Raw genomic sequence first — 46,692 nt, 5'->3', positions numbered from 1 at the left:
CGGGTGCCCCTGCGTAGGCGCGGAGGAAACGTGCGGCGCACCTATACCTGAGTAGGAATGAGGAAGAACACCGCCCCTCATGCTTTCCAAGCGACGAAGGAAACATGCGGCGCACCGCCCATCAAGCGCCTCAGCGTGAGAAACGGTTAGGCTGCCGCCTCGCAGAAGGTCACCTTTACGGAGCCGTTACCGCGCTCGCGCATCCACTGCGGCGCGTTCTCGGCCGAGGCGATGGAGCCGTCGCTCACCGACGGGGCGAGGTACGAGCCGCCCGCGCCACCGGCGCCGCCCTGCATCGTGTAGCCCAGGCCCTGGCGCACACCGGTCGGGCTGTTTAGCCACTTCTGGGTCAGCACAATCGAGGAGACGGACTGCGCCGCGCCGGAACCGCCGCCGCCGTAGCCCGCGCCGCCGCCGCCGGACACCACGGACTGGTAGCCGTTGAAGTTCTGCGCGTACGCGCCTTCGTCGTTGTAGACGTCCAGGTCCCAGTTGCGGTCCTCGTAGGTGCCCTTCTCGTGCACGCTGGCGGGGTTCTCGTCGAGCTGGTAGGAGTACGCGCCCGCGCCGTCGCCGCCGTTGCCTGCGAAGCCGCTCGTGCCCGCGTTGCCGGCAACAAACTGGCTGAACAGAACCTGGTTGTTGGTGCTCTCGAAACCGATGACGGGGCCGCTGACCGGCAGGGTACCCGCCGCACCGCCGGCACCGCCCGCACCCGCCGCGCCGCCGGAACCGGAGTTGTAGGTCAGCACCTTGGAGCGTTCAGCCCTATAGATTTCGTAGCCGGGGGTACCGTTGGAGCCTGCCGCTGCGGAGGCGCTACCCGCCGCGTCGAACTGCGGGGATGCATCCGAGCCGAGGGCCGCCACGCCGGCATCGATCTGGCCGTCGAGGTTGGAGTACCAGGGGTCCGCGTAGGACACGCCGGAGCTGGTCATACCCGCGCCGCCACCGCCGCCGGCGACAGCAACCACGGTGCCGTCAATGAGCAGTGCGGAGGAGCCGCCGCCGGATGCGGCGTAGACCTGGCTCTTGGAGTTTGCCGGGTCAGCGTACTTTGCGTCCACCTGCGCGGTAACGTTGGCGGGAATCGTGTAGGCGGGTACGGAGCCGCCGTTGCCGTAGCCTTCACCGCCGGCGGTGGGGGTGAGCGAACCGTCGCCGATGCCGCCTGCCGCGGCGATAATCTGCACGGTGGAGCCGGGGGTGACGGGGATGATGCCGGTGACCTTCGCGCCGGAGCCGGCGGGGGTCATGCGGTTGTTGGTGCCGCCCGCGCCGCCGACCAGTTCAAAGCGGAGCTTGTAGACGTTGTTGGGGACGGCGAAGCTCTGCACGGTTTTGGCGCCTTCGTCGGTGCCGGAGATGTTGTACGCCGGGTGTGCGGCGAGCGTGCAGTCTGCGGAGACGGACGCTGCGTAGGAGGGGATGGTTGCCGAGGCTGCGACGACCGGTGCCGCCCAGGCTGCACCAGCGACGAGCTTGCGGCGGGTCAGGGAAGTAGACATGGTATGCCCTTTATTCAGGTGGGGTGATGTGTTTGCGGCGCAGCGATGTTTGATTCCAAGCAGGCCTCGATTTGCTTGCCGCGGAAAGAAAATCAGCGCCGAGGAAAAGCATACCTTGAACCTCAGCCTTAACATAAATCCCTGGTTGGAGCGCGGCATGGGAGCCTTTGGGCACCTCGCGCCGCTCTCTTCCTGCGCTCCTGCAGGGGAACCCGCCGCACCCGGGGCTCCCGCTCTTCCTTGCTTCGCTGCGGAGAGCGCCCGTGCGGGCACCCTGATGTCGCTTCCGGAAGGTGCGGCTTTATGCGAGCCGCAGGTTCCGCCCGCGCACGCAACGCCAGCAGAGGGTCTGCAGGTTTTCGGGTTCGTTGTTGCCGCCTTCGGACAGCGGCACCTTGTGGACGACCTCCAGGATGAGGATTCGTTCACGCATGATGGAGTTGCCGCATCCGGGATTTTGGCAGGTGTAGTTGTCGCGCTCTTTGATGCGTTGGCGCAGCTGGGCGGTCATGAGGGTGCGTTTGCCGCCTTCGGGCCATGCCCAGCGTATTTTGCGTTCGAGGGTTTCGGAGAGCGCGTCGAGGGTTGGGGTGTCGAGGGTGACGGTGACGGCGCGGTTTTCTTTGCCGTTGATTGAGGTGTATTCGAAGCGATAGACGGGGTATGGCACGGTCAGCCCTACGTGGCAGACGTTGAGTTTGTCCCAGAACTCGTCGGCATAGTGCTTGGTGATGAATTGGGGCGGGTTGATGTGTGCGAGCATGTCGTCTTCGCGGCGTCGCACGTTGTCGACGGCGGTTTCTAGACGCGCGATATCGTCGGAGAGGCGCTGCACGTCTTTGAGGGTTTGCAGGTCGGCTTCGATGTGGAAGTATTTGGTGAGGCTGCCGATGGGGTCCCGTTCGGCTTCGAGGACGACCTGTTTTGAAGAGTTGTAGACGTGCGGGTGGCGTTCTTCGGGTTTCTTCCGCAGCAGCGTCTGCCAGGTTTTGGGTTGTTGAACTTCGACGGTGGCGAGGTGGCTGTACATGCCGTTGGTGGAGGCGCCGAGTTCGTAGATTCCGCGAGTATAGATGTCGTGTACGTAGCTGGCGACTTCGTTGTATTCGCTGGCGAGTGTGGCGGTGCGTTGGCGGTGCGTCTGGAATTCGGGGGTTGCGAAGTACCGGTTTTTGCGGATGGTCAGGACAATGCCCACGATGAGCACGATGATGGCGGCGCCGAGGATGACGTACCAGAGGGAGAAGGCGAGGCATACGGCGAAGAAGATGCCGAGCCCTTTGAGGAATTTCATGGGTGTTCCTTTGTGATACGGCGGTGTATCTGTGAGTGTAGATTTCCTCCATTAGGGTATCGGAGGTAGGTGCGGCACGCAAAGCATTTGGTCGTATCGGTGAGCTATTGAAAGGGTTGGCGGGCAGACTTACACCTTCCGGATGCGCCCTCAGGGTGCCCGAAGCGAAGCGAGGGCGGGTTCCTTGCGACGGCGCGGAGGACGTGTGTAAGATGCACGCCCTACAAATGTAGACTCGGCGGAGCCAGCAAAAGATTGAGAGGGCGACAGCCCCCTCCCCTTCCAGTTCGTTATGCCGGTATCGCGCACCCAAGCCCTGCACTTACTGAACCGGGGGCGAGTGTTTTACCTACGGAAGCGGAGGGGTGGTGTCCTCCGTCGTGACATCAGGGTGCCCGAAGCGAAGCGAGGGCGGGTTCCCTGTAGGAACAAGGAGGACACCACCCCTCTAACCAAAACCAAAAAAGTTAAACACAAAAGCCCTTAGCTCGAAAGCTAAGGGCTTTATCTGTGCGCGATACTGGGATCGAACCAGTGACCTCTTCCGTGTCAGGGAAGCGCGCTACCGCTGCGCCAATCGCGCTCACAAAACAGTTGTTTTGTTGCGAGGTGAGGACGGGATTCGAACCCGCGTACACGGCTTTGCAGGCCGCTGCCTAACCACTCGACCACCTCACCGCATACGCTCCACGAGGGAACGCGTTCGAACTCTTGGAGTCCTTACGAGCGGTTGACGAGACTTGAACTCGCGACATCCACCTTGGCAAGGTGGTGCTCTACCAACTGAGCTACAACCGCATATCAGCGTATTCAATTTGAATCATTCCGTTGGAGTTTTTCGCTCCGTCGTGCTGACAGGTAAATACTATACGGGGTTTTTGAGTGTTTGCCAAATCCTTTGTAGATCATCTTGTGTTCCGCGTGTTTCCGGGGCAGAACGGGGTATTTTGGCTCGTTTTTGAGGTGTGCGAGCAAAATTTATTTTCATGGTGCCGGTCACATTTTTGGGGTTTTGGGGTGGTTACTGTTCCCGTGAGGGCGGCGGCGGGCACACGATGTCCTCCACGATGTCTGCAGAACGTCCGCAAAATTTTTCGCAAGGACACGAAAAGGAGGGGCGGGGAACCTGGTTCCCCGCCCCTCCCCTATGAAATCCGCACCGGCAAAAACGCCAGGGCGGTCTTTCTAGAGTTCTTCGAAGAAGAGGCGTTCGTAGACCTTGCGGGCGTTACGGGTTTGGCGCAGGTAGTCCTCTTCGAGGGCGCGTGCGCTGCCGGCGGGGTATCCGCACCAGCGGGCGATTGCTTCCAGGTCGGCGCGTCCCGAGGGTAGGGTGTCGGATTGGCGCACGCCGCGCAGTACGTTGCCGCCGCGAATCTTCGTGGCGAGTAGCCAGGCGCCGCTGAGGATTTCAGCGTCCGCAGCTTCGACCAGCCCCGCCTCGACCGCGGCGTTTAGCGCCTTCAGGGTGGAGGTGGTGCGCAGCCCGGGCACGGCGTGCGCGTGGCGTAGCTGTACGAGCTGGACTAGCCATTCCACGTCGGAGAGGCCGCCGCGGCCGAGCTTGAGCTGGCGGGTGCGGTCGGCACCGTGTGGCATGCGTTCGTTTTCAACGCGCGCTTTCATGCGGCGAATCTGCTGCACCTGTTCGGGCGTGAAAGTTGCCGGGTAGCGGTACGGGTCGATGAGCTCCACAAAAGCCTCGCCAAGCTCCTCGTCGCCTGCGATGGGGCGGGCGCGGGTGAGCGCCTGGAACTCCCAGGTTTCCGCCCAGCGTTCGTAGTAGGAGCGGTAGGAGTCCAGGGAGCGCACGATGGCGCCCTGCTTGCCTTCGGGGCGCAGGTCGGCGTCTACTTCGAGGGGGCGCTCGGCGCGAATCGGGGGCTTGACGGGCTGCTTAAGCAGGGCGAGGGTGCGGTTGACAATGCGTGCCGCCTGTTCCTGCGCGGCGTCCTCGTCTGCGCCGTCGAGGGGTTCGTGGACGAACATGACGTCCGCGTCGGAGCCGAAGCCATTCTCGGCGCCGCCCAGGCGGCCCATGCCGATGACGGCGATGCGGGTGAGTAGCTTCTCCCCCGCTGTCTCCTCAGCTTCGGCGGGCTCGGCTACTTCCGCGGGTTCAGCGCCTTCCGGTGCCGCTTGGAGTTCACGCAGGGCAATCTGCAGCGCCGCACCGATCGTGCACTCGTCGATGGCGGCAAGACCGGCGCAGGTGTCCTCAATGTCGACGATGCCCAGGGTCCAGCCCATGGCGGTGCGCAGGGTTTCGCGGCGGCGCAGGTAGCGCACGGCGCGCATCGCCTCGGCGGCGTCCGCGTGGCGTGCCAGCAGGGAGGAAATCTCGGAGGCGAGAGCTTCCTCCCCCAGCGGTTTGAGGTCAGCGACCTTGTCCAGCCAAGCGATGGAGGCGGAGGCATCCTCAAGCAGGTCGGTCATGGGGCGCGAGCTGGAGAGTAGCTGACTGAGGCGTTCGGCGGCTGCGGGTGAGTCGCGGAGCATGCGCAGGTACCAGCTGGTGCTGCCGAGCGATTCGGAGACGATGCGGAATCCGAGCAGGCCGGCGTCCGCGTCCACGCCGCGGGCGAACCAGCCCAGTAGCACGGGCATGAGGTGTCGCTGAATGTCTGCACTGCGGGAAAGTCCCGTGGTGAGTGCCTTGATGTGGCGCATGGCGCCACGCGGGTCGCGGTAGCCGAGGGCGGCAAGACGGTCCTGTGCCGCCTGCTCGCTGAGCACTACTTCGTCGCGGCTGAGCGTGGAGACGGCGGCCAGCAGCGGGCGGAAGAAGATCCGCTCGTGCAGTGAACGGACGTTCCGTTTAATTTTCTGCCACGCCTTGAGCATCTGCTCGGCAGAAAGCGTTCCGTTGCGTTCCGGGGACAGAATCGAGCGGGCAAGAGCGCGCTGTTCGGCGTCCTTCTCGGGCATCAGGTGGGTGCGGCGTAGCTGCTGCAACTGGATGCGGTGCTCCAGTACGCGCAGTTTCTTGTAGTCGCGGCTGAATGCTTCGGCGTCGGTGCGGCTAATGTAGCTGACCGCGGTCAGCGCCGCGAGCGAGTCCACGGTGGATTTAGTGCGCACGGCGGGGTCGGTTCGACCGTGCACGAGCTGCAGCAGCTGCACGGTGAATTCGATATCGCGCAGGCCGCCCGGGCCCAGCTTAATCTGGCGGTCCACCTGGTGCGAGGGGATGTTGTCGGTCACGCGGGCGCGCATCGCCTGCACGGATTCCACGAAGGATTCGCGGGCGGCGGACTCCCACACGAAGGGGTCAATGGCGCGGGCGTAGCGGGCGCCCAGCTGCGCCGAACCGGCGATGGGGCGCGCCTTGAGCAGAGCCTGGAACTCCCAGTTTTCTGCCCAGCGCTTGTAGTACTGAACGTAAGATTCGACGGTGCGCACGAGCGGGCCATCCTTACCTTCGGGGCGCAGGTTCGCGTCAACTTCCCAGAGGGCGGGTTCGGGTGCGGGGCCCATGATGGCGCGGGTGAGGGCGTGCACGAGTTCCGTGCCGATGGTGGAACATTCGTTCTCGGTGAGCTTGAGCTGGGCGGCCTCCCCCTCTGCCCCGGTAGTGGGCGCGGGTTCAACCGGCGCAACCACATACACCACGTCAACGTCAGAGATGTAGTTCAGCTCGCGGGCACCGCACTTGCCCATGCCGATAATCGCCAAGTCCAGGGCGTCTACGGCCTCGCCGCGGCGAGGAGCCGCCAGGCCGAGGCCCACCCCCTCCGCAACTTCCGTGCGGGCAATGGCGAGCGCACCCTCCAGCGCGGCGGCAGCCAAATCGGCGAGGTGCCGACCGATGGTGGGCATCATTTCGACCGGGTCTTCGCAGCACACGTCGAGCAGGGCGATGCGCGCCAGGGCGGCGCGGTAGGCGACGCGCAGGGTCACGTAGCCGTCCTTGCCGGTCTGCTCTGCGGCAGCGCGCGGACGTTCCGCGTGGGGGTCCGCGCCGAGGGCGGTGAGGATATCGCGGCGGTATGGGGTGTCCAGCGGGGCGATGGGGGTCAGGAATTCCCCGTCGGTCTCCGGCAGAATCGACGCCGGGTGCTGGGAGCGAATCAGCGCGCTCTCGGCGGGGTACACCTGCGTGTCGAAGAGCGGATCGATGAGCTCAGGGCGGCGGTAGAGGAAATCACCAATCGCCTGGGATGCACCGAGCAGGCGGTACATGCCGAATTCTTCCTCGCCGCGGTTGGCGCGCTCGGCGACCGCCGGATGCTTTTCGATGAGGCGCACAAGGGCGGGCAGCGCAATATCCGGTGAGGGTGCGAGGCGCAGCCCGGCAAAGAGCGCATCCTGCGAGACACGCTGCAGTTCGGGCGCGTTGAGCCAGCGTTCCGCTTTGGACGGGTCGTGAAAACCGGTGGCAATCATGCGGGTGTGCAGGCGCAGCTGTGCTTTGCGTTCGGCTTCGGCGCGCTGTTCGTCGTCGAGCGCATCGGGGGCGATATCGGTCAGCGGCTTGGGTTCTTTGGCGGGGTCAACAATGCGGATGAGCCCGGTGGCCGGGTAGTGAGAGCTGTCAGTCATAGCGTGAGAACTGTGGGTAGAACCGTGGGTAGAGAGTATAAATTTCGGCGGGATAAAAAGCGATGCTGATACACCTGTGGGCGGTACCCGCCGGCGTGTTACCGGTGGCGGGTACCGCCCTGAGGCTGTCAGCGGTCACTCATCATGCGAGGAGGCTAAAGAATCCAGCGATTAGAGGATTCCGAGGTTGTGCTTGAGCTCGTAGGGGGTCACCTGAGCCTGGTACTGGTCCCAGTCGGCGCGCTTATTGCGCAGGAACTGCTCAAAGACCTGCTCGCCCAGAACCTCCGCCATGAACTCAGATTCCTCGGTGATGTTAATAGCTTCACGCAGGGAGGCGGGTAGCGGGTTGTAGCCCATCGCGCGGCGTTCGGCGTTGGTCATGGCGGCGAGGTCCTCGGTCACGGCGGGCATGAGCGGGTACTCGTTTTCGATGCCCTTCAGGCCGGCGGCGAGAATCACCGCGTAAGCGAGGTACGGGTTCGATGCCGAGTCCAGGCCGCGGTACTCGATGCGGGCGGACTGCATCTTGTTCGGCTTGTACAGGGGCACGCGCACGAGTGCAGAGCGGTTGTTGTGACCCCAGGAGACGTAGGAGGGTGCCTCGCCGCCGCCCCAGAGGCGCTTGTAGGAGTTGATGAACTGGTTGGTGACCGAGGTGAATTCGGGGGCGTGCTTGAGCACACCGGCGATGAAGTGGCGTGCGGTCTTGGAGAGCTGGTATTCGGCGCCAGCTTCGAAGAATGCGTTGGTGTCGCCTTCGAAGAGGGAGAAGTGGGTGTGCATGCCGCTGCCGGCGTACTTGGTGAAGGGCTTGGGCATGAAGGTTGCGTACATGCCGAGCGAGTAGGCGACTTCCTTGATGACGGTGCGGAAGGTCATGACGTTGTCGGCGGTCTGCAGGGCGTCGGCGTGGCGCAGGTCGATTTCGTTCTGGCCGGGGCCGGTTTCGTGGTGGCTGAATTCGACGGAGATGCCGACCTCTTCGAGCATGGTCACTGCCTTGCGGCGGAAGTCCTGCACGATGCCGCCGGGGGTGTGATCGAAGTAGGATTCGTGGTCCACGGGCACGGGGAATCCGTCCGCACCAAGCTTGGAGGATTCAAGTAGGTAGAACTCAATTTCGGGCGAGGTGTAGCAGGTGAAGCCCATCTCCGCAGCCTTGTTGAGCACGCGCTTGAGCACGCCGCGGGTGTCGGAGGCGCTGATTTCGCCGTCGGGGGTGAGCACGTCGCAGAACATGCGGGAGGTGTAGTCTTCTTCACCGCGCCAGGGCAGAATCTGGAAGGTGGAGGGGTCCGGCTGCAGCAGCATGTCGGATTCGTAGATGCGGGAGAAACCCTCAATCGAGGAACCATCGAAGCCCAGGCCCTCGTCGAAGGCGCTTTCTACCTCGGCGGGCGCGAGCGCGACGGACTTGAGGGTGCCGACCACGTCGGTGAACCAGAGGCGGATGAAGCGGATGTCGCGCTCTTCGATGGTGCGCAGTACGAATTCCTGTTGGCGGTCCATGAGTTGCCCTCTCGGTGCGGGCGCGCATCCGTGTGGTACCCGTCTGCGGGCGGCGGAGGCGCGCTGAATTGTGTACCGAGACGAGGATGTATAGTGCGGGAGCGACCCGGTGGGTTCCGCTAAACTTTCAGCGGTTTTCACCGTCGTTCCGGCGGTTTGCGTACCAGCGGTGCTGGCGCCTCCTTGCCCCGGCGTGTGTCCTGTTGTTATCTAGCCTATCGGGTTCTGCTGTGCGTCGCGCGGGTGGGAGGTTTCGTTTGTGTAAATTCTCGCTCGTGCGCCTCGGTAGCTCAGATTCTGGGCGATGCCGGGGCCGCTCCCCCGCTCTCTGTTCCCCCGCTTTTCCGCTGTGTGGGTGTAGGTTGTGCCCAGATACCTAGCAGATGACGGTTCGCGGGGCGTGTTCGGGGGCGCCTTGCGATAATGGGGGTATGCTACATTCCATTCTTCTTCCCTCGACCGTACAGCTTCCGTTGGCGACCAGCATCGTGGCTGCTGACCCCACCGGTTTAGAGTGGCTGCTACTCATTGCGGCACCGGTTGTTTTCTGCGTTGTGTACCTGGCGTGCATTATGGCGATTGCGGCGTTTGGTCCGCTGGTCATGAGGAACAACAAGTCTGGCGGCACGACCTACCTGCTGGACCGCCCCTCCCGCGTTGCGTTTAGGACTCGCACCGTGGCGCTCTTTGCGCTGGTGGGTGCGTTTGTGGAGCTTATTTGGCTCGGTTATACGGGTCGTGTGGGGTCGATTGCGGTCATTCCGATTCTTCTGTTTACGTGGTCGTGGAAGTTCGCGTTCTTCTTCCTGCCGTTGCAGCTGATTCGTGCCTGGTATGTGCACGCGACGCGCGGCAAGTATGATGCGCTGTCGGCTGAGGGCGCTCAGCGCCGTGAGAAGTTGAACCGTAAGAGCGCGTACGAGGTGTCGAAGATGATGCAGCGTAACCCGCAGCAGTTTGCGATGAGCAAGGAGCTGCACACGCAGGCGCGCGCTCAGAAGATCGCGGGTATGCGTCCGTTCCAGCACCTTGATGAGGCGGGCAAGAAGCGCCGGGCGAACTATACGGTGGAGCTGGCGTTGGCGCAGATGCAGGTGCGTCAGATGAACCCCGGCAAGCTCCCTTCGGAGGCGTTCGGCGAGGGCATCCTGGGTATGGGTCTTGGCATTAGGTCTGAGCGGGCGGTGGAGCAGACGTGGCTGACGCTGTGCACGGAGCGCGTGAATGCGGTAGATGCGCCGAACTACCCTGATTCGCTGTACCCGGTGTCGGCTCGTTTTTCGCTGTTTACCACGATGTCGCTGTTGCAGCCGCTGATGGGTCGCCCCTATTCGCCGTTTACCGCTGAGGATGCGCGCCGTTTTGTTCCGCGTGATTTCTCGGCGGATACGGTGCTTTTGAAGACTGAGGAGCTGGGTAAGAAGGCCCTGGCGCAGAGCGCGATTTTCCGTCAGATTCACGAGCGTCTTCTGCCGCTGCATCAGCAGCAGCCTCAGCTGGTGGATCGCCGTGCCTTGGCCTATTGTGGTGCCCTGCTGCTGAGCGTGGCGAAGGCTGAGGTGGAGAGTCAGCGTCTGACGAGCCAGGTTCTGGCGGCGGCAGCTTCGGAGCGCGGCATCCTGCCTTACGGTCTGTTCTCGCAGATTTCTGAGGATTATCAGCGCGTTCAGCGTCTGCTGAATTTGATGGTGAAGGCAACCGCCGACATTGAGCGTTTCATCAACGCTGTCGAGGGCTTGGTGCAGATGCATTCTGGTCCGGCTCAGCCTTCCGGTATTGCATATGAGAAGGCGCAGATGGAGTACATTGCCGCTCTTCTGGACGTTATTGTCTTCTCCTCGCACGCCCCGCTTGCCGGTTCCATCCAGGCGTCCTACGCCCTGCTGAAGGCGGACTATGAGGCGTTTACGTTCAATACTTCGGATGAGCTGAGCCGTAGCTACTGGCTGCAGTACTCGAAGAACGCGGTGAGTGCCTGCGATACGGGCCTGTCTCAGGGTTATGAGGGTTTCTTCGGCTCTGATGATGCGGCGCGTAAGGCGTGGGAGTCCTACGCGGAGGACGTCGTGAAGGAAGTCTGCACCTACTCGGTCACCCAGGTGTACTGGGACGCCCTGGTGCAGCAGGCACTCATTCAGCGTGATCTGCCGCGTGAGTTTGAGGATGCGTCCCTCGCCATTCCGGAGATGATGAATAAGAACGCTGCTGCGTCGTTCCCGACCTACTACATTAACCTCATCTGGAACTAGGGACAGTTCCCTCGTGGTGAGCGGTACGCCAGGTTGGAGCCGTGCAGGGTTAGAATAGTCAGCATGACTACTGAGCGTTCTTCCGAGATCTCTTCGCCTTACGCGGCGCAGCCTGCCGCTACCTCCGCGGTTGCTCCCGCGACTGCTTCTGCATCGAAGCCTTTTGACCTGGATACCGTCAAGAAGGTGCGTACCGTTCACCTGGCGCAGGCTAAGGCGACCGGGCAGAAGTTCTCCATGCTCACCTGCTATGACGCCCTGACCGCGCAGATTTTTGATCGCGCGGGTATCGAGATGCTGCTGGTGGGCGATTCCGCGGCGAACGTGGTGCTCGGTTACGAGTCGACCCTGACCATCACCCTGGATGAGATGATTCCGATGGTCGCGGCGGTTTCTCGCGGTGCCTCCCGCGCCATGGTGGTTGCTGACCTGCCATTCGGCTCCTATGAGCAGTCGCCGCAGCAGGCGGTTGCGAGCGCTGTTCGTCTGATGAAGGAGGGCGGCGCGCACGCGGTCAAGATTGAGGCGGATGCGTCGATGACCGAGTGGGTTCGTGCCCTGGTGCGTACCGGTATTCCGGTGGTGGCGCATGTTGGTTTCACCCCGCAGTCGGAGCATGCCCTGGGTGGTTTCCGTGTGCAGGGTCGTGGCGAGGCCGCCGAGCGCGTTCGTGAGGATGCGGTGGCTCTGGCTGAGGCTGGCGCGTTCTGCGTGCTCATGGAAATGGTAACTACCGAGACCGCACGCCTGGTGGATGAGGCGGTGGGTACTGTGCCGACGATCGGTATTGGTGCTTCGAATGTGACGACCGGTCAGGTGCTGGTCTGGCAGGACATGATGGGTGTTCGTTCCGGCCGCGTTCCACGTTTTGTGAAGCAGTTCGCGCAGGTCGGCCAGGTCATGGAGGACGCCGCGCGCGCCTACCGTGAGCAGGTTCGTTCGGGCGAGTTCCCGGCGGCTGAGCACACCTTTGAATAGGCTTGAGGTTGAGAAGATAGCTTGAGACAAAGCGAAGACCCCCGTATCCGGTGTTCCGGGTGCGGGGGTCTTGCTGTATCTGTTTTCTGCCTCTTTTAGATGCCTCTATTAGACGCCTCTATTAGAGACAAGCGTGCAGAAGTTCGTTGGGCTTTAGAGCAGGCCGCCGTCCTTGTCCCACGCCTCGTTGCGCTCGCGGGCGCGGTCCATGGCGTGTGCCGCCTCCTCGTAGGTCTTGAAGGGGCCCCACAGGGAGGTGACGGCGCTCTGCTGGCCTCGCTCGACCTCACCGGTGGCGAGGTTGTACCAGTATTCGTCAGCGTGCGGGCTGGTTGCGTCAGCTGCGGCGTGCAGGGTCTTCTCAACCGCCGCTTCGATAGCTTCGCTCAGGTGGCTTTTCTTCTCGCTCATGGGTTCTCCTTTGACGGTGTAGCTTCGACGGTGAGGGGCTGGTGTTTCTAGCTTCTCACGCGCCCAGGTTCGTGGCAATGAGGCGGGCGAAGCTTCTCACGGCGCCTCTCCCCCTTTTCCCTTGTCTTCTCCTCCGCACCCTGCCGCGCGGTTTTGCCGCTAGGGTGCATGAAATTTTATTCACAATCTGGGAAAAAGGTACGGCTTGTGTATCCGCCGCTTTTTAGCGCCTGCGCAAGGGACACAAACCGCCCCCGCCCGGTAAGATGAAACTATGTCTTCAACCAAAACGAATACTTCGCATAATCTTCCCGCAGAGCCCGGTCGTGCGCCCGTCGGTTGCCTGACCCCCGGACGCATCAGCCCGATGCGCCCGGTCCCCTCGCACATTGTTCGCCCCGAGTACGTGGGTAAGCCCACCGCTAACGAGGGTAACGACTCGAACATGTACACCCCCGAGGAAGTTGAGCGGGTTCGCGCAGCCGGCAAGATTGCGGCAGGCGCCATTGTTGAAGCATCCAAGATTTGCGTACCCGGCACCACCACCGACGAGATTGACGTGCTGGTCCACGAGTACATTTGTGACCACGGCGCGTACCCCTCCACCGTGGATTACCGCGGCTACCCGAAGTCCGTGTGCACCTCCCTGAACGAGGTCATCTGCCACGGTATTCCGGACACCACCGTGCTGGAGGACGGCGACATCCTCAACCTGGACGTCACCGCATACCTTGACGGCATGCACGGCGACACCAACAAGACCCTGCTCATCGGCAACGTGGACGAAGAGTCCCGCCTGCTGGTTGAGCGCACCGAGGAGTCCCTCAACCGCGCAATTAAGGCTGTGAAGCCGGGTCGCCAAATTAACGTGATTGGTCGCGTCATTGAGAAGTATGCGGCTCGCTTCGGTTACGGCGTGGTCCGCGACTACACCGGCCACGGTGTGGGTCGTGAGTTCCACTCGGGCCTCATCATCCCCCACTACGATGCGGCACCCGCCTACGACACCGAGATTCGCGAGGGCATGATTTTCACCATCGAGCCCATGCTGACCCTCGGCACCATCGAATGGGACCTGTGGGATGACGACTGGACCGTGGTCACCCGCGACCGCAAGCGCACCGCACAGTTCGAGCACACCCTCGTGGTGACCGCTGACGGCGCGGACATCCTCACCCTCCCCTAAGTTGCCTTAGGCATCTAAGTTTTACGGCAGATTTGCCGGACTATCCATTCAATATCACTCGATACCACAGACATATTCCTCTGCGAGAGCGGAGGGAAGAAAGGGAATCATGGCTAACTACGCTGAGCCCAGCCTCATCAACGACCTGCCCGCCCCCACCCCCAAGGACCTGCAGATTGGTGTGGACATTGGAGGCACCGGCATTAAGGGCGGCATCGTCGACCTGCGCACCGGCAACCTCGTCTCGGATCGTTTCCGCATCGACACCCCCAAGCCCGCAACCCCCGAGGCTGTGGCAGAGGTTGTGCAGCGCGTTGTGAACGAGCTGCAGAGCCGCGACCTGGCACCGGACCCCGACTCTGCTGTCGGCATCGACTTCCCCGCAGTCGTGAAGAACGGCATGGTCTTCTCCGCAGCGAACGTGGACGACTCCTGGATTAACACCGACCTGGAGCAGGTCATGAGCGAGGCACTGGGCGGCCGCACCGTCTACGGCCTCAACGACGCTGACGCAGCCGGTCTGGCTGAGGCAACCTACGGTCAGGGTCGCGACCGCGACGGCCTGATTGCTGTCATCACCCTGGGCACCGGCATCGGTTCCGCGCTGATTAACGACGGCGTGCTGATTCCGAACACCGAGCTGGGCCACCTGGAGATTGACGGCCACAACGCTGAGTCTCAGGCTTCCGCTCGCGCCCGCGAGGTGCACGAGCTGTCCTGGAAGAAGTACGGTAAGCGCCTGTACCGCTACTTCGACCACGTGCAGATGCTCTTCTCCCCCGACCTGTTCATCATCGGCGGCGGCATCTCCAAGAACCCCGAGAAGTTCATGCCGTACTTCGAGGACCACATCCGCACCCCCATGGTCATGGCAACCCTGCGCAACAACGCGGGTATCGTGGGCGCGGCACTGTGGGCTGGCGGCATGCTGAATGAGCGTAAGCGCCGCGGCGAAGCATAAGAGGCTTCCTGCTGTCCGCCTCGGATAGAACTTCACAGATAGAGCTTCACAGATACACGAAGGGACCGCCTTCCGAATCATTCGGAAGGCGGTCCCTTCTGTATACCGCCGCTCATGTTGCGGCAACCGGTTTAGCTAGTTACTGTACTAGCCATTTACTGGGCGATGCGGTCCTCACGCAGACGCGCAATCGCCTCCTCAAAGTCTTCAAGGTTTTCAAACGCCTGGTACACGCTCGCAAAACGCAGGTAGGCGACCGCGTCCAGCTTCGATAGCGGCTCCAGGATGGTCAGGCCCACCTCGTGCGCGTTGATTTCCGCCAGACCGCGGGCACGAATCAGCTCCTCAACCTCCTGGGCGAGCTTCGCCAAATCATCCTCGCCCACGGGGCGGCCCTGGCATGCCTTACGCACGCCGGCGGCAATCTTCGAACGGTCGAAGGGCTCGGTCACGCCGGAACGCTTAATCACCGAAATGGTGGTGGTTTCAACGGTCGTGAAGCGGCGAGCGCAGGAGGTGCACTGGCGGCGACGGCGAATTGCGGCGCCGTCATCGGTGGTGCGGGAATCCACCACGCGCGAGTCGGTGTGCTTGCAATAGGGGCAGTACATTCGTTTCTCCTTGGCTGGGCGTTAGGGGCGCCCGCGTATACAGCGCTCAAGAATATTTATACCTATTCTACCGTGATATACAGCGGATGCACCGTATGGTGTGAGTGAATATACGCTCAGGGTGGACTCTGCTATGCAGAATCCACCCTGTCATTCCCCTCAGCGGGGCGTGTTGTTAGCGTCGAATGCAGCTCGGACCGAAAATCGTCTTGATTTCGCCGAAAAGGCTCGGGTTCGGTTCCACACGCACGCTCGCGTCCAGCAGCACCAGCTGCTCCTTATCGCGGGTGCGGATGAGCATGCGCACATCCGCGGTGCCCTTGTGGTCGCGCAGGGTCTCCTTCAGCTCCTTCAGGTTCGCCTCGGTCACCAGGTACTCGGGAACCACGATGGTGATAGGTGCGGCGCGGCCGTCATCGCTGATTTCCAGGATTTGCAGTTCCTGGGCGCTCATGTTCACGCTGCCGTCGTCGCGGCGCTGCACGCGGCCACGAATCGAGCAGATGAGGTCGTCCGCCAGAGCGGCGCCCATCGTCTCGTAGGCGCGGGAGAAGAACATGACCGTGATGGTTGCGCCCGAGGGGTCTTCCAGTTCCACGGAGGCATACTGGTTACCGCTGGACTTGGCGATACGGCGCGAAACGCCGGTGAGCATGCCCGCGATGGTGACGGTTTCGCCGTCGCGCACGTGCGAGTCTTCGCCGATGATGTCGTGTACCGAGTGGGTTGCGGCATCAGAGAGGGCGCGCTCCAGGCCACGCAGCGGGTGGTCCGAAACGTACAGGCCCAGCATGTCACGCTCAAAGTTCAGCTTCTCGCGGCGGTCCCAGTCGGGTACGTCCGGGATGGTCACGGTCAGTTCGTCGCCGAGGGCGTCGTCCATGCCGAGGGAGCCGAAGAGGTCGAACTGGCCCGCCGCCTCCTTACGCTTGACCGCCACCGCCGCGTCCACTGCCGCCTCGTGGATGAGGGACAGGGAACGGCGCGTATGGCCCAGGTCGTCGAATGCGCCCGCCTTGATGAGCGACTCGATGGTGCGCTTATTGCACACCTGCAGCGGCACCTTCTTCAGGAAGTCGTTGAAGGACTCGTAGCGGCCCTTCTCCTCGCGGGCGGCAATCATGCCCTCAACCACGTTCGCGCCCACGTTACGAATCGCACCCATACCGAAGCGGATATCATCGCCGACAGGGGCAAACGTCAGGGTGGACTCGTTCACGTCCGGGGCGAGCACGGTAATGCCCATGGCGCGGCACTCGTTCAGGTACAGTGCGAGCTTGTCCTTGTTATCGCCCACACTGGTCAGCAGAGCAGCCATGTACTCCTGCGGGAAGTGCGCCTTCAGGTACGCCGTCCAGTACGACACCAGACCGTACGCAGCCGTGTGCGCCTTGTTGAACGCGTAGTCAGAGAACGGCAGCAGAATATCCCAGAGCGCCTTAACAGCGCCCTCAGAGTAGCCGTTAGAAATCATGCCGTCGTGGAAGGTAGCGTACTGCTTATCCAGCTCCGCCTTCTTCTTCTTACCCATCGCACGGCGCAGCAAGTCTGCCTCACCCAGAGTGTAGTTCGCGACCTTCTGAGCAATCGCCATAACCTGCTCCTGATACACAATCAGACCGTAGGTGGTGTCCAGAATGTCCTTCAGCGGCTCTTCCAGCTCGGGGTGAATCGGCTCAATCTCCTGCTTACCGTTCTTACGCAGAGCGTAGTTGGTATGCGAGTTCGCACCCATCGGACCGGGACGATACAGCGCCAAGACTGCCGAAATGTGCTCGAACTCCTCGGGCTCCATGAGCTTGAGTAGCGAGCGCATCGGGCCACCATCGAGCTGGAACACGCCGAGGGTGTCGCCTCGGGCCAGCAGACGGTAGGATTCCGGGTCATCCAGCGGCAGAGATTCAAGGTCCAGGTCAATGCCACGGTTCGATTTAATGTTCTCCACCGCATCAGAAATGATGGTGAGGTTACGCAGACCCAAGAAGTCCATCTTGATCAGGCCCAAGCCCTCACAGGTGGGGTAATCGAACTGGGTGATGACCTGGCCGTCCGCCTCGCGGCGCATCACGGGGATGACGTCCACGAGGTCCTTGCTGGACATAATCACGCCCGCAGCGTGCACACCCCACTGACGCTTCAGGCCCTCCAGGCCCTTCGCGGTCTCGAACACCTGGCCGTAAATCTTATCGACCGGGTCCTCAATGAGGGCGCGCAAATCTGCCGCCTCGGCGTAACGCTTATCCTCTTCGTTGTACACGTTCGCCAGGGCGATGTTCTTACCCATGACGTCCGGCGGCATCGCCTTGGTGAGGCGCTCGCCGACCGAGTACGGCTGGTCCATCACGCGGGAGGCGTCCTTGAGCGCCTGCTTCGCCTTAATGGTGCCGAAGGTGACGATCTGTGCGACCTTCTCTTCACCGTATTTTTCGGTCACGTAGTCGATGACTTCGCCGCGGCGACGATCGTCAAAGTCCACATCGAAGTCGGGCATGGAGACGCGGTCGGGGTTGAGGAATCGCTCGAAGATCAGGTCGTGGTCGAGCGGGTTCAGGTCGGTAATACGCATCGCGTACGCAACCATGGAACCTGCACCGGAGCCACGGCCCGGACCCACGCGAATACCGTTGCGCTTAGCCCAGTTGATGAAGTCGGCGACCACGAGGAAGTAGCCGGGGAAGCCCATAGAGGTAATGACCCCCACCTCGTATTCAGCCTGCTTGCGTACCTTGTCGGGCACGCCGTCCGGGAAGCGGTAGTGCAGGCCCTTCTCGACCTCCTTCACGAACCAGGATTCCTCGTTTTCGCCCTCGGGCACGGGGAAGTTCGGCATGTAGTTCGCCTTGGTGTTGAACTCCACGTTGCAGCGTTCAGCGATTTCGAGGGTGTTCTCGCACGCGCCGGGAATGTCGCCGAACAGGGCGTACATTTCTTCTGCCGAGCGCAGGTAGAAGTTATCCGCGTCGAACTTGAAGCGCTTGGGGTCGGTGAGGGTCGAGCCGGACTGCACGCACAGCAGCGCCGCGTGGGCGGTGTGGTCTTCCTGGCGGGTGTAGTGCAGGTCGTTGGTGGCGACGAAGGGCAGGTTCAGCTTCTTGGCGAGGCGGTGCAGGTCCTCCTGGACGTTGCGTTCAATGTCCAGGCCGTGGTCCATGACCTCGCAGTAGAAGTTGTCTTTGCCGAAAATATCGCGGAATTCGCTCGCCGCCTGGACCGCCTCATCGAACTGGCCCAAGCGCAGGCGGGTCTGAACCTCACCGGAAGGGCAACCGGTGGTCGCAATCAGGCCCTTCGAGTAGGTCTGCAGCACCTCACGGTCCATACGCGGCTTGTACAGCTGACCTTCCAGCGACGCAATCGAGGAGGCACGGAACAGATTGTGCATGCCCTCGGTGGTTTCAGCCCACATGGTCATGTGGGTGTACGCGCCACCACCGGAGACGTCGTCGCGCGAGCCGTCGCCCCAGCGCACACGCGAACGGTCAGTACGGTGCGTGCCGGGGGTCAGGTACGCTTCCACACCAATGATGGGCTTAATGTCGTGCGCTTTAGCCTGACGCCAGAAGTCGAAGGCACCAAAGAGGAAGCCGTGGTCACTGGTCGCCATGGACTTCATGCCGAGTTCTTTAGCGTGGGTGAACAGGTCACCCAGGCGCGCGGCGCCGTCGAGCATGGAGTACTCGGTGTGCACGTGCAGGTGCGCAAAATCTTTGGTTGCCACGGATATCTCCTGAAGATGTGGGCTGGAGGATGGGCGGTGAATGTGAAGCTGTGTGCGACGGGGTATCAGCCCGCGGGCGGCTATAGTTGCCGAGCTGTCTAGCCGAGCTGAGCTGTCTAGCCAAGCTGAGCTGTCTAGCCAAGCTGAGCTGTTTAGCCGAGCTGAACCTTACCCTCGCGCAGAGCGGTCAGCGCGTAGGACAAATCGAGCGGGTACTCGCTGGTAAAGGTCACGCGCTCGCCGGTACCGGGGTGGTCGAAGCCCAGGCGGTGCGCGTGCAGCCACTGGCGGGTCAGACCCAGTTCCGCGCTAAAGCGCGGGTCGGCGCCGTAGGTCAGGTCGCCGCAGCAGGGGTGGCGCAGCGCGGAGAAGTGCACACGAATCTGGTGGGTGCGTCCGGTTTCCAGGTGCACCTCCACCAGGGATGCGGGGCCGAAGGCTTCGAGCACATCGTAGTGGGTGATGGAGTTGCGTCCGTCTTCAACCACGGCGAACTTCCATTCGTTGCCGGGGTGGCGGCCGATGGGTGCGTCAATGGTGCCGCGTAGCGGGTCGGGCAGGCCCTGCACGAGGGTGTGGTAGACCTTGTCCACGGTGCGTTCCTTGAAGGCTCGCTTGAGTTCGGTGTAGGCGCGTTCGCTGCGGGCTACGACCATCAAGCCGCTGGTGCCCACGTCCAGGCGGTGCACAATGCCCTGGCGCTCTGCCGCGCCGGAGGTGGCAACCGAAATGCCCTCGCCCATGAGCGCGGAGATGACGGTGGGACCGTGCCAGCCGGGTGAGGGGTGTGCCGCCACGCCCGCGGGCTTGTCCACCACAACGATGTCCTCGTCCAGGTGCACGATGCGGAAGCCGTCCACCTTCTCGGGGCGGATGTCCGCCAGATCGCGCGGTGCGGGTGCATCGACGACGACCTCATCGCCTGCGGAAAGCTTGTAGGACTTGCCAATCTTCACGGTCTTGCCGTTGTTGGTCACGGTCACGTGGCCGTCACGAATCCACCCGGAGGTGCGGGTGCGCGGCGCGTCGAGGGCACCGGCGAGCGCGGCGTCCAGACGCATACCGGCGAGCGCGCCTTCAACGGTGAATTCGGCGCGGATGCGTGCCGTATCTTCGGCGGCGTTGGTGGTTTCGCTCATGCGGCTCTCCTTCGGGTGGTGTTTGCTTAGGTTGTCTGTGTGAGGGGTCGTCTGTGTGAGAACGTCTTAGTAGGCACGTGTGTCGGCAACGTAACCGTCGGCGCGTATGCCGGAACGGGGAGCTACTTGGCGCTCTTCTCTGCCGCATTCTTGTCGTCAGCCTGCACACGGGTTCCGTTGAGGTTCAGGCCCTTGAAGTTCAGCAGAACGATGAACGCCATGCACACGCAGATTGCAGAGTCTGCAATATTGAAAATCGCGAAGTTCGGCACGGAAATAAAATCAACCACGTGACCGGAGCCGAAGCCGGGCTCACGGAAGAGACGGTCAAAAAGGTTGCCGCAGATACCGCCAAGCAGTCCGCCTAGCGCGAGGGTCCAGGACAGGGCGCGGGTGCGGCGCAGCAGGTAGAGCACCACGGCTGCGGCGGCGACCATGACGAGGGTGAAGACCCAGGTGACGTTCTCGCCCATGCTGAATGCGGCGCCGGAGTTACGGATCGAGTACCACCACAGAAGCCCGTCAATGACGGTGATGCGCTCCCCCAACTGCATCTGAGTGACGACCAGGTATTTGGTGCCCTGATCGATAGCGAACACGACGGCGGCGAGCACGAGCGCGAGGATGCCGGCGGAGCGAGCCGAGAGGATGCGCACGCGGCGACCAGTAGATTCTTCGGCGGCGTTATCGGCTACCTGTGCGACTGAGGATTCAGCAGTCTTGGGGGTGTTGGTCATAGCTCTCCTCTAGTCTGTGCCGGTTGCTGCGGTCTGTTCCGGTTGTTGCGCCTACGGTGCGCCGGCCCTATGGCGCGGAGGCCCCATGGTACGGAGGCCCCATGGTACGGAGGCGGAGTGCGCTCGCGTTCGATAGTGCCCCTCTAGCTTAGCAAATAGGGGTAGCGCATCGAGTATTCGGCGGTGATGTGGCGGGTGCTCTCCCCCGCTTTGCACGCTGGGTTTTTAGGCCGTGCCGGGCGGGCATGAGAATACCGCCCGGTTCTTTCGATCTTCCCCGGTGAATAGCGGTGGAAGAGAAAGAATCCGGGCGGCATACGCTTCAAAGCGTCGTTAGCTTATTTAGGCACGCTGATTTATGCGGAAGCCTCGATGGACTTGAGGTTCTTCAGCTCCTGAACCTGTGCGTCCAGGTGCTGCAGCAGCTTGGAGCGGTAGCGGCTCTCGAAGCCGCGCAGAGCCTCAACAGCGATCTCCAGCTCTTCCTTCTCGTCGGTGAGGCGGGAGAGAACCTCTTCGCGCTGCTGCTGAGCTTCGCTCACCATAGCGTCTGCCTTCCTCTCTGCCTCTTCGAGCAGTTCAGCCTTAGCCTTCTCGCCCTGTGCCACGTAGTCGTCGTGAACCTTCTGTGCCATGGCGAGCAACGCCGCCGCATCCTGAGGTGCAGCCGATGCCGCCGAGGACTGTGCGGGTGCTACAGCTGCTGCGGGGGAATCGGGTGCATTTGCAGAGAGCTGCTCAACCTGACGCTCCAGAGCGTCACGATCGGAGTAGAGTGCGCGCAGTTCGACAACAAGCTCGTCCAAGAAGTCGTCGACCTCGTTGCGGTCGTAACCGGACTCTTCGGTGACGATCTTGAAGCTCTTAGTGATCAGGTCTTCGGGGGTGATTGCCATGGGCTTCTCCTCTGGGTATCCCTACGGGGTTTGGTGGTGATGTTGAGTGCCGCGGATTCACCAGCCAGATAGGGCGTGGCCCCAATATTTTAGGGTCCCGATGATTCAGGGCATGGTTATGCCGCGATGCAGTCGTTGGCACCAATTCTACTATTCTTTGGTTTCTGTGCCCGGTTATACGTCGGTTGAATCGTAAAATATTCGCTCTGCGCAAGGGTGGGATTCACCACGCGCTGCGTTTATCCCTATCCCCGCCGTAATCAAGCTCGATATCTGCTCGCGGGTGCATTTCGCATGATTCGACGCCGGCTGTATTCGTCTCTCCCCCCTCGCGGGAGGTTCTTCTCGGCCCAGAAATTGGGTACAGAAAACCCCGCCAGCACGTCATCCCATGTCAGGATGCCAAGCGCAAGCGGGGCTCTCATGCCTAGTTCTCGTATCTCTCCGATGGAGGGGCTACGTTAGGACAGCTTCGCGGTAATCGTCATCATGATGTTCAGCAGGAAAGACAGCAGAACAATCAGAATCAGAAAACCGGTATCCAACGCAACGTTACCCACACGCACCGGCGGAATCAGACGACGCAACAGGTTCATCGGCCAGTCCGTCACCGCGTACACGCCACTGGCGAAGAGCAACACAATGCCCTTGGGGCGCCACTCCGGAGCGAACATGCGTACCCAGTCAAAGAGCATGCGCAGCAGCATGGAGACGTAGAGAACGTACAGAATAATCGTAATGAGGGCGAAAATATAACCCATCTATCAGTCCTTAGCCCTGGTCGAAGGGGAATTCGCCGTCGGTCTCAAAGCCGGCGGGAACCTCGGAGTTAGCCACGCCCAGAACCTCCAGGTTGGAGGGGGTCAGCAGGAACACCTTAGCGGTGACGCGCTCAATGCGGCCCTCCAGTGCGAATGCCAGACCGGATGCGAAGTCCACCAGGCGCTTTGCGTCTGCGTCGGGCATTTCTTCCACGTTCATAATCACGGGGATGTTCTCGCGGAATGCCTCACCAATGATCTTTGCGTCATTGTAGGAGCGGGGGTGGATAGTGGTGATACGACGCAATTCGTCCTCTTCTTCCTCGTAACCGTAGGTGTATCCGTTGGTTTCTTCGGGCTCGTAGCCCTGTTCGTAGTAGCCGTCGTTGGAGTACGTATCGGCGTACTGCTCGGTGTATTCGGTATTCGGCACCGGGGTGTCCTCCCAATTGTCTGCGCTGGCGTCGTCCCAAGTCTGTTCGGTTTCCGCCAGATCAGCTGTGGTTTCAGGTGTATGAGCGGTGGCGTGTGCCGCTGCATCTACGGCTGCTCGTCCGTCGGCAGGTTCTTCTGCGTCCAGATACTCGGTTTCTGTACCGTCATCGTAGCTATCAGCCTGCAGGTACTCTTCCTGTTCAGTATAGGCGGGTTCGTCCTGCAGGTGGTAGGTTTCGCCCTGAGACCCGGCATGCGACTCGGCGACGCTGTACTGTGCCGAGCCGGGCAGTGCTGAGAGCCTGTTGGCGCTATCGGTCTTCTGTGCTGTAGCAGCCTGCCCTGCGGAGGCGGTTACCTCCCTGCGGGTGTCAGCCTGCACAGCCTGCGGGGATTCTTCCGGCGTCGCCTCAGCGTCCTGGTATCGTTCCAGGCCGAGGAAACCCGCCAGACGGCTTTGCTTCGCCATGATTCTCTCGCTGTTCTTTGCTTGTGGTGTACAGGGTCTGCCGTGGTGCTTCATCAGAAGGTGTGTGTGCGTGACGGTACGTCATGCACCGGCATGTATATATTACCAGCGCCCGCCCCGCGCGGGCGGTCAGGGCGCCGATGATTATGCCACCGAACAGCAGGCCCGGAACTATAACCTTTGAAGGGCCGCGGTTGAATAGGGCTTAGAGCGCCGGGCGCTTACCCATAATGTCGCTACCCACACGCACGCAGGTTGAACCCCAACGCACCGCCGCCTCCAAATCCCCGCTCATACCGGCGGAAATCTCGGTCGCGTGCGGCACCTGCTCACGCACCAGCGACGCCAGCCCGTAGAGCTTCTCAAACGCCTCATCCGGGTTCATGCCCAGCGGCGCCACCGCCATCACGCCACCACAGCGCAGATGCTCGTGATTCTCGATGCGCTCCACCAGCTCCAGCAGCTCGGATGCGCTCGTACCGCCGCGCGCGCCCTCGGCAGCGTGGCCAGCGGTCGCGACCTCCGCCAGGGACACCTGCACCAGGCAGGTCAGCGCACCCTGCTCCGCCGCAGCGGGTGCGGGCGCCTCCCCCGCCTCAAAGCGGGAGAGCTGGTTCGCGTACGCCTTCGCCAGAGCGTCCGCCAGGGAGGGGCGATCCACCGAATGCACGCTGGAGGCGTACTTGACCACGGACTTCGCCTTATTCGTCTGCAACTGGCCGATAAACGCCCAGTGCGGGGGCTGCACCTCACGCTGGGCGCAGTAGGCGGCAAGCTCACGAGCCTTCGCGCTCGCCTCCTGGTCACGGTTCTCACCGAAGAGGGTCACTCCCCCATCCAGCAGCGCCGCCGCGTCGGAGGCGGGGAAGAACTTCGTGACCGTCACCAGCTGCACCGGGGCGCTCACCTCGGTACGCACGGCGCTATGGTCCTGTTCTGCGGCGCGGATACGCTCAAGCACGCGGCGGTAGTTCTGCAACAGCTGCTCGGCACGTTCGGGAGTGTACTGCAGGCTCTCTTCTACGTTCATTTCAGACATCTTCTCTCCTTCAGCGGCTCTCTATCTTTAGCGGCTCTGTCTTTAGCGGCTCTGTCTTTAGCAGCTCTAGGCGGCGGGCTCCGCCGTCTTCTCAAGCCACACCAGACCCGCAATACGGCCCGGCTTCTCACCGCGGTTCGTGAACCCGCGATGCGAATACACCTCGGGCTCCTCAAAGGTGCACTGCGCACAGTCCATGCTCACCTGCACTCCCGCCTCCTCCAGCACGGCGCGGGCGCCGGCGGGCAAATCCAGTCCGGGGGTCTGCTGGGCGGTCACCGAATGCACCTGCGGAATCAGCTCGGTAGACTCGGTGCGCATCACCTCAGGCACCTCGTAGCAGCTACCGCAAATACTCGGACCCAGCCAGGCGGTAATTTTCTCCGCGCCAAGCTGACGCATCCGTTGCACGGTCTGCTGGAGTACGCCGTCGAGCAGGCCGCGGCGACCCGCGTGAGCAACCGCCAAGATTGGTTGCCAGTTCGCGACCCGCTCACCCACCAGCACCACGGGGATGCAATCGGCCACCATAATCGCCAGGGGCACGCCCTCACTGCTAATCGCCGCATCGGCGACCGGGGAGTTCTCCAGCACCGCGCGGGCACGCTCAACCGTACGCTCCTGCGGGGCACCGGGCGCGTAGGATTCCACCGCATAGTCTTCCGGGTAGGCAATCTGCACGCCGTGCACCTGGTTCAGGTAGAAGAACGGCTCGGTACCCAGCGCCTCCTCCAGGGCGGCACGGTGGTTGAGGGTGCGCACCAGGGAGGCATCCATACCGCCACCGAGCTCATCGTCCACGTGCAGACCCAGGTTGCCCGCCGCGCGGGAGGTGAAACCCACCCGCACACGCCAGGGGCCCAGGGTTCGGGTATCGGCAGAGGCAAGTAGCGAAGTGTTGGGGGTATCGCTCATCTTCTATTCCTTCATCAGATGTCAGCGGGTATAACGGCGGGTATAACAAAGGGGAGCCGAGAACAGCACAATGTGCGTGTTTCTCAGCTCCCCTATAGCTTCATAAGACTCTCAGCCGTGCAACGCTAGGCGTTCACAGCCGGGCAGACTACTTCAGGAAGTCAGGGACGTCCAGGGTGTCGCGGCGAGCCGGAGCTTCCTCCACAACCGGGGGAAGGTCAACGTCGAAGCCAGCAGCGCCGGTGGAAGCCGGAGCAGCAGCGGGTGCGTTGTAGCCGTAGCCGTTAGCAGCCGGAGCGGTGGAACCGCCGAAGGATGCCTGGGTGCGCTGAGCCTGAGTAGCCGCAGCAGTGGAAGCGTTGGAGTTGGTCTCCGGGTTTACTGCGTCGAAGCCAGCAGCAATCACGGTCACGCGAGCCTCATCGCCCAGTGCGTCGTCAATAACAGCACCGAAGATGATGTTTGCGTCGGGGTGAGCCACTTCCTGAACCAGGCGTGCAGCCTCGTTGATCTCGAACAGACCCAGGTCGGAGCCACCCTGAATGGACAGCAGAACGCCGTGTGCACCGTCGATGGATGCTTCCAGCAGCGGCGATGCGATAGCCAGCTCAGCTGCCTTCACTGCGCGGTCCTCACCGGATGCCGAGCCGATACCCATCAGAGCCGAACCTGCACCCTGCATGACAGACTTAACGTCAGCGAAGTCAAGGTTGATCAGGCCGGGGGTGGTGATCAGGTCGGTAATGCCCTGCACACCGGAGAGCAGAACCTGGTCAGCGGACTTGAATGCGTCCAGCATGGAGACGTTACGATCCGAAATCGACAGCAGTCGGTCGTTCGGAATAACGATCAGGGTATCAACCTCATCGCGCAGAGCAGCGATACCGGTCTCAGCCTGGTTGGAGCGGCGACGACCCTCGAAGGTGAAGGGGCGGGTCACCACACCAATGGTCAGAGCGCCGAGGGAGCGGGCAATACGTGCCACGACGGGTGCGCCACCGGTACCGGTGCCACCGCCCTCACCTGCGGTCACAAAGACCATGTCTGCGCCCTTGAGGACTTCCTCAATTTCCTGCGCGTGATCCTCGGCTGCCTGACGGCCAACCTCGGGGTTTGCGCCCGCGCCAAGACCGCGGGTCAGCTCACGACCAACGTCCAGCTTAACGTCTGCATCGGACATGAGCAGAGCCTGAGCGTCAGTGTTGATAGCAATGAACTCAACGCCGCGCAGACCAACCTCAATCATGCGGTTGACTGCGTTGACGCCACCGCCGCCGATACCAACGACCTTGATGACTGCCAAGTAGTTCTGGGGAGTTCCAGCGTCCATGTATTCCTCGATTGTTCCGTGTTCCAGCTTCGGAAGACCCGCAGCTTAATCTAAGCCTGAAGGTTTCCTCTAAAGAATGACTTTATCTGCTAGGATACCAAACTGTTTTTGCTGGTTCCTAGTCACACAGCGCAATTACCCCCTCTTTTTGCGGATTTCACACAAAAAGGGAGGATAAAGCGCTTGAATGGTTCCCCTAGCGGGTCACCGGTACGCGCGGGGCAGACACGTCGTAGACGGTCACCTTCTGCGTCTGTGCCTCAGAGGAGCTCTCCTCCTGAGCACGCTTGGCAATAGCCTGGCGCAGGGAGAGAAGAACCTTAGCCTTCAACTCGCTCTCTTCAGCGGTTCCCCACTGCACCGTAGTATTATCCCTCAAGGTTAGAGTGATACTTGAGGTTGAGGTAGCGCTGGCTTCCTTAACCTGAGCTAGAAGTTCAGAGGGCATCGCCGAAAGCGCCGTAGAAATGGTGTGGAATTCAGCCGAAGTCTGCGGGTCATCGCCGCTGAAACGCACCAGCGGCACCGAGGTATCGGGCTGAGTTGCCGACTCCAGCAGGCTCACACCATCACTATCAACAGTATGGTACGTATCGCCCTGCTTCACAACCGCAACCGCGGTACGCTCCTTCAGGGTCACCACCAGCTCATGCGGCGGGCGGCTCTCCACCTGCACGCTACGAATCACATTATCCTGCCCGATCAGCTCACGCACCTTCTTCTCGTCGATGCGAGTGAGCGGAACACCGCGCAGAGGCTCAAGCTTCTGCTCCACCTGAGTGGTTTCCAGCAGGGACGCGCCGCGCACCGTAATCTTCTGAGTCGCCAACAGGGGCGAGAAGAAGACCAGCACCACATACAGCACCGCGATAATAGCCAGTGCCGAGGCGGTGTACAGCAGCTTACGGGCACGATTCAGAGGCGCACGCTCCTTACGGGGGCGCTCCTCAGCACGCAGACCGTCCAGGCCCGGATCCTGACGCAGACGCTCACGCTGAGCCTGACGGCTCGCACGCTCGCGTTCCTTCTCAATCTCCGCGGCACGCTGCTGCTCACGCTCGGCACGCCAACGACCAAAACGGCTCGTGGGGCGAGGCTCTTCAGCAGCCTTCTCCCCCGCCTTATCAGTGCTCTTGTCGGCGCTTTCCTCAGCCTTCTGGGCGGCAGGCTCTTCGCGAGAGCCGGCAGCATCTGACTGGGCAGATGCCTTACCGGAGGCGGACGCAGACTTCTTGCTGGCGCCCTTATCGCTATCCTTGCCGGTGCTCTTCTCAGGCTGAGCAGAGGCACTCTGAGCAGACGTTGCCTTAGACGAAGAATCCTCAAACGCCTCAACATCAAACAGCTCAGGGGCATGCTCAACCTCAGACACGGTGCGACCGGTCATCAGAGCCGAACGCACCGAATCCTTCAGAGACTGCGCCGAAGAATGTACCGCCGCAGCGCTCTTCTGAGCCGAAGAATCAGCACCGTTCTGGGCGTGCGACTTATGCACCACCGGCTTACGCGGCGCATGGCGAACAGGGCTCGAAGACTGAGTAGCGGCTGCCTGGGCCGAGCCCTCGGAAGCGGTCGCCTTGGCGGGCTTCACCGCCTCCGCAGACTTCGTAGCCTCCGCAGCCTTGGTCGTCTTTGCCACCTGAGACTGGGCAGACTCAGCCTGCGCGGATTCGGCATGCTTAGCCTCAACCTGCGCATTCTCAGCTACCTGCTGGGCGCGCAAACGAGCACGCGAACGCGGAGCCTTCGGCGCGCGCGAGGAGGAATGCCCCTCCGAAGAGAGACCAGAACTCATCGGCACAGCCTAAGCCTCCGACTTCTTCGACTCGCCACCGTGACGAACCTGCAGGGACTCCAGCAGACGAGCACCCAAAGCGGTCACGTCACCGGCGCCAACGGTCATCACAATATCGCCGCTCTGAGCGCACGCCACGATATCCTCAATAGCGCCCTCAGCGGTGGCGTAACGAACCTCAGAGAAACCAGCACCGGTAATCAGCTCACTGGTCACGCCCTCAATCGGCAGCTCACGAGCCGGGTAAATATCCAGCACATGAGCGCGGTCAGCCATCGACAGAGCCTGCGCGAACTCCTTCGCGAACTCGCGAGTACGCGAGAACAGATGAGGCTGGAAAATCACGTACAGGTTGTGGCCATCAGCCACGGTACGACCGGTCTCCAAGGCACGGAACACCTCGGTCGGGTGGTGCGCATAGTCATCAAAGACCTTCACGCCGGCAACCTCACCGCGCAGAGTGAAGCGGCGGTCAGCACCCACGAACTCAGCCAGCGCGCGAGCAATATCGGCAGCCTCGTAACCAGAAATCAGTGCCGATGCAAAAGCCGCCGAAGCGTTCAGCTGGTTGTGGATACCGGGCACCTTCAGAGCAAGATCCTGCTCACCCTCATAACGCACACCACGGCATTCAAAAGACCAGGACAGGTGCGACGACGAGGAAGAACCAGCGCTGGTAATCTCGCTAATGCGCAGGTCAGCGTCCTCAGACTCACCGTAGGTCACCACGGGCACACCCGCCGCACGAGAACGAGCCGCAAGAGTAGCCGCGCCCGCATCATCAGCGCAGGTCACCACAACACCGTTAGGCGCCAGCGAACCCACAAAACGGTTGAACGCCTCAAAGACACGCTCATCGGTCTCATAGAAATCCAGGTGGTCCGGTTCAACGTTCGTCACCACAGCAATCGCCGGGCGGTAACGCACAAACGAACCGTCCGACTCATCAGCCTCAGCCACAAAAATCGACTCCGGGCCCTGAGCACCCAGGTGAGCGTTCGTGCCGCGACCAGCAATCACAGTGCCCACCGCAAACGACGGGTCAGCACCCAGCTGATCAAACATCACAGAAATCATGGAGCTAGTCGTGCTCTTACCGTGAGTACCGGCAACAGCAACCACCTGAGACTCACCCATCACAGCGGCAAGCGCCTCAGAACGGTGCAGCACACGCAGACCCTGCGCACGAGCGGCAACAAGCTCCGGGTTATCCTCACGAATCGCAGTAGAAATCACCACGGTATCAACGTCCACAATGTTCTCAGCCTGCTGAGGAACACCCACACGAGCACCCGCAGCACGCAAAGACTCAACAGTAGCCGACTCGGCACGGTCAGAACCGCTCACCGTCACACCAGCCTGCAGCATCAGAGCGGCAATAGCGCTCATACCCGCGCCACCAATACCGATGAAGTGCACACGGCCCAACTCGCTCATCTTCGCACGCTCAGGGAACGGCGGGTTCAGCGGTGCCGGCAACACCATCTCAAGATTCATCAATTCAGTCATTACTTCTCAGCTGCCTTCAATACTGCTTCAGCCATAACGCGCGCCGCGTCACGGATACCAAGTTCATACGCCGCAGCGCCCATGCGCTCCAGCTCCTCCGGGTTCGCCATAAGAGCCGGAATCTCACGGGCAAACCACTCACCGGTGACTTCTGCATCCTTCACCAGCAGAGCCGCAGACGCCTCCACCAGAGAACGAGCATTCAGAGCCTGCTCACCATTACCAATGGGAAGCGGCACAAAAATCGCGGGAACACCCACCGCAGCAACCTCACTCACGGTCGCCGCACCCGAACGCACCAGTAGAAGATCAGCGGCAGCATACACATCCTGCATGCCGTTGCTAAACTCAATCTGACGGTAATTCGGGGCGCTCAACAGCTCACCGTTCTCATCCAGAACAGCCTTACCCTTACCGGTAATGTGCAGAATCTGGAAATCCCACTCCTCAAAGTGGTCACGGCACGCCGCCACCGCATTATTCAGGCTCAATGCACCCAGCGAACCGCCGGTCACAATCACGGTCGGCTTCTGCGGGTCCAAGCCCAGGTTACGGCGAGCCTTCGAACGGTGCGCCTCACGGTTCAGGTAGGCAATCTCGTCCTTCATCGGCATGCCCACCAGGGTTGCGCGCGGGAACGGAGTATTAGGGAACGCCACACCGGTGAACTTCGCGAACGTACCACCCAGGCGGTTCGCCAAACCGGGCTTCGCGTTCGCCTCATGAATCACCACGGGAATCTTAGCGCTCAACGCCGACAGATACGCCGGCGGGCACACGTAGCCGCCCACACCAACAACCACATCCGCATCTGCTTCCTTGAGGATGCGGCGGGTCTTCGACAGACCACCAAAGAACTTAGCGGGGAAAGCCAAAGCGTCACGGTTAATGCTACGAGGGAACGCCGCGCGAGGAATAAACTCAATATCGAAACCAGCTGCCGGAACCAGCTCGGCTTCCATCTTGTCCGCAGTGCCCAGCATCAGAATCTTAGCGTTCGGCTCAAGATCACGAACCGCACGCGCAATCGCGAGCATCGGATTAATATGACCGGCGGTGCCACCACCGGCGAAGACTATAGAGGGCGCCTTCTTCGTCATAGGTCTTTCTCCCAACACATCGGTACAGCATCATTTTACGCTATCGCACCTGTTCAATAGAGCGCCCCCGCCATTGAGCTATGACTCAACGGCGAGGGCGTTATCTCTTATTCAGCGCATATTCATCACCGGCGGAAGCGCAACCCACAGCCCCGCTCCCCCGAACGCCGGCTCTCACGATGCCAGCTACACGGGGTGGGTTCCGCTGGGTTTAGCCCTGCTTACGGGTGCCGCGCTGAGCCGAGTTCCGAGCCGCGCCCTGAGCCGGACGCTGCTGAGCGCCGTTCTTCTGGGCGGTCTTTGTCTGAGCGCCCTTTACCTGAGTACTCTGTCGCGGCGCTGCCTGACGCTGAGTACCCTGTCGCTGGGCGCGACGCTGACGGTCCTCCGGATGCAGCGGCTGCAGACCCGCGGGCAACGAACCCGACGGACGGTGCTGCGCGGTACGAGGCTGTGCAGAACGAGACTGTGCAGATTGAGACTGTGCGGCGCGCTTCTGGGTAGCAGGCTGCTGAGCATTACGCGGCTGCGCGGCGCGCTGCTGTACAGCTTGCTTCGGTGCAGCGGAATTCTGACCTGCGGGCTTCGAAGCAGGCTTCTTCGCGGGAGCACCAGCCGAAGACACAGGCTTCTGAGACTGCCCCTTCGGAGCGCTCTTCTGCTGAGATGCCTTCTTCGGTGCGGCCTTCTGCTCCGCCTTCACGCGGGCAGCTTCTTCACGAGCCAGACGCGCCTCCTCGCGAGCACGACGAGCCTCTTCACGAGCCTGAGCCGCCTCACGGCGAGCCTGTTCCTCCTCACGACGAACCTGCTCCCGAGCCTGGCGTTCCTGCTCCTTCTGCTGTTCACGAGCCATACGAGCCAGCTCGCGTTGCTGATCCGGGGCAAAACCCAACCAGCGGCGCAAAGTACTCTCCGGACCAAACATCAGCGCGAACGGGTTTTGCTCCTTCAACAGGTGACCACCGGCAGCCTCACGAGCAGCCTCCTCCTGATTCAGAACAATCTGCAACGGCGTACGACGCTGCCAATCAGCATTCGCACGACGAACCTCACGCACACTCTGGGTCTCAATATTTGACGGTTCCGTCGCACCACGCAACGGAGTCTGCCGTGCAAACGCCAACAACAAACCCGCCGCAAACAACGACGACAACAGCGACGAACCACCGTACGAAACAAACGGCAGAGGCACACCAATCACCGGCAAAAGACGGGACACCATGCCCATATTGATAATCGCCTGAGAGGTCAACCAAATCATGATGCCGCCCGTCGCCAGACGCACCAGCGGATCAGTAGTGCGCAGCATAATACGCACCGCGCAATACACTAGGCCCACATACAGCAGCAGAACCGCCAGCGTACCCAGCAGACCCAGCTCCTCACCAATAATGGCGAAAATATAGTCGTTATGCGCCTCAGCCAGGTAGTTGTACTTCTGACGCGACTGACCCAGGCCAACGCCCAAGAAACCACCGGTCGCCAACGCCACCTCACCAGAATTCGCCTGGTCACAGTTAGCGTTCGTACACGAACCCCAAATACCGAAAATACGAGCCACACGGTTCGCGCTACTGAGCACACCCACCAGCGCCAGCACCGCAAACGCGCCGCCAATCTTCAGCAACGAGCTACGAGAAGCACCCGCCAGCCACATCATGCCCACAAAAATGAAGCCATACACCATAGCGGTACCCATGTCACCACCGAGCATAATCAGCAGGACCAGGGCGCCCACACCATAAATCGAGGGGAACAGCGTACGCCAAATACTGCGAGAAATATCGCCGTGGCGGCTGTACACCCACGCCAGCCACATAATAATCGCCAGCTTCGAAAACTCCGACGGCTGAATCTGTCCGACTCCGGGGAGCTTCAACCAGTTACGGTTACCGTTCACCTCAACGCCAACGACCACCACAGCAAGCTGCATGACCAGCGCGGTGGCCAGCATCGCGTACACCACAAACTTCTTGTGATACACACCCACCGGGATACGTGTAATACCCACCATCGCGAGAACGCCCACGACCAAGAACATGATCTGAGACGAAACCTGCGAGAACGGCGACTGACCCTGCGAAATCATCGTGACGCTCGAAGCCGACAGCACCATAATGCAGCCAAAAATAGCCAAACCAAGGGTCGTCACCAGCAGCATCACCGGCACATCCCACAGGTCAGCCTTCAAACCACGACGGTACAGCCTACCGGCACGAGCACGGAACGGCGCAGAGAAATCCTCCAAACCGGCTCGCAAAGACGCCCAACGACCGCCCGCGGTCGAACGCGCCGAAGAAGCCGAACGCTCCGAAGATGCGCTGGTACTCACATGCCCTCCTATAGGCCTCAACTGCCACGGATCCGTCGTGGCGAATACACGAAAAAGGTTCAGGGGTGGGACACCGTTACCATCCCACCCCCGAGAAGAACCCGCAGAAAGCACCCCGGTCACCCGAGGCGCCCCCTGCAGGCAACGTCCTAAGAGTCAGCCAGCTGGGCGGCAACAGCGTTCGCAAACGCATCACCGCGCACCGCATAATTCTTGAACTGGTCCATCGACGCAGACGCGGGAGCCATCAGCACGGTATCACCCGGATGCGCCAGCTCAGCAGCCTTCGCAACGGCCGCGTTCATCACGGCGATGCCGTCCGAAGAATCAGCCACTGCGGCGGTCATATTGTAGGTCGGCACCTCCGGGGCGTGGTTAGCCAACGCCGACTTCAACGCCGCAGTATCAGTACCGATAATCAGCACAGCCTTCAGACGCTTAGCGTGAGCAGCAATCAGCTCATCGTACTCAACGCCCTTCGACAGGCCACCAGCAATCCACACCAGCGAGGGGTAACCACTCATCGACGCATTCGCGGCGTGAGGATTCGTAGCCTTCGAATCGTTCACCCACATGATGTCGTTCGCGTAACCCACCAGCTGGTTGCGGTGCGCACCGGTCTTGAAGGAACGCAGGCCAGCGCCCACAGCCTTCGGGTCAATATCAGCCGCACGGCACAGAGCCGCAGCCGCCAGAGCGTTCTCCACGGTGTGCTTCGCGGGCATCTTACCGGGTGCCGGAGCCAGATCCTCCAGAACCGCCAGCTCGTACGCCTCGTTGTAGCGGTTCTTCAAGAAGGCGCGGTCCACCAGAATGTCCTCAGCCAGGCCGAGCATCGACACGGCGGGCATCTCAGTGGAGCTGAAACCAATCGCGCGAGCGCCCTCAATGACGTCCGCGTTCTCAACCATGCGTAGGGTGTCCACGTGGTCGGTGTTGAAGATGCAGGCGACCTGAGTGTGCTCGTACACGCGCGCCTTATCAGCCTTGTAACGCTCGAACGAACCGTGCCAGTCCACGTGGTCCTCAGCGATGTTCAGAACCACCGAAGCGTACGGGGACAGCGAGTAGGTCCAGTGCAGCTGGAAGCTCGACAGCTCCACCGCGAAGAACTCGTAGGGCTCATCGTCGGCAATGGCGTACACGATGGGCATGCCCACGTTACCCACCTGAATAGCCTTCTTACCGGCAGCCTTCAGGATCGAGTCGACCATACCCACGGTGGTGGTCTTACCGTTCGTACCGGTCAGACACAGCCACTTGGGGGTCGGGCGGTCGCTGCGCTCGTTCAAGCGCCACGCCAGCTCCACATCGCCCCAAATCTGGATGCGACGCTCATACGCGTCCAGCATGACCGGGTGGTCGGGACGCACACCCGGAGAGGTCACCACAAGCTCGGGTTCCTGACCGTCTACCAGGGGCAGTGCACGCATGTGCTCGGGACCGAACAGGCCCTCAACATTACCGTAGGCGTTCTTGTAAATCTCGATGCGCTCACGCTTCTCCGGGGTATCTGCCCCGTCGATGACAACAATCTTCGCACCCAGCTGAGCGAGCACATCGGTCACAGCGTCTCCGCTGGTACCCATGCCCACCACGACCACGCGCAGGTTAGCCCAGGGGGCGCCCCAGTGAGTCAGCTCCGCGAGGCGCTCGTTCTCATACACCGGGTTCACCGCAATAGCGGCAGCGTTCGCTTCAATGCGAGCTGTATCCGGCTGTTCATTAGTTGACATTAGTGAATCACTCCAGAAGTCTGCGAGAACCAGTCACCGAAGAACAGCGCCAGGGCGACGAGCACGCAGAGGGCGTTAACAACCCAGAGGCGGAACACAGAGTTTACTTCGCCGCTGCTGACGGTACCGGGGGCAATGCCTCGCTTATCAATTGAGTACTTGCCGTTGACGCCGACCTTCTCCATGTGATGGTGGAAGGGAGTCATACGGAAGTAACGGTGCGCATGCAGGGGCTTCTCCCCCGCTGCCACCGAACGCTTACGGCTGGTCTTGAACACGAACTTCTGCACAATCACAGAGAACACTTCCAGCACGGGAATCAGAGCGATGACCAGCAGAAGCAGCTCGGTGCGGGTGAACAGCGCGAAAGCAACCATTGCGCCACCGAGCGCCAGGGAACCGGAGTCGCCCATGAAGATCTGTGCCTTCGACACGTTCCACCAGAGGAAGCCAGCCAGCGAACCCACCAGGGATGCGGCAATCAGCGCCAGCGAACCGGGGTCGCGCACATCGTAGCAGGCGGTGCCAGCGCCAGCGGAGCAGGCGTGTACGTACTGCCAGATGCTGATGGTCAGGTAGCCGGAGAAGATGGTCATCATGATGCCGCCAGCCAGGCCATCCAGACCATCGGTGAAGTTCACTGCGTTCGTACCGGACAGGGAGATGAGGGTAATCCAACCAACCAGCAGGATGGAGCCGAAGACCGCGCCCGCCGCGAACAGGTCAATGGGCAGGTCACGTACGAAAGAGATGGCGGTCGACGCCGGACGAGCACCCGACTCATTCGGGAACTGGAACGCCAGGTACGCAAAGGGCAGGGTCACGCCCAGAAGACCAATGGTCTTCTGCTTCTCGGTCAGGCCCTCGTTGCCCTTATTACGGAACTTCATGATGTCGTCCGCCGCGCCCACACCGAGCATGCCCAGGGTGAAGGCGATGGTCAGCCACGCGGTAGCGGTCGGTACCGGCGCGGTTCCGAAGAGCAGTGCGCTCACCGCCAGGGTCAAGAAGTAGGCGAGAATCGCCGCGGGGATGAAAATCAGACCCGCCATGGTGGGGGTGCCCGCCTTATGCTGGTGGGCTGCCGGGCCTTCCTCACGGATGAGCTGGCCAAGCTTCAGAGACTTCATCTTCTTGATGAACACCGGCAGCGCGGTGAGGGAGATGAGGAATCCGAAGATTCCAGCAATCAGCACGGTAATCATAAAGCGCTACCCTTCGTTCGTGGTCTGTTCGGTCGAAGTACGGTCGCCATTAGCGGTACCGTCCAGGTGAGCGGCAAGGTGGTCGCTCAAATCGGTGGTTTCAACAAAGTCACCGGCAGAAAGCCAGGTCGGTGCCTGCTCTTCCTCAGCGCCGAAGGTGTACTCGGCGAAAGCAACCTGGTCACCCAGAATGCCCAGCTTCGCGCCGTTCGAGGACTTGAAAAGCACAATGTCGCCGGGGCGAACCTCGGCACGCAGAATCTGCTCTGCCTCTTCCGGGGTCTTCACCCAGGTCGCCTCATTACCCCAGGAGCCTTCCAGATGAGCAGCATTGTAGATGGGCTTCGTCTCGTCGCCCACAGCAATCAGCTTGGAAATGTTCATGCGCACCACGAGGCGACCGATGCGGTCGTGCTCCTCCACGGAGGCGTCACCGAGCTCCAGCATGGCACCCAGAACAGCCCAGGTGCGGTGCGGCTGACCGGTTGCAGGGTCAACGGTGCGGCCCAGCTGCGCCAGGGTGCGCAGTGCCGCAGCCATCGACTCGGGGTTCGCGTTGTAGGCGTCGTTAATGACGGTCACGCCGTCAGCGCGGTCGGTGCGCGCCATACGCCACTTCGAAGCCGCCGCCGCCTTGTTGAGCGCGCGAGCAATCTTCTCACCCGAAATACCGCTGTTGTAGGCGACAGTCGCCGCAGCCAGCAGGTTGTGCACGTGGTGCTCACCGATCAGCTGCGAGGAAATCTCGTACTCGCTACCGTCGGGCAGGCGCAGGGTGAACTCGGGGCAACCGGCATCGGTGGTGCGCAGATTCAGTGCCGCCACGTAACGCTCGTAGGGCTGACCGTTCGCGTCGGTCTTCTCGCCCACGCCGAAGTAAGTAATGGGGGCAACCGAACGCGACGCCATGCGTAGCACGCGCTCATCGTCAGCGTTCAGAGCCAGGGAGCCGGTCGGCTGAACGCCCTCAGCCAGCTCGCCCTTGGTGCGCTCAATATTGTCCACGCCGCCGAACTCGCCAGCGTGCGCGGTACCAACCTTCAGGATTGCGCCGTGATCAGGGTGCGCAATATTCGCCAGGTACTCGATGTTGCCCACACGGTCGGCACCCATCTCAATGACCAGGTAGCGGGTGGACTCATCCGCACGGAAAACGGTCAGGGGCACGCCCACCTCACTGTTGTAGGAGCCGACCGGTGCAACGGTCGGGCCCTCCGGGGTGAAAATGGCGGCAAGAAGGTCCTTGGTGGTGGTCTTACCGGCAGAACCGGTAATACCGATAACGGTCAGCTCACCCTGAGCGCGCATCTGCTCAATGGAATAGCGCGCCAAATCGCCCATCGCCAGCACCACATCGGGCACCTGAATGCTCGGGTAGGGCACGCCCTGCTCGTCGAGTACTTCACGCTCGACCAGCGCCAGGGTCGCGCCCCGCTCAAACGCCATGGGGATGAACCTGTGACCGTCAGTGACCGCACCGGGCTTCGCCACGAACAGGGTGCCGGTCTGCACCTCGCGGGAGTCGGTGGTGGCGAAGTCTGCGAACACCTGCTCCTCACGGCCCTCCAGGCCGATAGCGGTGCCGCCGGTTGCCTCAATAATCTGGGCGGCGCTGAGCTTAATCATTCTTCACCATACCTTCAGCGGTCTTAGAGTCACTTTCATCGAGCATGCGCTGGTAGTCAGGCAGAATCTCGAAACCGTGCGCACGCAGGGCACGGGCGGTTTCAACGCGGTCGTCCAGGGCGATATCCACGCCGTCAACATCCTGTTCGGTTTCGTGGCCGCGGCCAGCAATCAGGATGGCGTCATGCTCGCCCGCCAGGGCAATTGCCGCATCAATAGCGGCGGCACGCGGAGAAATATTCAGGATCTGGGTGGCTCGGCGGTTCTCAGCCTTCTGCGCGCCCTCCTCAACGGCGGCACGAATCGGCTCGGGCGCCTCACCGTGCGGATCGTCATCAGTCACAATGACGATATCTGCGTACTGTGCCGCAATCGCACCCATAATCGGGCGCTTGAGCTGGTCACGCTCGCCGGTCGCACCGAAAACAATCATGACCTTGCCGTCGCCGGGGCGATCCATCGCCTCCAGGGCACGGGTCAGGCCGTCAGGGTTGTGGGCAAAGTCCACAATCGCGTGCGGAGCCAAAGAAATCAGCTGCATACGACCCGGCACCACCGGGGTCAGAGCCGAACTGGACGCCAGCTCAGGCAGCAGACGCTCACGCTCAGCGGAGTCAGTGTCCAGGTACGCCATGAGAGCCGCCAGCGCAGCATTCGAAACGTTAAAGTCAGCGGGCAGACCGGTGTAGCATTCAACGCTCTCACCGGCGCCATTAGCCACGTGGAATCGGTGGCCCAGACCCTCACGCTGAACCTTCACCACAGCCCAGTCGCGGGCACCAAACTCTGCGGGCACCTCAGCCAGACCGGCACCGCGAGCAGTCACCAGACGGTGAACCTGCTGCGCACCCATCTGCTCGCAAGCAGCGGAGAACATCTTCTCGCCCCACTCGTCATCAGCAGTAATCACCGCAAGCTCAGCACGCTCAGGAGTGAACAGCTGAGCCTTCGACTCAAAGTAATGCTCCATGGTGCCGTGCAGGTCCAGGTGGTCTTGGGTCAGGTTCGTGAAGCCAGCAACCGCGTACTTCACGCCGTCCACACGGTGGTAATCAATCGCATGCGAAGACACCTCCATCGCCGCGCAACGCACCTGATGCTGACCCATAATCGTCAGCAGAGAATGCACGTGAGGAGACTCCGGGGTGGTCATCTTCGAAGGAACCGACACACCATCAATCAGAATCTGAATAGTGCCAATCAGACCGGTCTTCACACCCAGGCCGGTGCGGAACACCGACTCCAGCATGTAGGTGGAGGTGGTCTTACCGTTCGTACCGGTCACCGCGTAACGGTGGGTGGCGGGGAACGAAGCCGAACCATAAATCAGCGCAGCCAACGGACCGACATACTCGCGCAGGTTCTCAGCCACCAGGACAGGCACCGGCGCCTCACCCAGCAGCTGCGCACCGGCAGCATCCGTCAAAATAGCGGAAGCACCAAGCTTCAACGCAGCCTCAGCAAACTGCGCACCGTGCACCTTCGCACCGGGCAGAGCCACGTACAGGTCCTGCGGGCGAACGCCTCGGGAGTCCATGCTGATACCGGTGACCTCAACAGAATCACCGGATTCAGAACCCTGAACGCCGCTAGCCGGCTGGGAACTCACCTGAGCACCCAAGCCCTGCAGATGTTCGCGAAGGTGCGCCAAACTCACCGGGCGCACAGAATTCGGGCGCAGAGTCTGAGCGTCGCCGCCCAGCAGGTTCTGGCCGGGTGCGTGAGATGCGGTATCCATCGTCCTTCTTTCCTCTCCGCTGTCCGAAGCGGTGAGCTCTGTATGGTCAATGCGCTCAAGGCACACAGGGTCATTCAATATTCTACGGTCTTTAGGCTTCGACAGGTGTTCAGTACCGGCGCTTCTTCATCACGAATCAGCTACCGGGCGCCTCTCCCCCGCTCACCTTTAGCTCGTCTTATTGGGGCTATCCTCAGCAAAAAGCGGAATCAACTCCGGTTCACCGGTAGAACGCGGCACATTATAGGTGTGCAGAGTCTTCTCCATAATCTTGGAGAACTCAGCCGTCGTACCGTTCGTACCCACGCTACCCTCAGGACGCTGCATGGTCACCGCCACCAAGAACTGCGGGTTCTCAATCGGCGCCACACCAACAAAGGACGTCGTGTTGCCGTCATAGCCGCCCTTCTCACTCGGGGTTTCCGCAGTACCGGTCTTACCGCCCACGCGGTAGCCGGTCACCTTCGCCGGACGGGCGTGGCCCTGCTCCACCACATTCTCCATGAGAGTCAGGCAGGAGGCGGCAGTCTGCTCGCTCACCATGCGTTCGCCAGGCTCTACGGCACGCTTATGTTCGGTACCGTCGGCGTCAATGATCGCGTCCACAATGCGCGGCTTCAGACGAACGCCCTTATTGCCCAGCGCCTGGAAAATCATGGCGGTCTGCAGCGGAGTCTGCGCAACACCCTGACCGAACAGCACAGTGTACTGCTGACGGCCATCCCAATCACGCCAATCAGCGATTATACCCTGCTCCTCACCGGTCAGCTCAATGCCGGTAAACTCGCCGACGCCGTACTTCTTCAACCAGTTGTAGCGCTCTTCCTTGCTGAGCTTCTGACCGACCAGCACCGTACCGGTGTTCATCGAGTCATGAATAATGCCCGAGAAAGTACGCCGCTGCGCCCCGTGCTCAAACGCATCCTTGAAAGTCTGGCCGTCAATCGTGAGGGTCGCGGGCACATCATACACACTAGTCGGAGTCGTCAGGCCCTGCTCAATCAGCGCCGAAGCAGTTAGCATCTTCTCGGTCGAACCGGGCTCCACGCTCTGCGAAATAGCGCGCGGGGTCATGTCCGCCGCGTCCTCAATGGTTGCCGCGCCCGGGTCCATCGTGGAGGAATCAGCAAGAGCCAAAATGGAGCCGTCACGCACATCCATAACAATGGCGGTACACCATTCAGCTTTCAGCTCCTCGGCGCGGGCACGCACCACCTGCTGCGCAAAATACTGCACATCACGGTTAATGGTTAGGCGAATATTCTTACCGTCCACCGCCAGGCGCTGCTCTTCCTTCGCTACGGGGATACGCACGCCATCAGCGCTAATCTCGTAGGTGCGCTCACCGGGGGTACCGGCAAGCTCCTTCTCAAAGACACGCTCAATGCCCACGGAGTAGTTACGGGACACCGTACCGCCCGTACCGTTGCCGTCTGCCTCTTCAACAATGTTGTACTTACCGACCACGGAACCGCCCACACTACCGTTGGGGTACAGGCGCTGAGAGAACGCCTCACCGTAGATGAAGGGCGCACCCAGGGCATCAATCTTATTGAAAATTTCCGGGGTGATATTTGCTTTGATCACCGAGTACTTTGAGGTGCCGTCCAGCTTGGACTTGATGAACTCGTCGGTAATGCCCGGGTCAACGGTCTTGAGAATATCGACCATCTCGTACACCAGCTGGTTGGGGGTGACCTCAACCTTCTGGGTGCGATCCTCGTTGTAGCGTTTGAAGGTCGCCACGGCGCTCTGGTCAGCAGTCAGGTTATAACGCTGCACAGTACGCGCCATGACGTTGCCGTTGATATCGAGAATCTGACCGCGCACAGCAGGCAGCACCTGGGAGCGCAAACGCTTCTGACGGGACGCATTCGCCACTGCACCGGGGTCAAAGCCCTGGCGGATAAACAGGTTCGCACCGATAACGCCCAGAGCGCAGGTGGCTGCGGCGCCTGCGACGAAGCCACGGCGGGTCAGATCCGGCTGACCGGATGCCGATTCGTTCGCGTTCTTACGCGCGTCGGAGCTCATGCGGTGGTCCTTTCGCTGGTCTAGTCTATCGGTGATGCTACGCATCCTGTGGTCAATATTGTTTATCGTGCAACCTGGCTTGCCGCGGGGCTAGCTGCGGGCTGCTGAGCGGCGCTCGGTGCGGCGGAAGCAGCCGGGCTAGCAGGGGCGCTATTCGCCGGTGCGGGGTTGGCCTGCTGAGCTGAGTTAGTTTGCTGAGCAGGGCTCGCCGAGGCGCTTGCAGATGCCTTAGCCGCCGCGCTCGCCTGGCCGTGGCGCTGCTGAACGGACTTGTCCGCGTCCACAATGCTCTTGGCGTAGCTTTCGTTCGAGCCAGCTGCCGGAGGCGAAATCAGATTCTCCTGCTTGTTTCCCTCAGCACCGGTCGGGCTTGCCACCGGGGCGGGGGTGCCCTCAATCGTGGAGGACTGCAGGTTCAGGGTCGCCTGCGAAGAGCTCACAAACATGCCCAGGGTACTGGCGCGTATCGCCAAATCCTGCGGGGCTTCCTTGAAACCAATCTCCTGCTGCAGCGCCTGGTTCTCCTGCACGAGGCGCTGTTCCTGCGCGCGCAAATCCACCATGTCGTACTGTCGGGTCACAATCAGCACGTTAAGCAGCAGAATAAAAATCAGGGTCAGCGGAATTGCCGCAAAAACAGCGAGCATGGTGGGCGGGCTGAGCTTACGGGCTCGGCGGCGCACAGTGGACAGCGGGTTACGCTGCTTGGGCTTCGTTTCGCGTGCTTCTTCGGTGCGTGCTGCCGCACGGACGCTCGAGGGAACACGGCTCGCGTTCGTTGAGGTGCGCTTACCACCGTGAGATGCGGCGGTGCTGACGGGGCGGACCACCGGCTGGGAGGCGGTGACCGGCTCCAGACGCGCGGTGCGGGTGCGGCCGGAGTGGGCTCGGGTGGAGGTGCGGCTCGCCCCGGTAGAGCCGCCGGTAGAGCCAGTAGAGGATGCGCGGGTAGAGCCAACGGCGCCGGGGGTGCCGGCGGCAGGGCGCGAGGAACCGGCGCGTCGACTCCGCGGGGCGCCCTGGGTGCGGGTGGGGCGCTGGGATGCGTGCTGGGTGCTCACTCTTCTTCGCTTTCTGTCTTCTACTTGGCGGGGATGCGGATCTTCTCGGCGGCGCGCAGCTTGGCGCTGGCGGCGCGGGAGTTCTGTTCGATTTCCTCGTCGGTAGGCGGTTCGGCGCCGCGGGTAATGAATTTGACGGTGGGCTTGTGTTCTTCAAGCTCTACCGGGAAGCCCTTGGGTGCCTTGGAGGTTGCCTCCGCGGTCAGTGCTCTCTTGACGATTTTGTCTTCGAGGCTGTGGTAGCTCATGGCGACGAATCGACCACCGAGGTTGAGCGCCTCCAGGGCTGCCGGTACGGCGCGTTCGAGGGCTTCAAGCTCGTGGTTCACTTCGATGCGCAACGCCTGGAAGGTGCGCTTGGCGGGGTGGCCGCCGGTGCGCTGCGCGGCGACGGGCACAGCCTTCTGAATAATGCGTACGAGCTCACCGGTGGTTTCCAGGGGCGCGTTGGCGCGGGCGGTGCAGATGGCGCGGGCGATACGCGATGCGAACTTCTCTTCGCCCCAGTTGCGGATAATGCGGCGCAGCTGGTCTTCGCTGTATTCGTTGACAACAATACGGGCGGTGAGCTCATCTTCGGAGTTCATGCGCATGTCCAGGGGCGCGTCGTAGGAGTAGGCGAAGCCTCGGGTGCGTTCGTCCAGCTGCATGGAGGAGACGCCCAGGTCCATCAGGATGCCGTCGATGCCCTGCACGCCGGCGGTTTCCATGGCGCGGTCAATTTCGTCGTAGACGGCGTGGACGGGTACGAAGCGGTCACCGAAGCGTGCCAGGCGTTCGCCGGCAATGGCGTGCGCCTGCAGGTCGCGGTCAATACCGATGAGTACAAGGTTTTCGAAGCGTTCGAGCAGCGCCTCGGAGTGGCCACCCATACCGAGGGTGCCATCAATAACGTAGGCGGTGCCGCGCTCCTCAACGGCGCGTTCAATGCCGGGTGCCAGCAGGTTAATGCAGCGGTCCAGCATGACGGGCACGTGGCGTTCGCTGGCTTCACGCTGGGAGAGGTTCTCAATGGATGCGCCGGTGACCTTGGCGGCAGCGCCGGATGCGGTCGTACCGGTTTCGGGGGCGTGGTCTACGCTCATGGGTGCTCCTGTGAGAGTTTGTCCTGCGGGAAAGCTTACGGAAGAGTGGTGCGGTAGTGGTAGAGAGATGCCGGGCGGTAGCCATCGCACCGGCGGGGTGCCGACTAGAGTAGCGGGCTGAACGGGTCCTCGTCGAGGGCAGCGAATTCAGCTTCGGTGCGGGCGAGGTATTCCTCCCAGGCGGCTGCATCCCAGATTTCTGCGCGGGTACCGGATCCGATGACGACGAGGTTGTCGGTCAGTCCTGCGTATTGGCGCAGTATCGGCGGGATGGTGATGCGTCCCTGCTTGTCGGGCAGTTCGTCTGAGGCTCCTGAGAGGAAGACTCGCAGGAAGTCTCGGGCGGCTCGTCCGGGCAGGGGCGCGGTGCGCATCCGTTCGTGGATGCGTTCAAATTCTGCGGCGGGGAAAACGTACAGGCATCGTTCTTGACCGCGGGTCAGAACGAGGCCTGCTGAGAGTTCCTCACGGAATTTGGCGGGAAGGATGATGCGTCCTTTGGCGTCCATTCGTGGTGAGTAGGTACCTAAGAACATTCACTTCACCTCCCCGATGTGTGCCCCTGATGTGTGCCGTTGTGCTGAAGCCTGCGGGAGCGTGGTTGCTCCACACATCCTGTAGGTGCCGGTGGCGGGGTGTGCCGGGCCGACGCCTCCGCCGTCTGTTTGAGGGCACGGCGATAGGACTGACTTTCAGCTTTCCCCTCCACTTTACCCCACTTTCCACCACCTACCCCACCCGGCAGAGTATCTTTTAGTGTTTTTATGCTCTCTTCTGCATTTTTAACGCTGCCGCACAGCTTCTACACAGCTTCGGGCGTATTCCCGCTCAGTGTGCAACCCTCAGATTGCCTGCTTCGAGGGGGCTCAGGTCTGTTCACCGTTCGGGTCTGTTCACGGTTCGGGGCACAACACCCGGCACCGGGAACTGAGTGCAGAAAATGGGCACAAGAAAGCGGAGGTAAGAGAATTCTTACCTCCGCTTAATCAGTCTTGAGTTTTGAGATGTTCGCATCGGGGGTCAGCTCTATGAGCTAAGCCGCGAAGCTTCTGCACCCTAAATGCTTTAGAGCTGGCCGTTATTACGCTCGTCCCAGCGGTTCTCCAGGCGGTTCATGAAGGAAGACTGATCCTTCTGCTCGCGCTGACGCACACGGGCTGCGCCTTCTGCCTTACCGCCGAGGAAGGAATCCACCGGGGTCTTCTTGCTGGTGGTTGCGAAGTACACGCCACCGGCCGCGAAGAGGAAGCCGAATACGCCCAGCCAAATCATGTTAGATGCGACCGCGCCAATAATGATGCCCAGGCCGATGAGAACGAAGAGAATACCGAGAGCCAAATGGCGAGCACTAAAAACCGGCGCAGTATTGCCGGTTGAAGACATGGAGGAGGCAAAGTGCGGATCCTCATTGCTCATGAGTTCTTCAAGCTGGTCCAGAACCTTCTGTTCGCGCTCGGACAGTGCCATCGTTTTCTCCTTTGAGGTGTCTCTGCTCAAGATGACGTCGGTATCAGCCGGGTTAGCTAGTGCATCAGCTGGCGCGGTGAGCGCTTCTTCCCGTCGTATGCTTCCCATGGTACCGCGCGGGGTGGGGTTGGCGCATTCTTTTTTCGGACAGAAGCTCTTTATGACCTCTTTTCGTCAATGCTCTTCTCGGGCGCGGTAACTCCGGAGGCTGGCTTGAGGCTTTCGCGGCTGTACTTGCGGTGAATGGCGTCCATGACATGCTCCACCTCGGACCATCTGCCGCTTTTCACGAGGCGCGCGCCAGATCCCAAGTGAATACCAGACCCCGAGTAAATACCAGCCCCTGTGCGAGTACCGTTCTGCGGACTATTACCAGCTCCCCCGCCGCGTCGTTGTGCGGAGCCAGTTTGTATGGAGCGCGAGTTTGCCCCACTCTCGATGGAGTCGAAGAGAGTTTGTTGCACCCCGTCTTCTGCGCGGGCAAGCTTTTCGGCACGCACGCCGATAAGTCGCAGGGCGCGGGGCGCCGCTTGCCCTACCAAGATTTCATCTGCGCGCAAGGCTTCCAATGCCAAGGAAGCAATCTGCATGCCGGAGTCTACGGGCACGTTCAGGGCAATAGCGCGGGTGTGCGTTTCGAAGGTGCTGTAGCGGATTTTGAGGCTGAGCCCTCCGGCGAGTTTCCCGGCGGTGCGCAGGCGCTTTCCCAGTTTGAGACTCAGCTCCCGAATAGCAGCGCTCACCTCCTGGGCATCGGTCGTATCCGTCTCGAAGGTGTGCTCGCCACCCATGCTTTTCTCTTCACGTTCGGTGATTACGGGGCGTTCGTCAATGCCGCGCGCCATGGCCCAGAGGTGCTCGCCCTGGGCGGTACCGAAGCGTTCTTTGAGCCAGTCCAGGCTCATGGACCTCATCTGGGCGATGGTGTGAATACCGTATCGGGAGAGCTGCTCGGTACTCTTCGCACCCACTCCCCACAGGTCGGAGACTTTTCTCGGGTCAAGAAATTCTTGAACGCGCTCGGGTGGAATGACCCACAGCCCGTTCGGTTTACTACCGGTGGACGCCATTTTGGCAAGCAGTTTATTGGGCGCAACCCCCGCGGAGGAGGGCAGGGAGAGTTCCTGCGCGATGCGGTCGCGAGCGCGCTGCGCCAGGGCGACGGGATCGTGGCCGTGCAGATAGGCGCCGGTTAGGTCCACGAAGGCTTCATCCACACTAACCTGCTCAACGTAGGGACTCAGATTGTTCAGGATTGCCATGACGGCACGGGAGTAGTGCCGGTAGTCGCCACGCAGCGGCAGGACGGT

General features: G+C 61.5%; 32 protein-coding genes, 3 tRNA genes and 1 pseudogene (1 of these 36 cut by a window edge). 4 read left to right on the top strand and 32 right to left on the bottom strand.

Going from position 1 to position 46,692, the window contains the following annotated elements; translation table 11 throughout:
- Nucleotides 1–146: 146 nt before the first annotated feature.
- The 7 genes from HMPREF2682_RS00450 to glnA form a co-directional block, all read right to left on the bottom strand.
- Complete coding sequence (locus HMPREF2682_RS00450; RefSeq protein ID WP_070830484.1) at nucleotides 147–1,508, bottom strand: hypothetical protein; 1,362 nt, start codon at nucleotides 1,506–1,508, stop codon at nucleotides 147–149.
- A gap of 301 nt (nucleotides 1,509–1,809) precedes the next feature.
- Nucleotides 1,810–2,802, bottom strand: coding sequence for an HNH endonuclease (locus tag HMPREF2682_RS00445; protein ID WP_070830482.1), 993 nt, complete (start codon nucleotides 2,800–2,802; stop codon nucleotides 1,810–1,812).
- Nucleotides 2,803–3,313: 511 nt separating this feature from the next.
- Nucleotides 3,314–3,385 (bottom strand) — tRNA-Val (locus HMPREF2682_RS00440).
- Nucleotides 3,386–3,409: 24 nt separating this feature from the next.
- A tRNA-Cys gene (locus HMPREF2682_RS00435) sits at nucleotides 3,410–3,480 on the bottom strand.
- 47 nt (nucleotides 3,481–3,527) lie between these two features.
- Nucleotides 3,528–3,600, bottom strand: a tRNA-Gly gene (locus HMPREF2682_RS00430).
- Nucleotides 3,601–3,987: 387 nt separating this feature from the next.
- A complete protein-coding gene (locus tag HMPREF2682_RS00425) occupies nucleotides 3,988–7,344 on the bottom strand; it encodes a bifunctional [glutamine synthetase] adenylyltransferase/[glutamine synthetase]-adenylyl-L-tyrosine phosphorylase (protein WP_210400844.1) in 3,357 nt (1,118 codons plus the stop codon).
- Between the two features lie 171 nt (nucleotides 7,345–7,515).
- Nucleotides 7,516–8,856: a type I glutamate--ammonia ligase gene (gene glnA / locus HMPREF2682_RS00420; RefSeq protein WP_049354867.1), complete on the bottom strand. Its 1,341-nt coding sequence runs from the start codon at nucleotides 8,854–8,856 to the stop codon at nucleotides 7,516–7,518.
- 431 nt (nucleotides 8,857–9,287) lie between these two features.
- Between glnA and HMPREF2682_RS00415 the strand changes: the two genes are divergently transcribed.
- Nucleotides 9,288–11,105: a geranylgeranyl pyrophosphate synthase gene (locus HMPREF2682_RS00415; RefSeq protein WP_070830479.1), complete on the top strand. Its 1,818-nt coding sequence runs from the start codon at nucleotides 9,288–9,290 to the stop codon at nucleotides 11,103–11,105.
- A gap of 63 nt (nucleotides 11,106–11,168) precedes the next feature.
- Nucleotides 11,169–12,083 carry a 3-methyl-2-oxobutanoate hydroxymethyltransferase gene (panB, locus tag HMPREF2682_RS00410; protein WP_070830477.1) on the top strand — a complete coding sequence of 305 codons (915 nt, stop codon included), beginning with the start codon at nucleotides 11,169–11,171 and terminating at the stop codon, nucleotides 12,081–12,083.
- A gap of 153 nt (nucleotides 12,084–12,236) precedes the next feature.
- Here panB and HMPREF2682_RS00405 read toward each other — a convergent pair whose 3' ends face one another.
- The gene (locus HMPREF2682_RS00405; protein ID WP_083321733.1) at nucleotides 12,237–12,494 is read right to left on the bottom strand and encodes a hypothetical protein; all 258 of its coding nucleotides are present in this window, start codon (nucleotides 12,492–12,494) and stop codon (nucleotides 12,237–12,239) included.
- 274 nt (nucleotides 12,495–12,768) lie between these two features.
- Between HMPREF2682_RS00405 and map the strand changes: the two genes are divergently transcribed.
- Both map and ppgK read left to right on the top strand, forming a co-directional pair.
- Nucleotides 12,769–13,680: a type I methionyl aminopeptidase gene (map, locus tag HMPREF2682_RS00400; protein ID WP_070830475.1), complete on the top strand. Its 912-nt coding sequence runs from the start codon at nucleotides 12,769–12,771 to the stop codon at nucleotides 13,678–13,680.
- 109 nt (nucleotides 13,681–13,789) lie between these two features.
- The gene (ppgK, locus tag HMPREF2682_RS00395) at nucleotides 13,790–14,641 is read left to right on the top strand and encodes a polyphosphate--glucose phosphotransferase (RefSeq protein WP_049326903.1); all 852 of its coding nucleotides are present in this window, start codon (nucleotides 13,790–13,792) and stop codon (nucleotides 14,639–14,641) included.
- A gap of 155 nt (nucleotides 14,642–14,796) precedes the next feature.
- Here ppgK and nrdR read toward each other — a convergent pair whose 3' ends face one another.
- The 24 genes and pseudogenes from nrdR to dinB form a co-directional block, all read right to left on the bottom strand.
- Nucleotides 14,797–15,252 carry a transcriptional regulator NrdR gene (nrdR, locus tag HMPREF2682_RS00390; protein WP_005506525.1) on the bottom strand — a complete coding sequence of 152 codons (456 nt, stop codon included), beginning with the start codon at nucleotides 15,250–15,252 and terminating at the stop codon, nucleotides 14,797–14,799.
- A 175-nt stretch (nucleotides 15,253–15,427) separates the two neighbouring features.
- A complete protein-coding gene (gene dnaE, locus HMPREF2682_RS00385; protein ID WP_070830473.1) occupies nucleotides 15,428–18,970 on the bottom strand; it encodes a DNA polymerase III subunit alpha in 3,543 nt (1,180 codons plus the stop codon).
- Between the two features lie 152 nt (nucleotides 18,971–19,122).
- Nucleotides 19,123–20,109, bottom strand: coding sequence for an RluA family pseudouridine synthase (locus tag HMPREF2682_RS00380; RefSeq protein ID WP_005506532.1), 987 nt, complete (start codon nucleotides 20,107–20,109; stop codon nucleotides 19,123–19,125).
- A 122-nt stretch (nucleotides 20,110–20,231) separates the two neighbouring features.
- Nucleotides 20,232–20,846 (bottom strand): signal peptidase II, encoded by a 615-nt coding sequence (lspA, locus tag HMPREF2682_RS00375; RefSeq protein WP_141755606.1) that lies wholly within the window; start codon nucleotides 20,844–20,846, stop codon nucleotides 20,232–20,234.
- 356 nt (nucleotides 20,847–21,202) lie between these two features.
- Complete coding sequence (locus tag HMPREF2682_RS00370) at nucleotides 21,203–21,742, bottom strand: DivIVA domain-containing protein (RefSeq protein WP_049340716.1); 540 nt, start codon at nucleotides 21,740–21,742, stop codon at nucleotides 21,203–21,205.
- 461 nt (nucleotides 21,743–22,203) lie between these two features.
- Nucleotides 22,204–22,503: a YggT family protein gene (locus HMPREF2682_RS00365; RefSeq protein ID WP_070629514.1), complete on the bottom strand. Its 300-nt coding sequence runs from the start codon at nucleotides 22,501–22,503 to the stop codon at nucleotides 22,204–22,206.
- A gap of 10 nt (nucleotides 22,504–22,513) precedes the next feature.
- Nucleotides 22,514–22,825: pseudogene (locus HMPREF2682_RS09545) on the bottom strand (cell division protein SepF); the annotation flags it as partial.
- A gap of 787 nt (nucleotides 22,826–23,612) precedes the next feature.
- Complete coding sequence (locus HMPREF2682_RS00355; protein ID WP_070830469.1) at nucleotides 23,613–24,446, bottom strand: YggS family pyridoxal phosphate-dependent enzyme; 834 nt, start codon at nucleotides 24,444–24,446, stop codon at nucleotides 23,613–23,615.
- Nucleotides 24,447–24,512: 66 nt separating this feature from the next.
- On the bottom strand, nucleotides 24,513–25,361 hold the full coding sequence (locus HMPREF2682_RS00350) for a purine nucleoside phosphorylase YfiH/LACC1 family protein (RefSeq protein ID WP_070830467.1): 849 nt from the start codon (nucleotides 25,359–25,361) through the stop codon (nucleotides 24,513–24,515).
- 148 nt (nucleotides 25,362–25,509) lie between these two features.
- The gene (gene ftsZ, locus HMPREF2682_RS00345) at nucleotides 25,510–26,691 is read right to left on the bottom strand and encodes a cell division protein FtsZ (protein WP_005506541.1); all 1,182 of its coding nucleotides are present in this window, start codon (nucleotides 26,689–26,691) and stop codon (nucleotides 25,510–25,512) included.
- 196 nt (nucleotides 26,692–26,887) lie between these two features.
- Nucleotides 26,888–28,486 carry a cell division protein FtsQ/DivIB gene (locus HMPREF2682_RS00340; protein ID WP_246827226.1) on the bottom strand — a complete coding sequence of 533 codons (1,599 nt, stop codon included), beginning with the start codon at nucleotides 28,484–28,486 and terminating at the stop codon, nucleotides 26,888–26,890.
- Nucleotides 28,487–28,495: 9 nt separating this feature from the next.
- A complete protein-coding gene (murC, locus tag HMPREF2682_RS00335; RefSeq protein WP_070830464.1) occupies nucleotides 28,496–29,995 on the bottom strand; it encodes a UDP-N-acetylmuramate--L-alanine ligase in 1,500 nt (499 codons plus the stop codon).
- Nucleotides 29,995–31,095, bottom strand: coding sequence for an undecaprenyldiphospho-muramoylpentapeptide beta-N-acetylglucosaminyltransferase (gene murG / locus HMPREF2682_RS00330; protein ID WP_070830462.1), 1,101 nt, complete (start codon nucleotides 31,093–31,095; stop codon nucleotides 29,995–29,997). Before murG ends, murC begins: the two co-directional genes overlap by 1 nt.
- Before the next feature lie 211 nt (nucleotides 31,096–31,306).
- Nucleotides 31,307–33,430 carry an FtsW/RodA/SpoVE family cell cycle protein gene (locus HMPREF2682_RS00325; protein ID WP_070830460.1) on the bottom strand — a complete coding sequence of 708 codons (2,124 nt, stop codon included), beginning with the start codon at nucleotides 33,428–33,430 and terminating at the stop codon, nucleotides 31,307–31,309.
- A gap of 149 nt (nucleotides 33,431–33,579) precedes the next feature.
- Entirely contained in the window at nucleotides 33,580–35,166 is a 1,587-nt protein-coding gene (murD, locus tag HMPREF2682_RS00320) for a UDP-N-acetylmuramoyl-L-alanine--D-glutamate ligase (RefSeq protein ID WP_070830458.1), read from the bottom strand.
- A complete protein-coding gene (gene mraY / locus HMPREF2682_RS00315; protein ID WP_005507747.1) occupies nucleotides 35,166–36,371 on the bottom strand; it encodes a phospho-N-acetylmuramoyl-pentapeptide-transferase in 1,206 nt (401 codons plus the stop codon). The genes murD and mraY overlap by 1 nt, the downstream gene beginning before the upstream one ends.
- Before the next feature lie 6 nt (nucleotides 36,372–36,377).
- Nucleotides 36,378–37,997 carry a UDP-N-acetylmuramoyl-tripeptide--D-alanyl-D-alanine ligase gene (gene murF / locus HMPREF2682_RS00310; protein ID WP_070830456.1) on the bottom strand — a complete coding sequence of 540 codons (1,620 nt, stop codon included), beginning with the start codon at nucleotides 37,995–37,997 and terminating at the stop codon, nucleotides 36,378–36,380.
- The gene (locus HMPREF2682_RS00305; protein WP_070830454.1) at nucleotides 37,990–39,735 is read right to left on the bottom strand and encodes a Mur ligase family protein; all 1,746 of its coding nucleotides are present in this window, start codon (nucleotides 39,733–39,735) and stop codon (nucleotides 37,990–37,992) included. The genes murF and HMPREF2682_RS00305 overlap by 8 nt, the downstream gene beginning before the upstream one ends.
- Before the next feature lie 168 nt (nucleotides 39,736–39,903).
- Nucleotides 39,904–41,769: a peptidoglycan D,D-transpeptidase FtsI family protein gene (locus tag HMPREF2682_RS00300; protein ID WP_070830452.1), complete on the bottom strand. Its 1,866-nt coding sequence runs from the start codon at nucleotides 41,767–41,769 to the stop codon at nucleotides 39,904–39,906.
- Between the two features lie 62 nt (nucleotides 41,770–41,831).
- Complete coding sequence (locus tag HMPREF2682_RS00295) at nucleotides 41,832–42,830, bottom strand: cell division protein FtsL (RefSeq protein ID WP_049345237.1); 999 nt, start codon at nucleotides 42,828–42,830, stop codon at nucleotides 41,832–41,834.
- Between the two features lie 20 nt (nucleotides 42,831–42,850).
- Nucleotides 42,851–43,915, bottom strand: a complete 1,065-nt coding sequence (gene rsmH / locus HMPREF2682_RS00290; RefSeq protein WP_070592910.1) for a 16S rRNA (cytosine(1402)-N(4))-methyltransferase RsmH — start codon at nucleotides 43,913–43,915, stop codon at nucleotides 42,851–42,853.
- Between the two features lie 104 nt (nucleotides 43,916–44,019).
- Entirely contained in the window at nucleotides 44,020–44,451 is a 432-nt protein-coding gene (gene mraZ / locus HMPREF2682_RS00285; protein WP_005506565.1) for a division/cell wall cluster transcriptional repressor MraZ, read from the bottom strand.
- 529 nt (nucleotides 44,452–44,980) lie between these two features.
- A complete protein-coding gene (locus HMPREF2682_RS00280) occupies nucleotides 44,981–45,382 on the bottom strand; it encodes a DUF3040 domain-containing protein (protein ID WP_049350360.1) in 402 nt (133 codons plus the stop codon).
- Between the two features lie 158 nt (nucleotides 45,383–45,540).
- Nucleotides 45,541–46,692 carry the 3' portion of a DNA polymerase IV gene (gene dinB / locus HMPREF2682_RS00275; protein ID WP_070830450.1) on the bottom strand. It continues 246 nt past the right edge of the window, so 1,152 of the gene's 1,398 nt are visible here — the last part of the coding sequence; the start codon falls outside the window, past its right edge — the gene reads right to left on this strand; the stop codon is at nucleotides 45,541–45,543.

The organism is Rothia sp. HMSC061D12 (genome assembly GCF_001836735.1).
GTDB lineage: Bacteria > Actinomycetota > Actinomycetes > Actinomycetales > Micrococcaceae > Rothia.
This window is presented reverse-complemented; position numbering and strand designations above follow the sequence as displayed.

What these genes read in the sequence shown, in the direction of transcription:
- HMPREF2682_RS00305 (WP_070830454.1), bottom strand. Translation starts at nt 39,735, where the DNA reads ATGGATACCGCATCTCACGCACCCGGCCAGAACCTGCTGGGCGGCGAC.
- HMPREF2682_RS00425 (WP_210400844.1), bottom strand. Translation starts at nt 7,344, where the DNA reads ATGACTGACAGCTCTCACTACCCGGCCACCGGGCTCATCCGCATTGTT.
- murG (WP_070830462.1), bottom strand. Translation starts at nt 31,095, where the DNA reads ATGACGAAGAAGGCGCCCTCTATAGTCTTCGCCGGTGGTGGCACCGCC.
- HMPREF2682_RS00415 (WP_070830479.1), top strand. Translation starts at nt 9,288, where the DNA reads ATGCTACATTCCATTCTTCTTCCCTCGACCGTACAGCTTCCGTTGGCG.
- mraY (WP_005507747.1), bottom strand. Translation starts at nt 36,371, where the DNA reads ATGATTACCGTGCTGATTGCTGGAATCTTCGGATTCCTCATCTCCCTC.
- map (WP_070830475.1), top strand. Translation starts at nt 12,769, where the DNA reads ATGTCTTCAACCAAAACGAATACTTCGCATAATCTTCCCGCAGAGCCC.
- HMPREF2682_RS00280 (WP_049350360.1), bottom strand. Translation starts at nt 45,382, where the DNA reads ATGGCACTGTCCGAGCGCGAACAGAAGGTTCTGGACCAGCTTGAAGAA.
- HMPREF2682_RS00340 (WP_246827226.1), bottom strand. Translation starts at nt 28,486, where the DNA reads ATGAGTTCTGGTCTCTCTTCGGAGGGGCATTCCTCCTCGCGCGCGCCG.
- ftsZ (WP_005506541.1), bottom strand. Translation starts at nt 26,691, where the DNA reads ATGGACGCTGGAACTCCCCAGAACTACTTGGCAGTCATCAAGGTCGTT.
- HMPREF2682_RS00355 (WP_070830469.1), bottom strand. Translation starts at nt 24,446, where the DNA reads ATGTCTGAAATGAACGTAGAAGAGAGCCTGCAGTACACTCCCGAACGT.
- HMPREF2682_RS00405 (WP_083321733.1), bottom strand. Translation starts at nt 12,494, where the DNA reads ATGAGCGAGAAGAAAAGCCACCTGAGCGAAGCTATCGAAGCGGCGGTT.
- nrdR (WP_005506525.1), bottom strand. Translation starts at nt 15,252, where the DNA reads ATGTACTGCCCCTATTGCAAGCACACCGACTCGCGCGTGGTGGATTCC.
- HMPREF2682_RS00300 (WP_070830452.1), bottom strand. Translation starts at nt 41,769, where the DNA reads ATGAGCTCCGACGCGCGTAAGAACGCGAACGAATCGGCATCCGGTCAG.
- murD (WP_070830458.1), bottom strand. Translation starts at nt 35,166, where the DNA reads ATGTCAACTAATGAACAGCCGGATACAGCTCGCATTGAAGCGAACGCT.
- HMPREF2682_RS00445 (WP_070830482.1), bottom strand. Translation starts at nt 2,802, where the DNA reads ATGAAATTCCTCAAAGGGCTCGGCATCTTCTTCGCCGTATGCCTCGCC.
- rsmH (WP_070592910.1), bottom strand. Translation starts at nt 43,915, where the DNA reads ATGAGCGTAGACCACGCCCCCGAAACCGGTACGACCGCATCCGGCGCT.
- mraZ (WP_005506565.1), bottom strand. Translation starts at nt 44,451, where the DNA reads ATGTTCTTAGGTACCTACTCACCACGAATGGACGCCAAAGGACGCATC.
- murC (WP_070830464.1), bottom strand. Translation starts at nt 29,995, where the DNA reads ATGACTGAATTGATGAATCTTGAGATGGTGTTGCCGGCACCGCTGAAC.
- lspA (WP_141755606.1), bottom strand. Translation starts at nt 20,846, where the DNA reads ATGACCAACACCCCCAAGACTGCTGAATCCTCAGTCGCACAGGTAGCC.
- HMPREF2682_RS00450 (WP_070830484.1), bottom strand. Translation starts at nt 1,508, where the DNA reads ATGTCTACTTCCCTGACCCGCCGCAAGCTCGTCGCTGGTGCAGCCTGG.
- murF (WP_070830456.1), bottom strand. Translation starts at nt 37,997, where the DNA reads ATGATTAAGCTCAGCGCCGCCCAGATTATTGAGGCAACCGGCGGCACC.
- ppgK (WP_049326903.1), top strand. Translation starts at nt 13,790, where the DNA reads ATGGCTAACTACGCTGAGCCCAGCCTCATCAACGACCTGCCCGCCCCC.
- HMPREF2682_RS00380 (WP_005506532.1), bottom strand. Translation starts at nt 20,109, where the DNA reads ATGAGCGAAACCACCAACGCCGCCGAAGATACGGCACGCATCCGCGCC.
- HMPREF2682_RS00365 (WP_070629514.1), bottom strand. Translation starts at nt 22,503, where the DNA reads ATGGGTTATATTTTCGCCCTCATTACGATTATTCTGTACGTTCTCTAC.
- panB (WP_070830477.1), top strand. Translation starts at nt 11,169, where the DNA reads ATGACTACTGAGCGTTCTTCCGAGATCTCTTCGCCTTACGCGGCGCAG.
- glnA (WP_049354867.1), bottom strand. Translation starts at nt 8,856, where the DNA reads ATGGACCGCCAACAGGAATTCGTACTGCGCACCATCGAAGAGCGCGAC.
- HMPREF2682_RS00350 (WP_070830467.1), bottom strand. Translation starts at nt 25,361, where the DNA reads ATGAGCGATACCCCCAACACTTCGCTACTTGCCTCTGCCGATACCCGA.
- HMPREF2682_RS00370 (WP_049340716.1), bottom strand. Translation starts at nt 21,742, where the DNA reads ATGGCAATCACCCCCGAAGACCTGATCACTAAGAGCTTCAAGATCGTC.